Origin of the sequence: Flavobacterium tistrianum, assembly GCF_003254545.1 — a bacterium.
Classification (GTDB): Bacteria; Bacteroidota; Bacteroidia; order Flavobacteriales; family Flavobacteriaceae; genus Flavobacterium; species Flavobacterium tistrianum.
Genome location: NZ_QJRH01000059.1, coordinates 1 through 57671, shown reverse-complemented (window position 1 = coordinate 57671; position 57671 = coordinate 1). Strand labels below are relative to the sequence as shown.

At 33.3% G+C, this 57671-nt stretch carries 47 protein-coding genes and 1 pseudogene (1 of these 48 running past the window's edge); 18 read left to right on the top strand and 30 right to left on the bottom strand.

Annotated features, from left to right (window positions below):
- Both glmM and DMB71_RS02940 read left to right on the top strand, forming a co-directional pair.
- Positions 1–906 carry the 3' portion of a phosphoglucosamine mutase gene (glmM, locus tag DMB71_RS02945; RefSeq protein ID WP_111363543.1) on the top strand. Its footprint begins 483 nt before the window's first position, so 906 of the gene's 1389 nt are visible here — the last part of the coding sequence; its start codon lies off the left edge, out of view; its stop codon occupies positions 904–906.
- A 114-nt stretch (positions 907–1020) separates the two neighbouring features.
- Positions 1021–2262 carry a hypothetical protein gene (locus tag DMB71_RS02940; RefSeq protein WP_111363541.1) on the top strand — a complete coding sequence of 414 codons (1242 nt, stop codon included), beginning with the start codon at positions 1021–1023 and terminating at the stop codon, positions 2260–2262.
- Positions 2263–2329: 67 nt separating this feature from the next.
- On the opposite strand, the gene DMB71_RS02935 is transcribed toward DMB71_RS02940, so the two are convergent.
- Positions 2330–3202, bottom strand: coding sequence for a lysophospholipid acyltransferase family protein (locus DMB71_RS02935; RefSeq protein WP_111363539.1), 873 nt, complete (start codon positions 3200–3202; stop codon positions 2330–2332).
- A 112-nt stretch (positions 3203–3314) separates the two neighbouring features.
- On the opposite strand from DMB71_RS02935, the gene DMB71_RS02930 reads away from it, so the two are divergent.
- Positions 3315–3953, top strand: a complete 639-nt coding sequence (locus DMB71_RS02930; protein WP_111363537.1) for a rhomboid family intramembrane serine protease — start codon at positions 3315–3317, stop codon at positions 3951–3953.
- 51 nt (positions 3954–4004) lie between these two features.
- Positions 4005–4697: an SIMPL domain-containing protein gene (locus tag DMB71_RS02925; protein WP_111363535.1), complete on the top strand. Its 693-nt coding sequence runs from the start codon at positions 4005–4007 to the stop codon at positions 4695–4697.
- A 98-nt stretch (positions 4698–4795) separates the two neighbouring features.
- Here the strand turns inward: DMB71_RS02925 and DMB71_RS02920 are convergent, their stop codons facing one another.
- Entirely contained in the window at positions 4796–6172 is a 1377-nt protein-coding gene (locus DMB71_RS02920; protein ID WP_162614771.1) for a sensor histidine kinase, read from the bottom strand.
- A 251-nt stretch (positions 6173–6423) separates the two neighbouring features.
- Here DMB71_RS02920 and DMB71_RS02915 point away from each other — a divergent pair, with 251 nt between their 5' ends.
- A complete protein-coding gene (locus DMB71_RS02915; RefSeq protein WP_111363531.1) occupies positions 6424–7401 on the top strand; it encodes a YheT family hydrolase in 978 nt (325 codons plus the stop codon).
- Positions 7402–7410: 9 nt separating this feature from the next.
- Here DMB71_RS02915 and DMB71_RS02910 read toward each other — a convergent pair whose 3' ends face one another.
- Positions 7411–8178 carry a DUF2490 domain-containing protein gene (locus DMB71_RS02910; RefSeq protein WP_111363529.1) on the bottom strand — a complete coding sequence of 256 codons (768 nt, stop codon included), beginning with the start codon at positions 8176–8178 and terminating at the stop codon, positions 7411–7413.
- 253 nt (positions 8179–8431) lie between these two features.
- On the opposite strand from DMB71_RS02910, the gene DMB71_RS02905 reads away from it, so the two are divergent.
- Genes DMB71_RS02905 through DMB71_RS02875 form a run of 7 tightly spaced genes read left to right on the top strand, consistent with a single transcriptional unit; the run spans position 8432 to position 15166 of the window.
- Complete coding sequence (locus tag DMB71_RS02905; RefSeq protein WP_111363527.1) at positions 8432–9058, top strand: TetR/AcrR family transcriptional regulator; 627 nt, start codon at positions 8432–8434, stop codon at positions 9056–9058.
- Between the two features lie 28 nt (positions 9059–9086).
- Positions 9087–10328: a TolC family protein gene (locus DMB71_RS02900; RefSeq protein WP_111363525.1), complete on the top strand. Its 1242-nt coding sequence runs from the start codon at positions 9087–9089 to the stop codon at positions 10326–10328.
- An 11-nt stretch (positions 10329–10339) separates the two neighbouring features.
- The gene (locus DMB71_RS02895; protein ID WP_111363523.1) at positions 10340–11242 is read left to right on the top strand and encodes an HlyD family secretion protein; all 903 of its coding nucleotides are present in this window, start codon (positions 10340–10342) and stop codon (positions 11240–11242) included.
- A gap of 11 nt (positions 11243–11253) precedes the next feature.
- Entirely contained in the window at positions 11254–12204 is a 951-nt protein-coding gene (locus DMB71_RS02890; RefSeq protein WP_111363617.1) for an ABC transporter ATP-binding protein, read from the top strand.
- Positions 12194–12937 carry an ABC transporter ATP-binding protein gene (locus tag DMB71_RS02885; RefSeq protein WP_111363521.1) on the top strand — a complete coding sequence of 248 codons (744 nt, stop codon included), beginning with the start codon at positions 12194–12196 and terminating at the stop codon, positions 12935–12937. The genes DMB71_RS02890 and DMB71_RS02885 overlap by 11 nt, the downstream gene beginning before the upstream one ends.
- A 1-nt stretch (position 12938) precedes the next feature.
- On the top strand, positions 12939–14045 hold the full coding sequence (locus DMB71_RS02880) for an ABC transporter permease (protein ID WP_111363615.1): 1107 nt from the start codon (positions 12939–12941) through the stop codon (positions 14043–14045).
- Positions 14042–15166: an ABC transporter permease gene (locus tag DMB71_RS02875; RefSeq protein ID WP_111363519.1), complete on the top strand. Its 1125-nt coding sequence runs from the start codon at positions 14042–14044 to the stop codon at positions 15164–15166. Before DMB71_RS02880 ends, DMB71_RS02875 begins: the two co-directional genes overlap by 4 nt.
- A 70-nt stretch (positions 15167–15236) precedes the next feature.
- Here DMB71_RS02875 and DMB71_RS02870 read toward each other — a convergent pair whose 3' ends face one another.
- The gene (locus DMB71_RS02870; RefSeq protein WP_111363517.1) at positions 15237–15572 is read right to left on the bottom strand and encodes a hypothetical protein; all 336 of its coding nucleotides are present in this window, start codon (positions 15570–15572) and stop codon (positions 15237–15239) included.
- A gap of 104 nt (positions 15573–15676) precedes the next feature.
- Entirely contained in the window at positions 15677–16393 is a 717-nt protein-coding gene (locus tag DMB71_RS02865; RefSeq protein WP_111363515.1) for a YqjF family protein, read from the bottom strand.
- Between the two features lie 140 nt (positions 16394–16533).
- Between DMB71_RS02865 and DMB71_RS02860 the strand changes: the two genes are divergently transcribed.
- Positions 16534–16791 (top strand): hypothetical protein, encoded by a 258-nt coding sequence (locus DMB71_RS02860; protein WP_162614770.1) that lies wholly within the window; start codon positions 16534–16536, stop codon positions 16789–16791.
- Between the two features lie 166 nt (positions 16792–16957).
- On the opposite strand, the gene DMB71_RS02855 is transcribed toward DMB71_RS02860, so the two are convergent.
- The 3 genes from DMB71_RS02855 to DMB71_RS02840 all read right to left on the bottom strand — a co-directional run bounded on the left by DMB71_RS02855 (position 16958) and on the right by DMB71_RS02840 (position 20709).
- Positions 16958–19135, bottom strand: a complete 2178-nt coding sequence (locus DMB71_RS02855) for a hypothetical protein (RefSeq protein ID WP_111363511.1) — start codon at positions 19133–19135, stop codon at positions 16958–16960.
- Positions 19136–19194: 59 nt separating this feature from the next.
- Entirely contained in the window at positions 19195–19851 is a 657-nt protein-coding gene (locus tag DMB71_RS02850) for a DUF6766 family protein (protein ID WP_111363509.1), read from the bottom strand.
- A 180-nt stretch (positions 19852–20031) separates the two neighbouring features.
- Complete coding sequence (locus DMB71_RS02840) at positions 20032–20709, bottom strand: SRPBCC family protein (protein ID WP_111363505.1); 678 nt, start codon at positions 20707–20709, stop codon at positions 20032–20034.
- 244 nt (positions 20710–20953) lie between these two features.
- Here DMB71_RS02840 and DMB71_RS02835 point away from each other — a divergent pair, with 244 nt between their 5' ends.
- The 3 genes from DMB71_RS02835 to DMB71_RS02825 all read left to right on the top strand — a co-directional run bounded on the left by DMB71_RS02835 (position 20954) and on the right by DMB71_RS02825 (position 23300).
- On the top strand, positions 20954–21247 hold the full coding sequence (locus DMB71_RS02835; protein WP_111363502.1) for a hypothetical protein: 294 nt from the start codon (positions 20954–20956) through the stop codon (positions 21245–21247).
- 98 nt (positions 21248–21345) lie between these two features.
- Complete coding sequence (locus DMB71_RS02830) at positions 21346–22740, top strand: DHA2 family efflux MFS transporter permease subunit (protein ID WP_111363500.1); 1395 nt, start codon at positions 21346–21348, stop codon at positions 22738–22740.
- Positions 22741–22862: 122 nt separating this feature from the next.
- A complete protein-coding gene (locus DMB71_RS02825) occupies positions 22863–23300 on the top strand; it encodes a hypothetical protein (RefSeq protein WP_111363613.1) in 438 nt (145 codons plus the stop codon).
- 77 nt (positions 23301–23377) lie between these two features.
- Here the strand turns inward: DMB71_RS02825 and DMB71_RS02820 are convergent, their stop codons facing one another.
- The 17 genes from DMB71_RS02820 to DMB71_RS02740 all read right to left on the bottom strand — a co-directional run bounded on the left by DMB71_RS02820 (position 23378) and on the right by DMB71_RS02740 (position 37420).
- Entirely contained in the window at positions 23378–23728 is a 351-nt protein-coding gene (locus DMB71_RS02820) for a hypothetical protein (RefSeq protein ID WP_111363498.1), read from the bottom strand.
- Between the two features lie 35 nt (positions 23729–23763).
- The gene (locus tag DMB71_RS02815; RefSeq protein ID WP_111363496.1) at positions 23764–24009 is read right to left on the bottom strand and encodes a hypothetical protein; all 246 of its coding nucleotides are present in this window, start codon (positions 24007–24009) and stop codon (positions 23764–23766) included.
- A gap of 178 nt (positions 24010–24187) precedes the next feature.
- The gene (locus tag DMB71_RS02810; RefSeq protein WP_162614769.1) at positions 24188–25003 is read right to left on the bottom strand and encodes a hypothetical protein; all 816 of its coding nucleotides are present in this window, start codon (positions 25001–25003) and stop codon (positions 24188–24190) included.
- A gap of 90 nt (positions 25004–25093) precedes the next feature.
- Entirely contained in the window at positions 25094–25894 is an 801-nt protein-coding gene (locus tag DMB71_RS02805) for a helix-turn-helix domain-containing protein (protein ID WP_111363491.1), read from the bottom strand.
- A gap of 112 nt (positions 25895–26006) precedes the next feature.
- A complete protein-coding gene (locus DMB71_RS02800; protein WP_111363489.1) occupies positions 26007–26516 on the bottom strand; it encodes a hypothetical protein in 510 nt (169 codons plus the stop codon).
- 2 nt (positions 26517–26518) lie between these two features.
- Positions 26519–27472, bottom strand: a complete 954-nt coding sequence (locus DMB71_RS02795; protein WP_111363487.1) for a hypothetical protein — start codon at positions 27470–27472, stop codon at positions 26519–26521.
- Entirely contained in the window at positions 27456–27854 is a 399-nt protein-coding gene (locus DMB71_RS02790) for a hypothetical protein (RefSeq protein WP_111363485.1), read from the bottom strand. Before DMB71_RS02790 ends, DMB71_RS02795 begins: the two co-directional genes overlap by 17 nt.
- A gap of 115 nt (positions 27855–27969) precedes the next feature.
- Positions 27970–29157 (bottom strand): PilN domain-containing protein, encoded by a 1188-nt coding sequence (locus DMB71_RS02785; RefSeq protein WP_111363483.1) that lies wholly within the window; start codon positions 29155–29157, stop codon positions 27970–27972.
- A 2-nt stretch (positions 29158–29159) separates the two neighbouring features.
- Positions 29160–31061, bottom strand: a complete 1902-nt coding sequence (locus DMB71_RS02780; protein ID WP_111363481.1) for a type II secretion system protein GspD — start codon at positions 31059–31061, stop codon at positions 29160–29162.
- Between the two features lie 2 nt (positions 31062–31063).
- Positions 31064–32470, bottom strand: a complete 1407-nt coding sequence (locus tag DMB71_RS02775; RefSeq protein WP_204251760.1) for a GspE/PulE family protein — start codon at positions 32468–32470, stop codon at positions 31064–31066.
- Entirely contained in the window at positions 32470–32952 is a 483-nt protein-coding gene (locus DMB71_RS02770; protein WP_111363480.1) for a prepilin peptidase, read from the bottom strand. Before DMB71_RS02770 ends, DMB71_RS02775 begins: the two co-directional genes overlap by 1 nt.
- Position 32953: 1 nt before the next feature.
- Positions 32954–33388, bottom strand: a complete 435-nt coding sequence (locus DMB71_RS02765) for a type IV pilin protein (protein ID WP_204251759.1) — start codon at positions 33386–33388, stop codon at positions 32954–32956.
- Between the two features lie 63 nt (positions 33389–33451).
- Positions 33452–34573 (bottom strand): type II secretion system F family protein, encoded by a 1122-nt coding sequence (locus DMB71_RS02760; protein WP_111363478.1) that lies wholly within the window; start codon positions 34571–34573, stop codon positions 33452–33454.
- A complete protein-coding gene (locus DMB71_RS02755) occupies positions 34573–35070 on the bottom strand; it encodes a PulJ/GspJ family protein (RefSeq protein ID WP_111363476.1) in 498 nt (165 codons plus the stop codon). Before DMB71_RS02755 ends, DMB71_RS02760 begins: the two co-directional genes overlap by 1 nt.
- On the bottom strand, positions 35054–35392 hold the full coding sequence (locus DMB71_RS02750) for a hypothetical protein (RefSeq protein ID WP_111363474.1): 339 nt from the start codon (positions 35390–35392) through the stop codon (positions 35054–35056). Before DMB71_RS02750 ends, DMB71_RS02755 begins: the two co-directional genes overlap by 17 nt.
- Entirely contained in the window at positions 35367–36578 is a 1212-nt protein-coding gene (locus DMB71_RS02745; protein ID WP_111363472.1) for a hypothetical protein, read from the bottom strand. Before DMB71_RS02745 ends, DMB71_RS02750 begins: the two co-directional genes overlap by 26 nt.
- The gene (locus DMB71_RS02740; RefSeq protein ID WP_162614768.1) at positions 36578–37420 is read right to left on the bottom strand and encodes a toxin-antitoxin system YwqK family antitoxin; all 843 of its coding nucleotides are present in this window, start codon (positions 37418–37420) and stop codon (positions 36578–36580) included. Before DMB71_RS02740 ends, DMB71_RS02745 begins: the two co-directional genes overlap by 1 nt.
- Before the next feature lie 562 nt (positions 37421–37982).
- Here DMB71_RS02740 and DMB71_RS02735 point away from each other — a divergent pair.
- Both DMB71_RS02735 and DMB71_RS02730 read left to right on the top strand, forming a co-directional pair.
- Positions 37983–38948 (top strand): annotated as a pseudogene (locus DMB71_RS02735) (RHS repeat domain-containing protein); the annotation flags it as partial.
- A 7-nt stretch (positions 38949–38955) separates the two neighbouring features.
- The gene (locus DMB71_RS02730; protein WP_111363466.1) at positions 38956–39624 is read left to right on the top strand and encodes a hypothetical protein; all 669 of its coding nucleotides are present in this window, start codon (positions 38956–38958) and stop codon (positions 39622–39624) included.
- A 469-nt stretch (positions 39625–40093) separates the two neighbouring features.
- Here DMB71_RS02730 and DMB71_RS02725 read toward each other — a convergent pair whose 3' ends face one another.
- The 5 genes from DMB71_RS02725 to DMB71_RS02695 form a co-directional block, all read right to left on the bottom strand.
- Entirely contained in the window at positions 40094–41140 is a 1047-nt protein-coding gene (locus DMB71_RS02725; protein ID WP_111363464.1) for a tyrosine-type recombinase/integrase, read from the bottom strand.
- Between the two features lie 676 nt (positions 41141–41816).
- Positions 41817–53105: a thrombospondin type 3 repeat-containing protein gene (locus DMB71_RS02710; protein WP_111363458.1), complete on the bottom strand. Its 11289-nt coding sequence runs from the start codon at positions 53103–53105 to the stop codon at positions 41817–41819.
- A gap of 13 nt (positions 53106–53118) precedes the next feature.
- On the bottom strand, positions 53119–53832 hold the full coding sequence (locus DMB71_RS02705; protein ID WP_162614767.1) for a hypothetical protein: 714 nt from the start codon (positions 53830–53832) through the stop codon (positions 53119–53121).
- Between the two features lie 5 nt (positions 53833–53837).
- On the bottom strand, positions 53838–56192 hold the full coding sequence (locus DMB71_RS02700) for a hypothetical protein (protein ID WP_111363454.1): 2355 nt from the start codon (positions 56190–56192) through the stop codon (positions 53838–53840).
- Between the two features lie 60 nt (positions 56193–56252).
- The coding region (locus DMB71_RS02695; protein ID WP_162614766.1) for a DUF5977 domain-containing protein at positions 56253–57671 on the bottom strand (1419 nt) is incomplete at its 5' end.

Below are 57671 nucleotides of genomic sequence, written 5' to 3'. Positions count from 1 at the left end.
ATTCATATCGATGAAGTTTTAAACTTACCATTGGTGGATATCGAAGCGGTTAAAGAAGCTAAATTTAAAGTGGTTGTTGACGGTGTAAATTCTTCTGGAGGAATTATTATTCCGAAACTTCTAAAATTAATGGGAGTGGAAGTGGTAGAATTATACTGCGAGCCAAACGGGCATTTCCCTCATAACCCAGAACCTTTAAAAGAGCATTTAACTGATATTTCTGAGCTTGTTGTTAAAGAAAAAGCTGATTTTGGAATTGTAGTAGATCCAGATGTTGATCGTTTGGCTTTTATTAGTGAAGACGGTGAAATGTTTGGAGAAGAATATACTTTGGTTGCTGTCGCTGATTATGTTTTGAGTAAAACTCCAGGAAATACAGTTTCTAATATGTCATCTTCTCGCGCTTTAAGAGATGTGACTAAAGCGCACGGCGGAAGCTACGAAGCGAGTGCAGTAGGAGAGGTAAACGTAGTAGAATTGATGAAGAAAAACAATGCTGTAATCGGTGGTGAAGGAAACGGTGGAATTATCTATCCTGAATTGCACTACGGAAGAGACAGTCTAGTAGGAGTTGCTTTGTTTTTAACGCATTTAGCAAACAAAAAAATGCCAGTTTCTGCTTTGAGAGCTTCTTATCCAGAATATTACATGAGTAAAAATAAAATTGAATTAACACCGCAAATTGATGTTGATGCAATTTTAACTCAAATGACAGAGAAATATAAAAACGAAGATATTTCTACAATTGACGGTGTAAAAATTGATTTTGCTACAGAATGGGTTCATTTAAGAAAATCAAACACAGAACCAATTATTCGTATTTATACTGAAGCGCCTTCTCAAGAAGCAGCAGATCAATTAGCACTTCGAATTATTGATGAAATTAAAGTAATTGCTGGAATTTAATATTTTCAGTTTCCAAATAAAAAAGCCTCTTTTGAAATTTCGAAAGAGGCTTTTATATTTGTAAGTTTTTATTTATAATTTTGTCGTTTTTATAAAAGGTTAAATTTAAATAAAATGGATATTCAAGAAGAATGGATTACTAAAGGGAAGAAATACGCTGAAGAGATAAATAAAATGGTTGATTTTGGCGAAACTAACGGATGGGAAAATTGGAAAGGAGAAGAGCCTGAAGATAAACGAGGTCATCTTGGCAAAGATGTTTTTGAGTTATTGAAGAAAGCAAATCTCGAAAACAGAGTTGATGAATTTAGGTTAAATTTTCCTCCTTCCAACATGCCAATTATCAAACTTATTGAAAAGCAATCTGAAAGTATACGACAACTTCATTTTATTGGTGATCAAAAAATAATTTTCTTTAGAGGGACATCTTATCAAAAAAGCCAAGCTTACTTATTAGATGGAGATAAAGTTTTGGAATTAGATTCAGAGATTAAAGCTGTTGGAAAGTCTAAACAAGGAAATGTTTTTGCTATCGCTTCTGAAAACAAAATATCTCTGTTTAAAGATTGGGATGGAGAACTAATTAGAGAGTTTATTTTAAATGATTTAGCAAATGTCGGAATTACAGAATTGATTCCTTTTAATGATGCGTCAAAAGTACTTTTTGTAAGTTCAGAGGGAATTTATTTAATCTCTGAAAGTTCAGAAAAATTAATTCATCCAATCAACGAAGATGAAGATGAAGAGGAGGATTCGGATGTCAGTATTGATATGGAAAATGCAACCTTGTCGAATGATAACAAATTTATAGTAGCGGGAGATCAATGTTATGATCACTCTGTAATGGATCATGAAGGAAATAGAATAAATGAGATAGGGCCACAATCATCTTATCCTCATTTTTGCCTTTTTTCAAAAGACGATAAACAATTAATTACAAATTCTTGTCATTTCTATAACGGAATTACTATTGGAGTTGCTACAGATAAATTAAAAGAAACTAAAATTGAAGCTTACACTGAGAGTGAAGATTATATCACTATTAATGAAGAAATGAGAGTTTATTGTGGAGTAGCTACTTCGAATTATTATATTTTAGGGGATGCTTATGGATATATTAAAGCTTTCGATAAAAATGGAAGAACTATTTGGCGTCACTATTTAGGATCAACAATTAATAGTATTGCAGTTTCGGACGACGAAAAAATACTTTGGGTTGGTTCTTATTCCGGTATGCTGCATAAATTACACATAGGAAAAGGACATCGTGATGAACATACAATTGGGAATGGTGATCATTATGAGGAATTTAGGCTTTTAATTTGGAAAGATGAGCCTCAAATCTGGAAATGGTAGTACCATAGATAGAAACATATAAAAGCCTCTTTAGAAATTTCTAAAGAGGCTTTTTCTATTTTGGATATTATTCTATACGGTGTTTCCATCTTTTGTGTGTCCACAAATAAAATTCTGGAGCTTCCAGAATTTGTTTTTCCACTTCTTTTAAATACATTTCAGTGATTTTAAAGTTTTCAAATTCTTTCGGATTATCTGCAAGCGAAATAAATGTAGCTTCATAATAGCCTCTTTTTATTTTTTTTACCTGAACAAATATCACAGCCAAATCATATTTTTTTGCCAATGTTTCTGCGCCTGTATGTACAGGAACTTCAATTCCCATAAATTTCATTGAATGAAAAATCCTTTCCATTTTTGGCGACTGGTCACTTGCTAAACCGTACATGCTTAAAACTCCTTCACGCTGGTTTTTTGCCATTGTTGGAATCGCTTTTCGAGTTTCAATCATTTCGGTATTATATTTCGAACGAATTTTTCGAACCAATTTATCAAAATAAGGATTGGCAAGTCTTTTATAAACCGCAACTCCTTGAAATCCAAGTTTAGGATTAATGGTTAAAAGCCATTCATAACTTGCATAATGAGAAGCTACAAGAATTACGCTTTTTCCTCTTTTAGCATAATCAAGTACAAGATCAATGTTTGTTACATGAAATCTTCTTTCCATTTCTTCTGGAGACATGCTCATGGTTTTGATCATCTCTAAAAACATATCGCACATATGTTTGTAGAATTTCTTTTCTATAACTTTTCTTTCCGCATCATTTAAATGAGGTAAAGTAAGCGCAAGATTCTCGCGAACTACTTTTTTACGATATCCGATCACTCTATATACCAAAAAACAGACAAAATCTGAGAATAAGTAAAAAATCGGAAAAGGAAGTATAGAGATAAGCCAAAGTAATGGGTAGGCTAAAATATAAACAAGAAACTGCATGTAATTTTTTTTGACAAAGATAAATTAAAAATGATTAGCGATTGATATTTTGCTTTCTTGCTAACTTATCTTTAAGAATGATTATATTTACAATTCACAATACTTATTATTTATGAATATTATTTTAATAGCGATTATCGTTGCGAACGTTGTTATTAGTTACAAAGGATTTAATGATCTTTATTTTTTTAGAAAATACGAATTTCATGTAGGAAGCATTCGTTCTGGAGAACAAATCAGAATGTTATCTTCTGGCTTTCTGCATGTAGACATGATGCATTTGATTTTTAATATGCTGACTTTGTATTTTTTTGCTCCTGTAGTTTTAGGCTGGCTTGGTAATTTTTCTTTTATCTTGGTTTATTTCGGAAGTTTAATTTTCGGAAGTCTTCTTACCATGTTATTTCATAAGAATGATTATAGTTATAGAGCCGTTGGAGCATCAGGCGCTGTCACTGGTGTTTTGTATTCGGCAATATTATTGCAGCCTGACATGATGCTCGGGATATTTTTTGTCATTCCGATGCCGGCTTATATTTTCGGAATTTTGTATTTATTGTACTCAATTTACGGAATGAGAGCCAAAAATGATAATATTGGGCATACAGCACACTTTGGAGGTGCTATAGGCGGATATTTGATTACTTTGATAAAAATGCCATCATTATTTACAGACCATACATTGATGGTAGTCCTGCTTGCAATTCCGATTTTGATACTTTTTGGAATGGCAAAATTTGGGAAATTGTAAGCTTGGCACAACTTTTGGAATGCTCTTATCAAACATTAAAATATAACAAAAATGAAAAAACTAGTATTATTTTTAACAATCATGTTTATGACTATGTCTTACGGCCAAGAAATCAAACAAATACCTCTAATTAATGTTAATGGAGAAGGAAAAGTAAAAGTAGCACCTGATCAGGTTTGTATTTCAGCTTCTGTTGAAACAAAAGGGAATAATGCTAAAGACGTTAAAAAGCAAAATGACGAAAAGATGGATGCTGTTTTAAAATTCATCAAAAAAATGAATATACCAACAGCAGATTTCAAAACAAAACAAGTAGCTCTTAATCCGCAGTACGATTATGAGAAAAAGAAAACTTCTTATAACGCTACACAAACGGTAGAAATCGTAGTAAAAGATTTAGCTAAGTATGATGAGTTAATGGAAGGTTTGGTTCAGCAAGGAATCAATAGAATCGACAGGGTTTCTTTTGAATCATCTAAATTAGCGCAATACGAGTCTGAAGCTAGAAAATTAGCAATGAAAGATGCTAAAGTAAAAGCTGAAGAATACGTTTCTGTTTTAGGACAAAAAGTGGGTAAAGCGTTTACAATTTCTGATAACTCTCAAATTTATCGCCCACAGCCAATGTATGCTGCTATGAGAATGAAAGAAGCAGACTCAATGGGAGGAGCTTCAAACGAAACTTTAGCAATTGGAGAAATCGAAATTACAGCAAATGTTAGTGTAAGTTTTGTGTTAGACTAAACGTTTCTAAAATTCCAAATATTTTAAATTCCAAATTCCAATTTATATTGGGGTTTGGTTTTTTTTATTTTGTTAGGTTGGGCTTGGAATTTGGAATTTTAGATATTGGAATTTACAATAGGAAGCGTAAACCTAAATGTGCTTCCTTTTCCTTGTTCGCTTTCTACCGAGATTTCTCCTTTATGGATGTTTATAAACTCTTTGCAGAGCAGTAATCCGAGTCCGCTTCCCAGTTCGTTTTCTGTGCCTTTTTGGAGCACTTTTCCGTTAATTTTAAATAACTTTTCTTTGATGTAATCAGGAACTCCGATTCCATTGTCTGTAATAGAGATTTCTGCTTTCCGATTGGTTTTAATCAGTTTTAGTTTAATTTCTCCATTTTTGTCTGTAAATTTAATGGCATTACTCAGCAAATTACGCAAAATAGTGCTTATCATATTTTTGTCTACTTCTGCCTCAACAAGAAAAGCCGATTCAAATTTGATGTCTATATTTTTACTTAAAGCAACATTTCTGCTTAGCTCGATATTCTCTTCAATTAAAGCATTTAGCAGTATATTTTTAGGGTGAAAAGTAATCATACCGGTTTGAACCTTAGACCATTCTAAAAGATTTTCAAGTAGCTTGTAAATACTTTTATTGGAGTCATGCAGCAGTTCTGATATTTCTTTTATTTCTTCACGGCTGTACTGGTCTATATTTTCCAGCAAAATTTCAGAAAGAGAAATCGATGATCCTAAAGGCCCTCTTAAATCATGAGAAATAATAGAAAAAAACTGGTTTTTGTCACTCAAAAGCTTTTTGATTTTATTGTCCTGTCTTTCTTTTACTAAAAGCAGAAAACCCACGATTCCAATTAAAGTCAAAAGAAACAAACAAATGCTATAAAAGCTGTCAAAAGTATCATTAGCAATAATAAGATTTTGAGGATTTAAATATCTGTGGACTATTCGTATTGCAATTAGAATTTCAAATCCCGTGTAGCACAAAACGTAAAAAGTCTTGAAAAAACTTTTTTCCTTTTCTGTAAAATAAATAATTGTGGGTAATAAATAGATAGCAAAAACACCAATGCCGCCAATGATAACGCGAGTATTCATTGAGGCATAAAAAAGTGTCGAAATATTAAAAAGCAATATCGCTGTTGCTGTAATAGCTATCTGAATTTGAAACTGCCTTTTTGCATGCGCTTTAATGAGTGAAAGCATTGCAAGTGTTTCGAAGCAGCAGGCGCCAAAAATCATCGAATTGGCAATATTAATAGAAGCAAAATCTGGGATGATATTTCGTAGAAGAGCCAATATCCACGCAAGAGTCAGTATTAATTTACCTAATCCAAACCATTTTAATATTTTTCTGTTATCACTATTGGCATACGAAAACGAAAAACTAAAAATAAGAATGCAGGTAAAAAAATTACCCCAGAAATAAAGCAGAAAAATGGTTTTCGGATCTACTGGTAATAGTTCAAACATTAAAAGGATTTTGCTTTTTTGGAAATCGATTTTACAAATATACAAATAAAGTAAACATTCAAAGCCATGATGATCGCACGTAGAATGCTGTTTGGCCATAATTAACAATTAGTTTTCTTTAGAATCCTTACTGTTTTTTTAAATTTACATACTGTTAAATTATTGAAAAGGGATGCAAATAAAAAGAAAGAATTAAATTACATGTTGATTGATTTCTTAGCTTTGTAAAAAGTACCACAAAACTCTTTGTTATGCCACTAATTGAACATTCAGAATATGATTCTCCTTCGATTATTCATCGCAACAGGCATATTTCTACCATTTATGCTGCCTTGATAAAAAAGTTCGAAGTGCCTGAATATACCAGAGAAAAGCATGAATTGAATGACGGAGATTTTATCAACATCGATTATATTTTAAATGACTCAAAAAAAGCGGTTATTTTATGTCATGGCTTAGAAGGAGATTCGCGCAGAACGTATAATAACAGCTGCGCAGCCTATTTTCTGGAGAAAGGTTTTTCTGTTTTCGCTTGGAATAACCGGACTTGTGGAGGAGAAATGAACCGTCTTCCGAGACTTTATCATCATGGAGCGGTTGACGATCTTGATGAAGTGGTACGATTTGCATTGAAAAAAGGAATTGAAGATATATATTTAATCGGATATTCTATGGGAGGCGTTCAATTGCTTAATTATTTGGGTTGGACAAAAATTGACGAACGCATAAAAGCTGCGGTTTCTATTTCCGTGCCAACGCATATTGCGACAAGTGCAGAGGTGCTTAAGCAAGGTTTTAATAGAGTTTATCTAAAGAATTTTACAATTGATATTAAAAAGAAGCTGAAATACAAAGCAGCGCAATTTCCTGATTTTATCAATAGTGATCAAATAGATAATATTTCGACTTTTGATGAAGTCGATCAGTATTTTACGGCACCACTTCATGGATTTGCGAGCCGTGATGATTATTACGAACGTGTTTCTCCAGAGTTTTCTCTTAAGAATATTACCACTCCAGTTTTAATTATTAATTCGCTAGACGATCCTTTTTTGGGCGAAAGATGTTATCCAAGAACGATTGCCAAAGACAGTGCCTATGTGTATTTGGAAACGCCTAAATATGGTGGACATTGTGCTTTTCCGCTTCGTGATTCTGAATATTCTTATGCCGAAAAAAGAGCTTTTACGTTTTTTGAATCTTTCAGATCAAACAATACTTTCTTTTAGGAAATAGATTTATTCATCGCCAGAATTTTCAATTTCAGAAGGCGCTTTTTTTCTAATGCTGGTACTCAGATAAAAAAACAAACGGATCGTATGATTCATGTCATATTGATATCCGGAATATTTTTGCTGATAGACATTCATGTACCCAAAATCGTAACTCCATTTAGGATTAATATTTTTTTTGATTCCGATGAAAAAACGGTTTTGATCAAAAGTATTATAGATAACTTCTTCTCCAAAATGTAGCAGAATCTCATCTGAAAGAACCATTTGAGGCCAAGATTTTTTATCAGAAATTCGGAAAGTAAAGCTCATCAAGTAACGAATTCTATTGGTAAAACGCCAATCGCCGCTTGGTTTATCGTTGACGATTTTCTCCTGCCAGCGCTGTTCATTCCGTAAACGCTGTAAAATGCTAACATTTCCAAATTTTGTATTTAACTGAGCCTGCTGATAAATTCTGTTTTCATCAGAAAAAGTACTCCAATCCGGATTTGAAGGAGCAAGCCACATATGCGCATATCCTAGATTTAAGGAAATATTTGAATTTGTAATGTAACTGATACCGCCTCTTATAAAATAAAAACTCGGATCAGAAACAAAATCATTCCGTCTGATATGAAAGTCGCCAATCACACCCCAATGGTCAGCAAATTTGGTAACCGTATTGATAGAAACCCAGGTTTGAAGCTGCTGGTTAATTTCTTTTTCCTGTCCTTGTCCCAATACATTTAAAGAAAGCAAGAAAATCAGGATTCTGATAAAATTGGTTTTCATAAAAAGCACGATAGAAATTAATAAAAAGTAAATTTCTTTAAATCTGTTAAGGGCTTTGAATTGTTTAAGTAAAGATATTCTTTTTTAACGAGAAATTATATCGTATATTTAAGTTTTAATTTATTTTATATCAGTTGATTATGTGTTTTTTAAAAAGAATTTTAACGGATTAAACAAATTTTTTAATCATTTGATTAAAAAATTTGTTTAAGATATTTGTAAAAAACTTAACTTTGCCTGTAAATAATTAAATATGAGTACTTCAGCATCTGATAAAAAAGATTCTACTACAGAAGAAAAAATAAAAGCAGCAGCTAAAACTGTTTTTTATAAAAAAGGCTTCTCAGCAACCCGAACAAGAGATATTGCTGAAGAAGCGGGTTTGAATCTTGCTTTGCTTAACTACTATTTCAGAAGCAAGGCTAAACTTTTTGAAATTATAATGGTAGAAACTTTTGCTGGTTTTATTGGCAGTATGAAAGTGATTTTGAATGATGAAAAAACTTCTTTAGAACAAAAAGTACAGATTATTGCCGAGCGATATATTGATTTTATCAGCGTAGAACCAGAAATTCCAACCTTTATTTTAACTGAAATCCGTAATAATCCAGAAGGACTTTTAAAAAGACTGCCTATTAAAGAAATCGTAAATGAGTCGGTTTTTATCAAACAGTTTCAAGAAGCAGTTCAAAATAAGGAAATAACAGAACCTAATCCGCTTCATTTTTTGATGAATCTGTTGGGATTGGTTGTTTTCCCATTTATCGCAAAACCCATTATTATGGGAAGCAGAAATCTAGAAAAAGAACAGTTTGACACATTAATGCAAGAACGCAAGAAAAAAATCCCGATCTGGATTAATATGATGTTTAAAGCCTAATACTAACCAGAAGTTAATTTATACTGTAATGAGAAGGAAATTATACTTTAAATATATTGGAATCTTGTCCTTTATAACAGTTCAAGCGCAGACCTTGACGATAGATCAAAGTTATCAGTTGGCTGTTGAGAATTATCCTTTAATAAAACAATATGAACTCATTGAAAAAAGCAAAGAATATACTTTGAGTAATGCCAATAAAGCTTATCTGCCTCAAATAAGTCTAACCGCAATTGAAGGATATGTTTTTGGAGATTTTCCGACTTTGGGAAGTTCAGGAAACGACAGCAAATTTAAATTTATTGGTCTCGGGCAAGTCAATCAGACGATTTGGGATGGAGGCGCTACCAAAACACAGAAAAAGATTATTGAGGCATCTTCAAACACAGATAAAGCTTCTGTAGAGGTTTCGCTTTACGATTTACGTTCTCGGGTAAATCAGCTTTATTTTGGTGTATTACTTATAGACGAACAATTGAAACAGCTTCAAATTCAAAATGCCATTATTGCCAATAATATCGATAAGGTTAAAAAACTTCATGAAAATGGTTTGGCTTACAAAACGGATGTTGATGAAATGAAAGCCGAACAGCTCAATCTTAGCAGACAGAAAAAAGACTTTGAATATACGAAGGCAGGTTATCAAACGATGCTTTCTTATTTGATTGGGAAAAATATCACTCAAGAAAAATTTGGGAAACCTTTCAATTCTTCTACTCTCGACACCATTATCAAACGTCCCGAACAATTGCTTTTTGCCAGTCAGCGAAATCTAGTAAATGCACAATCAGAAATGCAGAAAGTAAATCTTATGCCTAAAGTTGGATTACTGGGAGCAGGCGTAATTTTGGCACCTGGAATTAATTTAGGAACTAATAAAATTTCTACCGTTGGAGTTGCAGGAGTAAGTGTTGGATGGGATATAAAAGGTTTGTACAAAAATTCAAATGAAAAACAGCTGACGCAGCAGAACTTGAAAAAAATAGAAGTTCAGGAAGAGACATTTTTATTTAATACCAGATTTCAAATGAATCAAAAAACGGCTGATATCGAAAGACAGAAAGCCATTCTGAAAGACGATGATGAAATTGTAAAACTTCGTCAAACTATTCGAGAAGGATATCAGCTGAAATACGACACTGGTGCTGGCCCGCTAATCGATTTACTAAATGCAACCGAAAAAGAAGGAAATGCACGAGCAGAAAAAGCGTTGCATGAAATTCAATTGCTTATGGCAGAATACGAGTATCAAACAATCAAAGGAAATTAATACTATACATTATGAAAAAGATAAAGCTTTTCTATTTTCTTATTCCAGCAATATTGATGTTTTCCTGTAACGATAAAGAAAATGATTTTGATGCTTCAGGATCTTTCGAGGCTGTTGAAACCATTTTGTCAGCAGAAGCAAATGGTCAGATTTTACAATTGAATGTAGAAGAAGGCCAGCAATTAGAAGCAGGACAAAAAGTAGGTTTTATAGACAGTACACAGCTTGCTATAAATAAAATGCAATTGCGCCAGAACGAAAAAGCGATTCTAAGCGGAAAACCACAAATAGAAATTCAGACTGAAAGTTTAAAACGACAGCTTGACAACGCCATTTTAGATCGTAACAGAACTGAAAAATTGGTAAAAGGCGGAGTCGCTTCTCAAAAACAATTGGATGATATAAACTCTAAAGTTGCCGCTTTACAGGCTCAGATTAAAGCTCAAAAAAGTTCGTTGGAAACCACAACTGAAAATTTAACTCAGCAGGGAAATACAGTTGGAGTTCAGTTAAAGGGAATTGAAGATCAATTGAGTAAAAGTGTAATTGTAAATCCGATAAAAGGAACTGTTTTGGCAAAATATGCAGAGCAGTATGAAATGGCTGTAATTGGAAAACCATTATACAAAATTGCCAATCTGGAAACACTAGATTTGAGAGCTTACATAACAGGAACGCAGTTGTCTCAAATTAAAATCGGGCAGCAGGTTAAAGTGCGAATTGACCAAGGCGAGAAGAAATATAAAGAATATCAAGGAACAATTGCTTGGATTTCAGATAAGTCTGAGTTTTCTCCAAAAACAATTCCAACCAAAGACGAACGAGCCAATTTGGTTTACGCCATAAAAGTAAGGGTGAAAAATGATGGTTATCTGAAAATCGGAATGTACGGAGAAGTTCTTTGGTCAAAATAAAACAATACAATATGCCTTCAGTTACATTAAAAAATATTACTAAAAAGTATGGCGATTTTGTCGCTGTAGATGAGGTGTCTTTTGAAGTGCAGAAAGGAGAACTTTTTGGATTAATTGGTCCCGATGGCGCTGGAAAAACTTCCATTTTCAGAATCTTAACGACATTGCTTCTTGCCGATGGCGGAACAGCTTCTGTTGAAGGGCATGATGTTGTAAATGGATTTCAGGAAATTAGAAATAAAGTAGGCTATATGCCTGGAAAATTCTCATTGTATCAGGACTTGACAGTAAAAGAAAACCTCGAGTTTTTTGCCACTATTTTTGGAACTACAATCGAGGAAAATTATGATCTGATTAAAGATATTTACGATCAGATAAAACCTTTTAACGACAGACGTGCTGGAAAACTTTCGGGAGGAATGAAGCAAAAATTGGCTTTATGCTGCGCACTGATTCATAAACCTGAGATTTTATTTCTAGATGAACCCACAACAGGTGTTGATGTAGTTTCAAGAAGTGAATTTTGGGAAATGCTGTCAAAACTTAAAAAGCAAAACATCACAATCGTAGTTTCAACTCCATATATGGATGAGGCAAAGTTATGTGACCGAATTGCTCTGATCCAAAACGGAAAAATAATGAGTGTCGATGAACCGCAGGAAATTATAAACCGTTTTCCTAAAATGCTTTTTGCCGTAAAAGCAAAGAATATTTATAAGCTTTTACAAAATCTTAGAACCGAAAAAGAGGTGGAGAACTGTGATGCCTTTGGAGAATTTCTTCATTTGACATTACTCTCAGAACAACCAGATGTAGAGAAAGTAAAAGCGATTGCCCAAAAATACAACCCCGAAGATTTAGAAGTAAAAAAAATAGAACCTACAATCGAAGACAGTTTTATTCGTCTAATGCGGGAACAAAACCATTTCAATGAACCAAAAGAAATGCTGAATGGAAAATAAAGCTATAGTTTGTAAAGACCTAACCAAACAATTTGGTGATTTCAAAGCGGTTGACAAAATTAGCTTTGAAGTGAGCGAAGGCGAAATTTTTGGATTTCTAGGGGCAAATGGTGCTGGAAAAACAACCGCTATGCGCATTCTCTGTGGACTTTCGTATCCTACTTCTGGAGAAGCCAGCGTGGCTGGATTTGATGTGTACGGACAGCAGGAAAAAATTAAAAAGAATATAGGGTATATGAGTCAGAAGTTTTCGCTGTACGATAATCTGACTATTTTGGAAAATATTGAATTTTTTGCTGGAGTTTATGGCGTTTCAAGACCTGAAATAAAAGAAAGGAGCAAAGATTTGGTCTCGGCTTTAGGTTTGGAGAAAGAAGCCAAAAAATTGGTTGGCGGATTGCCTTTGGGATGGAAACAGAAATTGGCTTTTTCTGTTGCCGTTTTTCATCGTCCAAAAATTGTTTTTCTAGACGAACCTACAGGCGGTGTAGATCCGATAACGAGACGACAGTTTTGGGAAATGATTTATCAAGCAGCCGCAGACGGAATTACAGTTTTTGTCACGACGCATTATATGGACGAAGCCGAATATTGCGACCGAATCAGCATTATGGTTGACGGACGCGTAGCTGCTATAGATTCTCCGACAGCCTTAAAAAAGCGCTTTAATGCGGTTTCTATGGATGAGGTTTTTTATGAATTGGCAAGAAATGCCCAAAGAACATCAGATTAGTATGAAAAGATTACTGGCTTTTATCCGAAAAGAATTTTATCATGTTTTCAGAGATCGAAGAACTTTGCTCATTCTCTTTGGACTTCCTGTGGCGCAGATTGTTCTGTTTGGTTTTGCGCTGAGCAGCGAAGTCAAAAATATTGGAATTGCCATTCAGGATAATTCACACGATATTCATACCGAGAAAATGATTCGAAAAATACAGTCAAGTTCTTATTTTCATGTCGAAAATCCAATCTTGAATTATACCGATATTGAGAATAGATTTAAAGACGGAACCATAAAATGTGCAGTCATTTTTCCGACTAATTTTGGTTCTGATGTCCAGCGTCTGGGAGGAGCAAAAATTCAGGTCATTGCAGATGCATCAGATCCTAATACGGCGACTATTGTAACCAATTATTTAAACGCGATTGCTAGAGATTATCAGCAGGAATTGAATCCGACTGCGAAGTTAAACTATCAAATAATTCCAGAATTAAGACAGCTTTATAATGAAGAACAAAACGGTTCGCTTAATTTTATTCCAGGTGTAATCGCCTTGATTTTTATGATTGTGAGCACGGCACTGACTTCTGTTTCTGTTGTGCGCGAAAAAGAATTGGGAACTATGGAAATTTTGCTGGTATCGCCTTTTAAACCCATTATGGTTTTAATCGCAAAAGCAATTCCGTTTTTAGTGCTTTCCATAATCAACTTTATCATTATTATATTTCTTTCAGTATATCTGCTTGATGTTGAGATTAAAGGGAGTTTTCTGCTTCTTTTTGCAGAAAGTATTTTGTTTATTATTACCTGTCTTTCTCTCGGTTTGCTCATTTCAAATGTGACCGATTCGCAACAGACTGCGATGCTTATATCAATGATGGGAATGATGGTGCCTACTTTGATTCTGACTGGTTTTATGTTTCCGATCGAAAATATGCCTTGGATATTTCAAGCGATTTCCCATTTAATTCCGTCGCATTATTATTACATCATTGTAAAAGCTGTAATGCTCAAAGGTTTGGGCTTTTCATACATCTGGAAAGAAACTTTAATATTGGCAATAATGACCGTTTTATTGCTTACGGTCTCTTTGAAAAAATTTAAAATTAGATTGTCATGAAGGTGCTACGTTTTATATTACAGAAAGAATTTCGACAAATCTTTAGAGACAAAACGATTCTTGCCATGATGTTTTTTGTGCCAACAATACAGCTCATCATTTTACCGTTGGCGGCTAATTTTGAAGTAAAAAGTGTAAACATTGTTTATGTAGATCACGATCACAGTTCTTATTCTCAAAAGTTAATTAATAAAATAGGTTCTTCTGGATACTTTCATATTGTAGGAGCTCCAGCATCGTATTTGGAAGGCATGAAGTTCATTGAAACAGGAGATGCCGATTTAATTCTAGAAATTCCTTCTGGATTTGAACGAAACTTGGTAAGAGAAGGTAGTCAGAAAGTAAATATTGCCGCTGATGCCATCAACGGAACCAAATCGAATATTGGAAATGCTTATTTAAATGTTGTGCTTGCTGATTTTAGTAATGATTTGGATATACGATTTAAACTACCGCCACAATCGGCTTCTGTTTCGCCATCCTTAATTACTTTGACAAGTACAAATTGGTACAATCCAAGAGCGGAATACAAATATTATATGGTTCCAGGTATTTTGGTCTTGTTGCTCACATTGATTGGCGGATTTATTACGGCATTAAATATTGTAAAAGAAAAAGAAATAGGCACAATTGAACAGATTAATGTAACGCCAATTCAGAAATGGCAATTTATTTTAGGCAAACTCATTCCGTTTTGGATTGTCGGAATGATTGTATTTACAGTTGGCCTAATTGTAATGTACTTGATTTATGGAATATTTCCGCAAGGCAGTTTCTTGGTGTTATATCTCTTTGCGGGAGTTTATTTGACTGCCTTATTAGGATTAGGACTTTTGATTTCGACATTTGCCGATACGCAATTGCAAGCCATGTTTATTGCCTTTTTCTTTATGATGATTTTTATGCTTATGAGCGGTTTCTTCACCAGTACCGACAGCATGCCGAATTGGGCAAGAACCATTTCAGAGTTTACTCCTGTAACGCATTTTATAAAAGTAGTTCGACTTATTGTTCTAAAAGGAAGCGGTCTGCAAGAAGTTGGAAGAGAGCTTTTGTACTTATTTATTTTTGCCATTGTACTAAATGCACTGGCAATTTATAACTATAGAAAAACAAGTTAATAGATTTTAAAAGTTTTTTGTTAAACGAAATTTAAGGTAAAAAACCCCGCTGTTAAACGGGGTTTTGCTTTTAAATATTTCGATTCGGATCGGTTCCAGATTCATCTTCTTCAAAATCCTTTTGATTAAGTTCATCACCATCATCGATGTCTTCGTCGTTTTCATCATCTTCAAATTCTTCGTCAAATTCATCTCCACCTGGGTTATCATCTAGTTTTTGATTGTTGATTTGGTCTTCGTCAAATTCGTCTCCATAATCTGGTTCTGCATTATCGCTTATGGAATGATCTGCGGGTGGAGCGTCAATGTCGATATCATCATACTGATGATCATTTTCATATCGGGTTTCGTCATCTTGAAAATATTGGTCCTCTGGACTGTAATTTTCTTTTTTATCTAAATTCATAAATGCTATTTTTTAATTGTTTACAGTAAAAGTAGCATTGTCTTATGCTTGAATTTTATAAATCATGACCATGCAATTATATAATTTACAGTTCGTTGAAAAGATTAAGCCTCCTTTTTCCCCCACAACAAAACTTCAATCTTTTCTGTATAATGAATTCTGTCAGGATAGGTATTGATTATAAAATCTCCAGCCTCATACCAAATGTCTTTTATCCTAATTTCGAGATCCAGAATTTCCCATTCTTTATGATGAATATCAAAACGACAAATTTTATCATTACAGATATCATACAAAGAATGCCTTTCGGTGAGCCAAACATCCAAATCTGTTTTTTGAATAGAAGAAGTTTTTCCGATTTTAATATCAAGAAGATGATTTTGTTTTAGGTTTTGAGAAAAAAGACGATTTCCTGACCGCTTAATTTCTGCCTTTTCATAAGGAAGTCCGATAAAAAGTTTAGAAAATAAAACTTCAATTAATTTATTCGTCTCAATGGAGAATAGGTAAATACCAGGAATTCCGTCTTTTGTAACATAAGTTCTGATATTAATTTCTTCAAAATTAGAAATATAAGGCAACATTGGAAGATATCGCAATCGCATGTTTTTTATTTCAAACGAAACAAGAGAAACCCAAGCCATGCCAGCATAAGTATCTATTTGTATTTCTTTTGGAATGTATTTTTCTAAAAGGTACGAAGGAACTTCCCAATGAAAAAATACAGTGTGGTACCATTCCTGATAGTATTTCCATTTTCTTTGGGGCAAAGGATATTGTCTGTTTTCGGTAGCATTTAGTATTTGTTTTATTGAAGCCATCTGGTAAATTATTAATTATGGTAATCATATAATAGTGAGAACTTTATAGTGTAAGTGGCTATGGATTTTCTTTCTAAAATTTGCAATGAAACATGAGTTAAGTGTTTCATAAACAAATTGTTAATTTAAAATTGATTATTATGAAAAATTTATTTCTAATTGCTTGTATGCTATTATGTTTTAGCGTTGCATCGGCTCAGGATACAATTCCGGGAAAGAAAAAATCTACTCCTAAAACAGATACTGTTCATCATAAAAAGAACAAGCAGTATCCTTCGACACGAAAAACGGACACAGTCAACAAACAGCGTACCGATAAAAAGAAAGGAACTCCAAAGTCTACTAACAAGGCCACCGTTCCGTCTAATAGAGACACTATCAATGGCACAAGACCATAAGATGTTAGATTATGCTCATGAAATAAAGGTCTATTTTAGAATAGGCCTTTATTATTTGTCTCGACTCCAGATATTCTTGGTAATAAATATAAAACTACTAGTGCGGTACTTTTTATATAATTTGCTCTGCTGTGTTGTAAGATTTTCATTTAAATGCTTTAATAAGCTACCAACTTATTTTGATATGCGCTTCACCCGCAATTTGATATTTTAGAGCACCAGTATTTTTTATTGGTTTTAAAACTTCGTCATCTTGAAGAATCTGTAATGGCTTTTTATGATCATTAGCAATGATAAATAAATGGCAAAACATTTTTTTATTTCCATTTAATTTTATGAAAGCACTTTTTCCTCTTTTGGTAAAACTGATAACAGGATAATCGATAAAAACAGTCAAACCAGATTCAATTTTAAAATATTGTCTTGGCACAATGGCAAAAGCAGAGCCAACACCATAGATTTCCTGTCCCACTTGTCCGCTTTTTTCCCATCCAACATAAAGATCTTCGAGAGGAGCATACAAATCAGATTGTATTTCTCCTGTTTTCACGTCTTCAGAAATCATTTCTTTAGGAAGGAAAGAAGGATAATAATAGGCAATCCTGTTGATGGCATATTTGACAAACTCTGGAAGTAGAATTCGAAGTCCAGACAAAATATCGACATCTTTGGCCTGAAGCATATATTCTGTTAATACCGTATAAACTTCCATTTCTTCGTATGCTGCAGTGTAAGGCGCATCATTTAGAGGAAAAATAGAAAAAAAGTTATTGTAGTTTTTTCCAAAAGCATATTGGCAATCCCAAAGCTGAACGTTTTTGAATAATCCGGAAAGGCACATATAACTTGTTTCCAAGTAAATCTTCTTGCGCGTAATTTTATAAAGCTTTAGTAAGGCATTTGCAGAAAAGCCTGTATTATTGGCCTGATAAAAAATATCAAATCCACATTGTGTAAGTTGTTTTGCTGCTTTTTCTGCTTCACTCAAAAAGCGTTTTTCTTTTGTAAGATCATACATTAAAAGCATTAAGTGTGCATAAGCGCCTGGAACGTCTTTTTCGCCGCCTTTGCCTGGTTCGGTTTCTTCTTTAATAACTTCAAAGGTTTCAATGTTATAAAAAACAGGCCACTCATATTGAAAGTGGTGTGCTGCTTTTATTACAAAATCGATAGAATCTAAAACTAATTTTTCGGCATTTTTGTCTCCAAAAATAGCAAGTCTAGCTAGATTGATAAGCGGATGATGTAGATACCACGAATCCATTGTCGTGTCTTTTTTCTGTTCTTCAGATTGGTCTAGCTTGTCATGCAGTTCAGGAAGCCAACGTGTAATGCTTTTTATTTTCGGATCATAAAAATGAAACAAGCCAGTTCTTAAATCTTCAGATAAACGATACGTTTCAGAATTCCATCTTTCGTATTCTTTAAGCGGAGCCAAAACGGCAAGCTGAACCATACTTTCTGCAGGTGTCTCGTAATCGCAGAGATATGCATTTAGATACGGAATTCCGTTGGTTTGTGTCCAGCAGCCTTTATTATATTCAAGATGAGCTAATGTTTTTTGAGCAATTTCAATCCAGTCGTGATATTCGGTTTCGGGACGTGGAATAAGTTTGTAAATGCTGGCAAGACTTTCCAGATAATCCATGCATAATTTAGAAGGATCATCTTTTGTTTCATCGCCCAGTAAAATATAAGCATCAGAAATGATAAAAGCTTTTCCTGACGGAAGAGGTTCTTCGATACTTACAGGTAACTGAAAACCAATTTCAGGCCAATTTCCACTTACGGCATCATTTAGCGAAGTTTTTGTAGCTTCACAATAATCAGATAAGGCAGTAAGATTTTGGAAGTAAAATAAAGTGCTTTTTTTAGGTTTTTTGATACTTGCAAATAAAACGCCAGATCTTGTGCCTATTTGTTTGACATGAATTTTTCCTGAAGTGTTTTCGATATTTCCATTTTGTGTTAAAGGCAAAATATCGCGTGGCCAAAACGGAATCAGAATAGGAAAATTGGCTTTAAAATTAGTTTGGTAATGTAGTAAGTGAGAATCGTTTTCAGGAAAATTAATTACTATTTCGTAACTGCCTAATTCTGTTTTTAGTTTTACAGTAATCTCTTTTTCAGATTCTGAGACGGTATTAATTTCAAAAAAGCTGTTTAAAGCATAAGCTGCACGAAAAGCAATTCTTTCTTTTTTTGTACCGATAGCCACAATCCAAAAAGAATCTCTACAGCTATAAAGCTCAAATGTATAGCTCGATTTTTCTATGATAAATATGGGTAGGCTGCTGTCAATATCGGTTTGTGCATTTGCTGTCCAAGGCGAAATAGTATTCATATTGAATCTTTATTTAATTAATAGCGATGTTTTGGTTTTTTATTACAGAAAAAATAAAACTATCCACCAGTTTCCATGTGAGGAGCATCAACAGGTTTGGACTGTGATGAACCAATCTGACGGAGATAAATTGATAACATTATAATAGCAAAAACAGAAAGGAACTCGCTCTGCCAATTCTGAAAAGATTCAAACCAAAATCTAGAATTTGATAAGTACGAAGAAACAGTTTCTAACGGCTCTCCCTTTCTTAAAAGTTGTTCGTTTTCGTCTTTAAGGCTTCCATAAAAATGAATGATAAATGATATTGCAAATAGAAGCAGAAGTACAATTGTGAGGGAGTGTTTGTATATTTTTAAAACAAATCCTCCTTTTTTTACGGGCCAAGGTGCATCCTTTTTTGTGGGATCTGGCTCACGATCCACTTCCTCAGGTTCATCAATTTTTTTGGACTCCGATGAGCCTTTTTGTTTTAAGAAGATGGTTAAAACTACAAATAAAGCCATCTGTAAAAATTCACTCTCCCAGTTTTCGAAAGTTGACTGAAAAAAATGGCCAGATGTAAGATAAGATGCTAAAGTTATAGCAGTTGCTTCTTCATCAATTAATTCTTTGTTATGTTCTTCAAAACCTAATGCAACCTGACCAGCTAAAGATCCGATAAACAGTACTAGGAAGCAGATGCATAATCCATTGTTTCTAAAAAAAGCTTTCATTTTTCATCTTTTGTTTATATCAAAATTCAAAAAAATAGTAGACAAAATTTTATAACATTTTTAATCCCTTTTATAGTTTTTATATTGAAAACTAATGGTTTATTGGTTTTAAAAATAAAAAACGCCTCTAGAAGGAGACGTTTTTCAAAAAAAAAATAAATATAAGAAACAGTAGCGTTTTTATTTATGATGAGTTTCCAGATAGACTTTAAGATTAGAAATATCATCTTTAACCAACTTTTCAAAATATGGATTTAAAAATTTAGCTGCGCTCTCGCCGGCGATTCCAAGCGGAGCATGATAGGAAATAGTAACATCCAATTCTGTTGCTTTTCCTTTTGGTTTAAAAATAATTTTTCCAGCATTTTTGATAGAAGAACCTTCGATAGAATTCCAGCTTAAAAGCTTCTCTTTTTCATCTCTGATAATTTCGGCATTCCACGATATTTTTCCAATTCCGCCTGGACCTTTTGCCGTCCATTCAGAAATAGTAGAACTTGTAACTCTTACAGAATCCAGATGATTCATGAATTTTGGCAGATTTTCTAGATTTCTCCAAAAGGCATACACTTCGCTTACGGGTTTATCGATCACACTGTTTACTCTGATGTTCACATTTGAAGCTTTATCGTGCATTAAATGGCCAGCAGCGTCATATATTGGACAGTATCCTGAAATTCCGCGTAATAGCATTGCACCTCCAGCTCCGGCTTGTGTAACGCTTTTGTTTTTTTTAGATAGAGCATTGTACAAAAGATATGCGCCACTTGTGACCATTAAAACTCTCTCTAGTTTTGAGATATTATTTTTTAATAATGGTTTTGAAGACTGATTTTGTTTTGATAATACTGTATTCATAACTATTTGTTTTTAAAAGATGTAATTAGTTAGACATGTTGAGTTGAATAACATTTTAGCTTGAGTAACAAATTTCGGCAGTCCTTTAAAATATTTTTTACAAGATTAAAAACTTGATTTATACATTTTACATTAGCAATACATTCAAGTGTCCTGATTCTTATAAAGGGTTTCTGAAATTATGTAAATTCATTGATACGCAGTCATTTAATTTTGGAGTGATAAAATTTAAAAGACTTGAATTATGAACACATTTGAGAAAACAATTGGTATGTTGCTTTTAGTGACAGCTTTTACTTTTTCATGCAAAAAGAATGACAATAACAATGTCTATCCAAATGACAACCAAACCGATACCACGAGCATGTCAGTTGATACAGTTGGTCCTGCGATAGATTCATCGGCAACTTTAAATTCTGATCAAAATGGCCAGAATGGTACAACGGGCGCAACGGGAGAAGGATCTACAGGTTCTGGAACAGCGGGTTCAACTCAGAAAGGGAATCAGAATGTTAAAACCGATTCTATTAAAAAGTAATGGTATCATTGCAAAAGAAAAGCTCTTAACACTTTTAAGAGCTTTTTTTTATTAATTTACATAATGTTATAATCGAGCTTTTTATTTAAAATTGAGGAATGCTGAATAAAGAAGAAAAAAAAGAACAGAAAGCAGTATTTATGCTTCCTTGGGTTACGGCAATTGCTATGTTTATGCAATCACTAGACGGTACGATTTTGAATACTTCGCTGCCTTCAATAGCCAAAAATATGGGATATTCAGCCACCGAAATGGATTCGGTTATTGTTACCTACACGCTCACATTGGCAATGTTTATTCCGCTTTCTGGCTGGCTGGCAGATAAATTTGGTACCAGAACCATGTTTATGATTGCCGTGTTTTTGTTTATTGTAGGATCTTTGTTTTGCGCCATTTCGGTTGATTTAAACACGCTTAATTTGGCTCGTGTTTTACAAGCAATTGGTGCGTCGATGATGGTTCCTGTTGCCCGATTGGCCATTTTGTATCAATACCCCAAAAACGAACTCCTGAAAACCATGAATTTTATAACCTTATTCGGATTGTTAGGAATGGTGGCGGGGCCAAGTTTAGGAGGTTTTCTATCTGATAATTTCAGCTGGCATTGGATTTTTCTAATCAATATTCCCATTGGTCTCATCGGAATTTCGATGGCGTATCGCATTATGCCTAATTTTAAGCACGCTGTAGGAAGGTTTGATTTTAGAGGGTTGGTGTATTTCAGTTTGGCACTGATTTCTATTACTTTGGTTTTAGAACTTATAGGAAGCGGAAGAACTCACATGATTGTAATTTTATGTTTATTGTTTCTATCAGGACTTCTTTCTCTCTTTTATTACATTCACTACAAAAGAACAGAAAAGCCAATAATTGACTTGCATCTTTTAAACATTAGAACTTTAAAAATAGGACTAATGGGAAGTTTAATTACAAGACTAGGAATTGGTGGTTTGCCACTGCTGTTACCACTTATGCTGCAAACTAGCTTTGGTTATTCGGCTTCTGTATCGGGATTATTGCTGTTGCCTTCTGCTTTGTCTAATGTTGCGGTGAAGCCTTTCATGGTTAACATTATAAAGTCTTTTGGCTACAGAACTGTATTGATAAGTAATACCATTTTACTAGGAATTGTTTTGATTATTCTCGGATTTGTAACGAAAGAAACTCCAATTGGCTATTATATTTTACTGATGATATTCTACGGAATTTTTACTTCTGTACAAATGTCTGCCATGAATACCATCACACTTTCAGATTTGGATCAAGACACTGCTAGCGGCGGAAATACCATGCTAGTTATCATGCAGCAGCTTTCGGTAAGTTTCGGAGTTTCGGTTGCCAGTTTAGTACTTTCTTTATTTCAAGATGGCATTTTTAATTTAGATGCTTCAAAAGCATTTCAATATACTTTTATTGCATTGGCTGTCTTTACTATTTTTTCAAGTTTCACTTTTTCTAAATTGAGTAAAACAGATGGAGAAGGGTATATGTAATACTCTGTATATGGGTATTTTATAAGTTTAAAGAGTAATCGTAAAATTAGGTTAATGGTTTCTTGAGTATTTTGTAATTTGTTATGTATTAGATGTTTATTGTCGAATTAAAAAATATAATTATGAAATTGCCAAAAGAAATTATAAACGGATTTTTGATATTTGCTGGAATTGCCTTGTTCTTTCTTCTGATGGAACTTTTAAATCTTTCCAATCTATTTTACTTACGACTTCTGAATGTTTTATTTATTCTCTGGGGCGTAAACAGAACCTTGAAAATGAATCTGGCCGAAGGAAAAAACGAATTTGTTCCAAATGCCATTTCGGCAATGGTTACTTCGTTTACAGCTGTAGTAATAAGCATTGTTGCGCTTCTAATTTACAGTTATGCCAAAGGCGGAAACCAGTATGTAAAATCATTGTCTGAAGCTTTTATGTTTGGTGGCGAACCTTCTGTAACTTCGTATTGCCTTTCTTTATTTTTTGAAGGAACAGCTTCCTGCATTATTGTGACGCTTTTATTAATGCTGTATTGGAATAATAAATATGCAGCCGATTAATAAAAATAAATCCTGAAAAGAATTTTATAAAGTCTTTTCAGGATTTATTTTTTTGAACTTTCTGATGTTGTAAGCAATTAATAATCATCTTCTTTGTCTTCATCAGGTTTTGTTTCGTCTAAAGTTCTTCTGTTTGCATCATTATCAAAATCATCATCTTCATTGTTGTCACTTTTAAGATCCTCATCTAAATCTTGTGCGATAGGAGCATTTTTTTGAAAAAAAGGATCGGAAGTGTCGTTTTCATTTTCTTCTCTTTCCTGAAATTCAGGTGTGTGTTTGTGTCGCTGTGATTCGTTCTCATGCTGATTGATGGCAGGATCTTTTTTCTCCATAGTTTCAGAATTAATAGAATCGCTTGCCGAATGATCTGCCGCGTGATAACTAAGATCTTCCTGATCGTAGTCATCATAGTTTTCTCTTGACATACTTTTTAGTTTAATGTTAAACAATACGATTTATTTCAAATTTTAGTAAGTTTTGAAGGATCAGTTGCTTCTTCAACGGTTTTTCCTTCAGGATTACTTTTTTTCGTTTTATCAGAAGCTTTGTTTTCTTCTGTATTTTCTTCGTCATAATCATTTAAGCGTCCAGCTTCACCAGTGCTGCCACCAGGTTGCATACTTCCTGAGCCACTATAGGAACTGTTCGCATTTTGATTCACACATTCATTCTCGTTTAGTTCTAATTTATCCTTCTTATTTTCCATGATTTTCCTTATTTATAATTTCTTTCTAAAATTAACTAACCTGACTATGTGAGTCTTATATTATTACGTTAAGGTTTTATATAATAGTTATAGAAATGAAATCTCAATTTTGAATTTGTTCTCTAAATGTCTTTTTATGGAAAGAATGGAAGATTTTTAATTTTTTCTAAGATTTGTTTTATCTAATCCTTTTGAATTTCAGATTATCAGTTTTAGTAGCAATAGTTAAATGAGCTTTATGTAAGGTATATTTTCCTTTTAAATAATCTTTCTTATTATTGTCACCTGATTTTAAAACTAAAGAGTCTTTTGTAAACGAATATTCTCCATTTACAATACTTTTTGACTTGTCAGTTTTGTTAATTTGAAAACTATTCAGATCTTCAAAATGTAATCTTTCTTTTGTTTGAAGATTTTCCCAAGTTCCGTAAAAATCATCCTGTGACATGTATTTTTTCTTCAAAACACTGAACATAATAAAGAAACCAATAAATACAGCGGGAATATAAATGAATTTTATTATACTAATCTTGTTTATCCATTTAGGTCTGTCACTATTTTGGAACAATGGCGGTTCTTCTAAAAAATATTTAAGAAAAACTTTGTAATCGGAGAAAAATACAAACAATGCCATTAGAGTTAATGTTATGGCAATTTCTTTTGCATTAATATCATAAGCGTAATCTGTTAGAAGAATATTGATCATAAAACTTAGGAAAAGAATGATTCCAATTCTGGTAGTTTTTCTAAAAAAGAGTAGGAGTGAGCTTATAATCTGTGTAACGGCAATAACAATGGGGTACCAATAGCAGTAACCATAATAATACCAAGTAAGACGGAAACCATCTAGCGAGCCAATTGGCATATCGTATACGCTTGGCTGTGAGACAAATTGGGTTTTTAATATTTTGCCATAAGCATATAAAATTATAATTGTAGCTAGAAAATATCGACAGAATGTGTGTAAGTAAAGATGGATTTTTTGCCAGTTCATGTTTTTTGGGATTTTTTTGTTTTACATAAATTTCGAACTTGGTAAAAGTAGATTAACCCAAAATTGTAGAATTGTACAAATGGAAACTGTTTAGACAAACAGCCAAATATTTTCTTTTTCTGTATCTATGTTTTTGAAAAATATTTGGGGATTCCTATTGGTTAACTCTTTAAAATTGCGAATAAAATGAGATTGGTCGTAAAAATCATATTGAGATAATTCAGAAAAATTCTTGCTTTCTTTCTGTTTAAGAATTGAATTTCTAAAGCGGTGTATTTTTCGATATTCTGAAGGCGATTTGCCAATGCGTTTTGTGAATATTTTATTCAAATATTGTCTGCTTATTTGGTGTTTTTGTGCAATTTCTTCAATCTTTTCATCAGTTTCAATGGCTTCAAGTATTTTTTCAATTAAAGAAAATTTTTTGATTTGTAATTTAGAAAGTAGATAATCTTCAAGTTCTTGGCTTTGTTTGTCTTTTGCTAGACTGAAAATTTCAATCATTTTATCATTAAAGTCAGGCATAAAAGTAAAATCTAAAATAGTGCCTTCCGAAAAAATATTTTTTGAATCGGATAAAAACTGACTTATTCCTAATGGCTTAAAGTAAATAGTAACTTCATTTATAAGCTCTTTGTAATGAATTTTCATTGGCTTGGTATAACGAGAAACTACACATGTCATTATATTTTTTATTGGCGATGACTTTATAATAACTTCGTTGTTTTGTACTTCAACGTCTAAATCTTCATTTGTGGTTAAAATGCAGAAATTATTAGGGAAAGTGAGATATTGTACAGATCCTGAATTTTTATCTTTTGAAATAAAGTAATATCCCTCAATATATTTTTTTAAAGTTTCATTTTTAGGCTGATAAAAATTCAGGTTCATTTGATTCTCTTTTGAGATAATTATTAAAATTTGGTTTTTTGAAAGGTATTGATAAAACTAAAATAATATTTAAAAGCTTGCGTAACTAACTTGGATGGTATAGTAAGTGGATTTAATTTTTCTTTGCATGTATTATTTTGCTTTGCGAATTGAATACGACTTCTATAGAATCTTTAAATTTTTTCTTTATAGTTAAACCATTTACCTCATCATTCAGTTTCAGTTTGTGTAGTTTAGAATCTATTTTCAAAAGAACTAATTCTATATCATTTGATTTTAAATACCCAAAATATTGTAATTGAGGCCAAGGCATATCAAATTTTGGTTTTGGAATCGCTGGTGATGGTTTTATCGCTTTTCTGACAGGGGCATGATAAGAAACGGAAGCAACAAATGCTGGCTTTTCAACAAACTGCTTATTTAAAAACGGATCACGGCCAATTTTCTTTAATTCAAAAGTGTCCTTATTGACTTTCTTTAAAGAAATGTCACTATTGTGCGCTTCAGGACTTAAATTGACATCGCTGTTTCCAAAATATCGGTTAATAGTTCTAAAGCCTACGGTTCCCCATAGGCCCAGAACTACGATAATTAGAATTATATTAATTTTCTTTTTAGCCATTCTTAATTTACTGTAATCTTAAATCCTGTACTATTGGTTCCTTTGTTTCCAGCAAGATCAACTGCTCTAACTCGCCAATAATAAGTTCCAGCATTGGCAAATGTATATTGGAGCGTTGTTGTATTACTGTTTAAAGGTTGGATAATGGAATTAAAATCTACATCACTAGCAATTTCTACCACATAAGATATAGGCGATTTTATAGTTCCAGTATCTGCAGCAATTGACCATGTCAAGTTTAAAGCTGTATTAACTGTCTGAGTTGAGTTGTCGGCTGGAAGCGTATTCTTTGGCTGATTTGGAGCTGTTGTATCAATATTGAATTTTTTTGCACCATACTGTTTTGTCTCGCTTTCAGCATTTTTAGCTTTTATTCGCCATTCATAATTTCCATCAGGAAGTTGAGGTAAATCTAATGTTACAGAAGTATCAGTTAAATCAGCTTTAGAAAAAACTTCCTGCCCCGTTGCTGTATTTATTATTTTTGCACTATATGAAGTGGCTTTATCAAGCTGTTGCCAACTTAAAGTGATATTTGTAAAATTTAAATATTTGTCATTGTCTGGAGTCAGCAATATAACCTGCTGATTAGTTAGGTCGTCTGGAATATTTGTTGCAAAACTTGACGGGAAAGAATAGGTGGACTGATAAGCATAATTTTCAGCTCTTACACGCCAGATATAGCTTCCCGCTTCAAGAGGCAAAGTTAAATTTGTCTTTGTGGTAAGAGAGTCCAAGATAAGAACCTGATCTTTTTCGTAAATCTGTACGCGATACTTATCGGCACCTTTTAGGCTGTTCCATTTAAAGTTGACTACGTTGCTTTCAACAACAGCATCTTTTGTTGGTGAAATGATTTGTATAATATCGTTGCTAATATCTTCTTCTAGGATGTCTTCGCATGAAAATGCTAGAATTGATAAACCGATTAATATAATTTTATTTAGTGTTTTCATAGTTTTGAAAAATCATTTTTAAATGTAAAACTTCAGATTTATTATTTTTTTTAGTGGTGTAAAAATTTTGGCTGACCATTCTTGAATAATCGAATTTTTTTTCAAAATTATAAGCCAGTTCTAGCAATTGGTTTGCATTTCCGGTAACATCCAACTGATTGGTTATAATATGATAATCAGTTTCTGGATAATCATGAATAGGCTTCAAATCATTTATTGAAACTCCAGGTGCTGCTGATGCAAAACCGATTATTCCCTGCTGGACCATTTCTTTTGTAACGCCTTCTTTGCCAATTATTCTGTCCAAATATTCAACATCATTTTTAAGTGTTCCGTTGTTTTTTGCTTTTTTATTGATATCATCGGCTTTTTTTGAAAGCATCCGATACTCTGAAACGACCTCAAACAGCGTATGAAAGGATCGTTTGTATGCAGTTATCGATAGCATAAAGAAGACTATGATCAATGCATAAAATTTTTGTTTATAAGAATAGTTTTCAAACATTTTTAAGAATGATTTTTATTTCAAATACTGATTTGTTCTTTTTGTCTTTTTTTAAGCTGACAATTTCAAAACGCTGCAGCCAATCCATTTTTTTTAAATTTTCAAGCCAGGAATTAAATGATGATTCCTGATATGTTTCGCCTTTTATAATAATTGTACCGCTATCAAACAAAACCTTTTTATTCTCTTTATATTCTTCTTTTAAAGGGGCAATGTTTAATTCTGTCAATGAAATTGCACTTGGAATTGTCCGCATGATCTCGTAGCTGTAGAAAGAGAAAAATTTAGAAGACAAGACTCCAGATTCTTTTAAAAGATTGAGTTTCTTTTCTTTTTGGGCTTCCAAATCTAATATCAGCTGATAAGATTGATTCGAATAAACAGTCTGAAGGTTGAGTTCAGAATTTTTAGTGCCATAATACTGAATCAGAAAATAACTGATTAGCAAGCTCAAAAGAAAGCCTGCCAGCATTGCCACGCCAAGAAAATTAAAAGCTTTCTTATAGATTAATTCTTCATTGTTTAAACTGGAATTTATTGTTTTTGAAACTTCTTTTGGTTTAACAAAAAAATGAATAACCGAGCCGTATAATGGCAGAAAAACATTTGATATTGTTTCTTCGCCAATTTGATAATTAACGGCAACTGCAGTTTCATTCTGTTTTGAGAAACCAGAGATAATATCATTTTCAAATTCAAGCTTTAAATCGGCAGAATATAAGACATCTCTTTTCAAGGCATTATTTAATAATGCTCCGAGAAACGAACCAATATAAATATCAATAACCTGAAAGCCGCTTTTATGAAATTGAGACACACTTTCCTCTACAATATTTTTTCTGCAGAAACTTATAAAATTGGAGTTTGCTCCCTTTATATCGGTATAATAAATGGTATTAAAATCGATGTTTTTCTGCCAGCTTAAATCGGCTTCATTTTCAAAATTTATTTCTTTGTTCAAAACTCCTTTTCCTTCTATAACAAGTAGAATAGGCAGTTTTTTATCAGCAGTTTTGATTAAAGCGTCAAAAGTTTCGAAAGTCTGTTTTGAAACAATAGAAATTTTGTTTGCTTTCTTTTTTACAGTAAGCAGATTATAAACTTCGCAATCTTCTTTTTTGATTACTCCAACGACATTTAAGTCATTTATTTTTATGAATTTAGATAAAGTGGCGACCATTTTTAGTAAATAACGGTTGGTTTAATAAAAATGTGAAGTTTCGAATCGCTTTTTCCTTTCTTTCTGCTGCTAAAGAACCATTTAACAACCGGAATTCTTGAAAGCAGCGGCGTTCCCGTTCCAGAATTTTCTTTTTTCAATTCATCAAGACCACCAAGTAAAATCATCTCACTGTTTTTAACTCTTACTAAAGATTCAAATTTTTGTGTTGCTTTTCCTGGAGGTGCATCTTCTCCAACTCTGGCTAAGAAAGAGCTTTTCTCTACAGCAATTGTCAAAGTAACATTTTCATCTGTAGAAACATAAGGTTTTATAGAAACGCTAAGATTTGCATCTGTAGATTTCCAAGTTCCAGAATTTAAAATGTCGTTTCCAATATTGTTATTTATCAATCGGTTATTCTGTTCAAAATAATAGCTTGTTTCTCCAATAGATAATTTTGCTTCGTGTCCGCTGATAGTTGCAATTTTAGGTGTCGATTCAATCTTTAGAGCAGAATTGTTTTCAAGCAGTTTTAAATTCAAATAAAATGATTCGGTCACTTTTCCTAATTTAAAAAGCCCGAAACCATTAAAAGCATCTATTAGACTGTTTACGGATGAACCGTTTAATGTGACATCTGAATTTGGAAAAAGGACCCCGCTGGTCGAAACTTTATTTATTTTATCAAGGCCCGCTTTCATTCCAGTCTGAATATCATATGCCTTATTGTACTGGACAATAATGACTTCGATCTGAACCATCGGAACAACTTTGTCAATCTGTTTAATGTAAACTTTTAATTCTTCAAGTATAGATCTTGATCCAGAAACGATTAATCCGTTTAATTCTATGAATTCTTTTATTTCCAGTTTTTCTGAAAAAATCTTTGGAAGAGTGGGAAGCACAGATTCAATTGATCTGTTTTCCAGCTGGATCATTTCTGTGATTCTTAGGCCTTCTGTTGCTTCTTCTCCGATAAGATAGATGTCGCCTTGTTTTTTGAAAGTATATTTTTTTCCTTTGAAAATATGCGCCAATAAATCATCAAAAGTCAGATTATCTGCAGATAGCGTAGTTTTTTCGTTTTCTGGTTTATTATATAAAAAATAATTGATATGCAGTTTTTCTGCCGCTTCCGTCAATAAATCAGAGGCATCAGCTATGTAAGCACTGATCTGTAAAAAACCATTTTTGTTAATGTTTACTTCATAATATCCAGGAACGCCGAGACTCACTTTTGGCTGTTTCGCTTTTGTGGTTGTGGCTAAAGTAGAATTTTGAGCTGTGCTTTTTTGCAGGAAATAAATGCCGTTATCATCTTTTACAGCGCTTAAATCATTTGATTTTGCCATCATTTCGATAACCTGATCAAATGGACGGTTTAGCACATATGAAGAAACCCTCATGCTTTTTATATCTTGAGCTAGAATTAAATTCTTTCCAGATTTATCTATAATAGCTTTCGCAACAGCAGATAAGGTGTCGTTCTCCAGTTTTATTGATAGGAAATCGTTTTGCGGATTGTATGTGACGTCAATAACTTTTGGCTGTTTTTTCTCTACAACTGTAACTATTTTTCTTTTCTTAAAAACAATAATATTGCTCATAAAAGAAACATCGATGTCATATTTCTGGGCAAGATGAATAAAAACATCTTTTACCGTTACGTCAAAAAAGTTGTTTGCAACCGGCTGGTTCAGTTCTGTATCTACATCGACATTTAATTGATGTTCTTCTGCTATAGATGCAATAAAATCGTGAAGAGTAAGTCCCGAAACATCAATTTTAATGGTTTCATTTAGTCCCTTTTTTTGTACTGAAAATTCATCAAATTTTCTGCCCAGCTCGACAATATCCTGCTGAGCGAAAATTATGTTTGAAAAAAATAACGCAGCTAGTGCGAAAACTATCTGTTTAAGCATTTTTATATGTTTATTAATATTGAATAAATTTCTTCTAGAGATGTTTCTCCTGAGGCTAGAATCTCAAATGCTTTTTCAGGCAGTGATTTATAATTTTTATCATTGCTGTAAAGTTTTGTAATGGTATTGTTTTTAATAGCTTCAGCAATTGTATGATCTATATTTAGGATTTCATAAATTGCCGTTCTTCCTTTATATCCTGTATGAAAGCATTTGTTGCAGCCAACAGGTTTGTAATAAGACTCAATTTCATGCGGAAATTTGAAATTAAGGGGGAAATCTTTAGGATCGCTTACCGTTTCTTTTTTGCAGCTGTCACATAATTTTCGAACCAGTCTCTGCGCAACCGATAAATTTAAAGTTTCTGCAATTAAGTAAGACGGTACTCCCATATCGATCAATCTGGAAATAGTTCCTATGGCTGAGTTGGTATGTATGGTTGATAAAACCAAATGTCCTGTTAAAGATGCTCGAATTGCCATTAAAGCGGTTTCAGAATCACGAATTTCCCCAAGCATAATAACATCTGGATCTTGACGTAAAAACGATTTTAGGGCAGAGGCAAACGTTAAGCCAATATCTTCTTTAAGCTGTACCTGATTAATTCCTTTAAGCGTATATTCGATAGGATCTTCAACCGTTACGATATTTCTTCTGCTGTCATTTAATAATCTTAAAGTAGCATAAAGTGTTGTTGTTTTACCAGAACCAGTTGGACCGCTTATCAGGATGATTCCGTTTGGTTTTTTAACCGCTTCCAGATATTTTTCCAATTCTTCTTTCTGCAGGCCAAGTGTGTTCAAATCAATATTTGAAGCATCCTGACCTAGAAGACGCATTACTATTTTTTCTCCAAACAGTGTAGGCAAAATCGAAACCCTGATATCAAAAGAGTCATTGGTGATTCGCCCGTCCTGAGGAAGTCTTTTTTCGGTAATATTCAGTTTGGCTTTGATCTTGACCTTATTGACCAATTCCAAGTAATTTTCCTGCTCAATTTTGTAACGTTCAATTAATTGTCCATCAATCCTGAAACGAATTCGCGATGAGTTTTCATAAACTTCAAAATGAATATCACTGCATTTTAGAGATTTAGCTTCAGCTAATAAATTTTCTAGAAAATCGCCTTTATCAACACTCAAAGACTTGTTTGAAGTTAAAGCACGTTCTTTTCTATAATAAATTGATAAAGCTTTTTCTATTTCTACAGATTCTGCCGAATGGAAAACAATATTTTTTCCTAAAAACAGCTCGAGCTCCTCTTTTGCATCTTCTTTATTGCTAGAATGATCAACATAAACTTCTATGGTGTTTTCGTGAACTGATTTCGGAATAATACGATACTGATTAGCCAAATCATTAGATACAACATGCTGGATTTCTGGAAATATTTCGATATTTTGTATCATTAGAATAAGGTTAGTTTTTGAAAGGTTAAAAAATAATCTTTCATTAAAACAATGAATAAAAACAAAGCCGAAAATCCCGCCAGCGGAACTGTATTTTCCTTAATGATTCTTTTTAGTCCAAACTGCATTGCAATAGCAAAAACAAGAGATAAGATGAAAAACAAAATATAGTTTTTCAATAAAAACAACGGACTAATTGCAATATAAAACAGCAAATCTCCCAATCCGAAATAATGAAGGAAAGGGTTTAAGAACTTCTTAGATTTCAAACTCATGTATAGTGTAAGAAACCCTAAAGTAATTAGGAAAAAAGCAGTATTGTAAAATACTATTTCGGTAAGCTGGTAATTTTTTATCGGAATTAAAAAGAAAGAAATTGCGAAAATGGCAAGCGGTAAAACGACATGTATTTTACGAAATTTCCAATCCTGAATAAAAACCAATAGCAAACAGAGCAGTAGAATTATCGGAGCTAGTTTCAATTTATTCTTTTGTTACTTCAGTTAGTATTTTTTTGCTGTCGATTTCCCACGTATTAAAGCTGCCGTCGCCATCTAAGTCTGAAGTGGCAGTTGCTCTTGCTAAGAACGAATCGTTTGTTGCATCGATAATTTCGATTTTGTAAACAGCCTGTCCGCCTTCATCTACTGTTTTTTCTTGTTCAAAACCTATTTCTTCTAGGCTTCCAGAGTATTTGGAATGTCTGTAGAAGTAGCTTTTTTCTAGCCCATAAACCTGATTCAGCATGGCTTGAGCTTCAATAGCTTTTGCCTGCCCGATTACTGAAGTTTGGTTTGGCAAAACCATCAGTAATAATATACCAATGATGCATAATACAATTAGAATTTCCGTTAATGAATAGGCTTTAACGTATAATTTTTGATAAGATTTGTGGTATTTTTTAATGCGTTCTAACATTTTGTTTTTTATTAAGTTGTATTTATTGGGAGGGTTAAATTATATGCTGAATTTTTATGATGTTTATTTGTTTATAATTTTGCTTAAATCGAACATTGGAGCATACATTGAGACCATTATGACGCCTACAATGGCGCCGATTACTATAATAATCATAGGTTCAAGTATAAGACCAATCATTTTGGTCTGATGGCTTATTTCTTCATTATATTGTTCTGTAAGGCGTTCAAACATGGTTTCAAGCTGATTGACCTGTTCTGCAACTTCGACCATTGAAACCATTTTATTTTCAAACACATTATGCTTTTTTAAACTTTCGTTTAAAGAAGCTCCACGCGTAATATCTTCCTTAATTTGCTGGATTGCAATTTCGATAGGGTAGAAGCTAATCATTTTTCCCGTAAGGGTTAAAGAATTAATCAAAGTGGTTTTTGATGTAATCAATAAATTCATTGCTTGGCAAAAGCGCGAGATGTATATTTTACGGATTAAATTTCCAAAATAAGGAATCTTTAAAAGCATCGTAGTAGTCAACGCTCTGTAACTATCTTTGCTTTTCAATAAAAAATGCACTATTGCCAATCCGACAATAAAAGCAATTACAAATGAAAATATCGTTCCCGAATGATTTGATATTTTTAGGATGATTTGAGTGCTTTTTGGCAATTCGCTTCCAAATTGTTTAAATACAGAACTAAACATCGGGACTACTTTATTCAACATAAAATAAAGAACCAAAATAGTAACCAGCATTACAATTGTCGGGTAAGTCATAACCGAAACAATCTGTCTTTTCATTTGAATTTTTCGGTTAAAATACTTCTGCAATTCTCCTAAGACTTCTTCCAGTTTTCGGGTTTCTTCTCCAATTTGAATGCTATAATATTCGTAGGCAGAAAATTGCTCGGTTTCGCGCATCGATTCGTAGATGCTTTTTCCTTCAATTACTTTTTCTTTAATGCCAATTATGAGTTCTTTTTCAAATTTATTTTCCGATTGATTGCTTAAAATTTCTAAAGCTTTTTTAAAATCGACTCCAGATCGCAAAAGCATTCCCAGCTCTCTGTAGAAAATCTCTTTTTTCTTATCAGAAAGTTTTTTCGAAAGCTGAAAAGAACCGGTTTCAATTCTGAAATCTTTCTTTTCTGCTTTTGGCTCTTTATATGTAGATAAATCGAAACTCATTAGTTTTTAATCTTTTGTAATAATTCGTTTGGATATACTCTTTTGTAAAATCGTAGATCCAACTCTTTTTCGTTTGCTTCTATATTTAGTTTAATTTTTTGATAGACAAATTGCTGCGATTTGCTTTTTACCGTATCCAAAACCATTGTTTTCAATTTGATATGAAAAGTGTCTACAAACGTTTCGCTATTTCTTAAAATAACATCATCAAAGAATTGATAAGAAACTTTTTCGCCTGCATACCCGTTAAAATAAATTTCGTTTTCTGAAGCCGTCATTTTCTCTTTTTCAAAAATATCTTTGTTCAAACTATACGTTAATCGGTTCAAATCGTTTACCAATTGATTCTGATTTTTAAAATCCAGCATTCTTCCCGATACAATTGAAAAAATCACAAATAGAATGCCCATAATAATAGCCGTAACAGCCATGCCTACAATTGCCTCTATAATAGAAAAAGCAGGTGCGGAATAATATGTATTACGGGTTTTGAACATAAAAACTTTTTTCAAATTTAAATTGCGTGCTGTCTTTATACTGCACTGAGATTTTCTTCAGATTCTCGTTAACCGCTTCTTCTTCAATCAATAAATTTTCATTTTCGTCATTCGATATAGAATCATTTTTTATCTGCGATAAATAAAAAAGCTCATTAACTTTATTTTGTGTGCTATAAAATTTAGCCGAGGTCTTTGGCGTATAAACCGAAGCAAAAATCATAACAGCAAAATAGAGACATATCGAAATTATGGTTAATGCAATAACCGATTCCAGCAACGAATTTGCCCTTATTTTACAACACTTTTTTAATGACTCCATAATTGGTTGTTTTAGTGTTGAATAAAGGGACAGAAATATAATAATCTGGACGTTTTTCGGTATTAATTTCAATATTGCTAATCATATTTTCGTATGATGACGAGACTGTTTTTAGAAAAAAACGATTGGTGTAAACAGAACCAAAAACATTGCTTTTCAGCATTAGTTTGCCGCTGCAGTACAAATCGCCAAAAAGAAGCCCTTCTTCATCTATCTCTATCTTGTTTTTTTCAATCAAATCATCTGTGTTTCCAAATAGAACCACAGCTCCATTTATATGGCATCCTTTTTTTATTTTTATTTTTGACTCTTCACCGCTTTCATTATACACGCAAACAACGGACGGATAATTTAAAATTACTTTTTCTTCGAGTTTAATTCCTTTAGCGGCAAATGCCTGAACTGTTCCTTTAAATCCTTCCTCAAAAGTGATCTTTGGAGCTATTAAAATAACATCTTCCAAGACCGTATTTTTTTTCACTCTGATAGAATCTTCAGACCTCAATACAAAATTGCCTTTGAATATGATATTGCCTAAATTCGAGTTTACTAAAACCTCTTTAGTGTTATTGAAAAACGAATTATAATAAAGAGAATCTTTTGTTTTTTCTATTGCATTTAGTTTTACTCTTTCAGCTTTAATTCCTTGAAAAATCTTTTTAAAATCAGGATTTATTTCAGGCAATTGCGGTTCAGAAACTGTGTTTTTTCCTTCTGCTGTCAGCTTGTTTAAATCATTGTTAATGTATGAAGTCTCAATAAAAGTGCTTGGCAGCTGATTGTCTCCAATTAATTTAACCTTCCCAGAATAAAACAAAGATTTAGATAAATTGGTTAGATAGATCGCATTTTTATCCTTATTTCTCGCGCCCACAAAATGAGCTGATACAACGGTGTCATTAGAGATGTATGATTTTGCTAAAACAATGGACAAAAGGCCATACTGTTTTGTTTCGTAAGCTCCTTCTATTCCAGATTTTTCATCTTTTTCAATTTCTACCTGCTGCGTTCTATTTCCCAAGGCAAAGTTCAAAACAGACTGGTTCTGAATATACAATTCCTCCTGTAAATTGTAGTATAGGTTGAGCTGGCTGTACAGGTTTGAAAAGTACAGCAGTGCTCCGCAAATTATAGAAACAATTAAGCAGATGTAAATGGCATATAGCAGACTGTGAGCTTTAACCATTACTTAGGCGCTTTATCTTTCTTTTTGAAAATGTTTTTAAAGAAGCTTTCTATTTTTGAATCTTTCTTAGGTTCATTTTTAGCTTTTTCTTTTGCAGCTTTTCTGGCTTCTTTATCTGCTTCTCTTTTTGCTTTTTTATCAGCAGCAGCTATTTCGCTCTCTTTTTTAGCTTTTTCTTTTGCCTGTGCTTTTTCTTCTTTTGTTTTTGCTTTGTAAGACTTTAATTTTAAGGCGTCTGAAGTAGCCTCTTGTTCTTTTTGAGAATCTATCGCATTTTCGACTTTAATAGTTTCCTGTTTAATTCTGTATTGTTCAGATTTGCTGATAATCTCTTTCTTCTTAACAATAACGCCATTTTTGTAAGTAATAATTTCTTCACTTTCAGCATTTTTCCATTTTCCAGTTTTCAGATTTGAAGAGAATTTTCCATTTTCGACCAATTTTCCGCTTTCATCATATCTGAAATATTTGCCAGAACGCAAACCGCTGCTATAGTGTAGGGTAGTGGCTAAAACTCCGTTTTGGTGCCATGTTTTCCATTCGCCAACACGAAGTCCGTTTTTAAACTGACCTTGTTCTGCCAGCTGATTGCTGTGATACATTTTGATAAACTTATCATTTAGAAGTTCACCCGCAATGCCGCCTTGCGCTTCATGAATAAGTCCGCCTTTGAACCAGAAATACGTTTTTGAAGTTTTCGGATTGACTTTTTTATCTGTAGTGTAAAACTCGTATCTGAAATTTTTATCGGAGATTCTTTTAATCGTGTACGGATCTCCAAAAGAAACCAATACAAAAGAAAGAAGTATAAGAATATAACGTGGTATTGATTGTGTTTTCAAGGGGCTGGTTTTATTTTTTTATTTGGTCAATAGCTTTGTTTGTTATCTTGGAAATTTCATTATTGGCAGGATTAATTATCATTAAAACAGAAAAGTTCTTAATTACAATATTCTGTATCAGTTTTTTCATCCCAAACCTATCTTAAAAAACAAATGTATTTTTTCTTTTCTGTACTTTTTTACGGCTTTCCACATTTGCGAAAGTTTTTTCTTTTTTTTTATAGAATACAATTTAATTTTGTTTGTAATGTGTTTGTTTATAGGTTTTTATGTGTTTTGTAAAAGAGCTTTTATTTTGTGTTTTTATTTTTTTTCTAATTTTAAAGAATTAATTTGTAGGTTTGAGATGATAAAAATTGTGAAGAGCGAGGTAAGATAAACTTCCTTTTTTTGGCATTAGAAATGTTCTTTACATTATGACGAATTAAAGTTTTTAGAGAAGTGGTTTTAATTGCTTAAAAACAAGTGAAAATTGCCTCAAATTGCATTTTTGTAATTGTTTTTGGACTGCTGAAAGAATTGTTTTTGCTGACTTGAATGAGTTTTAGATTACTATCCTTTTGGAATGCTAGTGCCGTCTAGACACGGTAACTCGGATTCGTATCGTTATGGGTTTAATGGCATGGAGAAAGATGATGAGCTAATTGGTGGTGAAGGGAATATTTACAATTTCGGAGGAAGAATGTATGATCCTAGAATAGGAAGATTTTTCAAAACTGATCCAAAGTGGCAACAATTTCCGGAATGGTCTCCATATGTTTATGCTTTTGACAATCCAATTAGGCTAATAGATATTGATGGAGAGGGGCCTGGCGATCCTTTACATCATCAATTTTTAATTACAACTGCTCTTCAAATTTATGATGCTGCAAAATCTAAAGGAGCGACTGGGAAAGGAGCTTTATTAATAATGGCTCAGGCTAGTATTGAATCTGGGTATGGAGTTGACGCAATGAGAAGGGGCGATTACAACCTTTTTGGAACTATGACATGTGCTACGTGTGCGGATTATAAAGTTGAAAATGGTCATGGACGTATAAAAGATTTTTCAAATAGTGGAAAGTATGAAGCATCAATAAATAATTATTTTGATAAAAAATTAAAAAAATGGAGCGGAATTGCAGAACTTATTAAACAAGATGATTTTAGTGCTGATGATATAAATAAAGCTTTTTATACAGGTAAATATTTTGAAAATAAGAAAACCAGAAATAAGACTGGGCATGGTTCTTATAATATGGATGATATATCTAACGATGAAACTGTAAATAATAACAAATATGGTGAAGTTTTAGTGGCACAAATGAACTCTTTTAAAAAGAGATTAGTTAATAGTATTGATTATCAGATTAAGAAAAATCAACAAGAAATTACTGAAATAAATAAGAAAAAAGAATCAAGCGGTAATTCCAATACAATAGTAGATCCATTTGTAAAACCAAATAAAGATTTTAATGATTTAAGGATCGAAGCATTACAAAATGATATTGAAAGATTAAATAATGTGAAAAAAGATTTAGTTAATTAAGTATATTATGAGAAAATATAAAGCCATTTATTTTATTATCTTATTGTCGTTATATGGATGTGCCGATAGAAAAAAAGAGGTCAATTCTAAGAAATCTAATTTAATAATTGAAAAAAAAGTAGATGATTCGGCATCATACTTTGAATCGGATACTATTTTTAAGAAAGAGCAGGACTCATATTTAAAAATAGGGAAAGTTGATGATGATTTCCTCAAATTGGATTATAAATTAAAAAAAGAAGAAAAAAGTCACAGTCTAAAAATAAGATATTTTACTGATTCAGATATTATTTTTCCTAAAAATGGTATTGGTATTTTGAATAATAAAAAAACTAGTTTAGAAAGATATTCCTTTTTAAATGATAGTATATTGGTACTACCAATTTTAGGGGTGAATAATACGCTGTCAACTTACATAATTGACCTTAAGAATGAGGTTGTATTAGACGATGATGTTAGAACTTCATTAAGCTTGGTATGGATAAGAAAGAAGGAAAAATCAGAATTAATTTTTTCAGATACTCCTCAAGTTACAGATTCAACTTATAAATATATTTTACGTAAATATGTATTTGAAAAAAATAAACTTAATGAGATAAAAGTGGATTCTGTTTTATTAAAATATAATTTGACAAAAAATTTAAAAAAAGAGTTTAAGTTAATTCGAAAATTTTAAAGTATTCTAAATTATCCAATATTTTTTTATGCTTACGGTTAGCTTGTGAGAGTTCCTAGCTGGAGTGAAAGTCAAGCTCGAGAGCGTGAAGAAAATTGACAAAAACGAAATTAATAAAAAATGAAAACCTCGTAGAAATGCGAGGTTTTTTCTATTATAAATTTAATAAATTACATTACTGTTTTTCATTTATGAATGTTATGAAAACTTTACAGACGATCGCATCTTTTATTATATTTATTGCAAATCAAAAAAAGAAAAATAACCCGATTGCTGGGATATCTCAGCACAACGATAGCGCAGATTTGTAATCTGTGCCCGCAAAGTAAAGCTTCGTGCAGGCGTAAGCGTAAGGCGCGTGAACATAAAGAGAATCGACAAAAAATAAAGTCAAAAAAAAATGAAAAACTCGCAATTCTGCGAGTTTTTTTATTATAAAATATAGAACAAATTAGAGTTCCACTTTTAATTAATAATTCTCCAATTTACTATGCACTTTTTCAATTTCCTTATCCATATAAGCCTGCGCATAATGAACATATCGATTAAAAGAAGTACTAGCATGACTATGACCACTTATTTTACGAACTAAATGTTCTGGCATTCCTAGAATTAATAAAGTCGTAATTGCAGTTCTACGCATCATGTGAGAACTCATTTTATCACAAAAACGATTTTTTGAAGCATCTGTTTTCTTAGTTATTTTTTGAGTTTTACCTTGTTTTTCTCTTGAGACTTCAATAGGACTTGTAAAACCTGCTAGTTCACCAATATGCTTTAAACTTTTATTGAAATTAAACAAACTAATACTTCCAAAAAGAGGGGACTTGTTATTTGAAGATGTATAACGTTGAAAAATAGTTATCGCGTAAGCAGAAAGTTTAATAAAACTAAATGTTTTAGTTTTCTTTGATTTTAGTTTCAAATACCATTCTCCATCTATTTTTTCAAAGTTTTTATTGGTCAACAAAAAGATATCAGAATAACGCAAACCAGTAGAACACCCAAACACAAAAATATCTTTTATACGTCTATAACTTAGTATAAGATTTTGCTCAAATTCTTTATCATGAATTAAAAATTTAAGCTGTTCCGGAGAAAGAACAAAGATTTCTATCTCTTCTTTTCGAACATAAAACAAACGCTGAAAATCACCAGTATTTAGATCTTTATCGTTCTTTAAGTAATTAAAAAAAACGCGAATTACTTTTATATTGGCACCAACATAATTGTCATGACAGCCTTTTTTATACAAAAAGGCTGTAAACTTTTGATAAAACTTTTTCCAATAGCTTTTCTCAGATGCAAACTCTCGTTTGTCTAGTTTTGAAGCATCACATATACGCAATTCAAATTTGGTTTCAGTTGAAAACTGAATCAAGTTATTTAATACATATTTATAGTTTTGTATTGAATCTACTTTTATTCTTTCTCCATTTTTTTTAAGCCGTTTACCTGTTTCTGTTTCTTTTATGAATTGTTTGAATAACGGAATAAATGGAGTTGTTTTTTTCATGGATTATTTTTCTTTTTTTGATTTTCAATAAATATAATAAAAGACGTGATCGTCTGTAAAGTTTTCATAGTATTAGGAAATGAAAAACATTGCTCTGATTTGTTAAATTTTAGAATATAAAAACCTCGCAGAGATGCGAGGTTTTGATTTTTATTAAATTTGTTTTTGTTGATTTTCTTCATTTTTAGTAGCAAGATCTCCCAGTCAACGTGTTGTTAAGTGCATAAAGGCAGAAACCTTTGAGAGGGAATTTTTAATTCAATAGCTTTTTGCTAGAAAATGAGTAACAACACTTTTGATAAAATCCTATTTCCGTTTATATTGGGTAATAAATAATAAAAGAACAACAATTGTAAATACTAAAACAATTGAATACAAATTAATTATGTATTTAAATACTTCAGAGAAAAGAATCCAAATAAAACTGACTAAACAAAATAAAACTAATTTTAGGTTCTTTTTTTTGTTAAAGATTTTAAAAGGAACAAACGAATAGCATAATAATATAAGTTCAGAAATTAACAACAGAACTGAGGCAAAGAAATTTGTATTAAAATTATATAGTTTTAATGCATAAAAAATATCTAATACTTGAGATTCCCAGAAATATAAATTCCTAGTGTCTAACCCCAATTCGATAAAAGAAATAGATAAAATCAATAATAAATTAATTAATCTAATTACTGGAACCTGGACTTTCATTATCATTTAATTTAATTGGTAAACTTTTAAGTTTTTTAACTGCTTCTACAGGATCTGAATTACCATTTATAAATCTGTTTATTATTTTAGCTGTAGGCTTAGTAAGTGTATTATCAATATTTGTGTGACCAACACCTTCCAATTTTGCATTAATCAATTTAGTTTGTGTAGGGTCAACTGCCGTTGCTTGTCCACCTGATAAATTGAACATCTTTCCCTGAGGAGCTGAAAAATTTATCGCATATCTCACATTTGAAGGAACAGAAAAATCTCTCGCATAAGTTTTTGGATGACTATTTGCGTCAGCTGCATCAACAGTTATTAATAAATCCACTTTAATCTCATACAAATCTAATTCTTTGACAACATCTGCTAAATTAGATGCTCCTAAACTATGACCTAAAAGAACGACTTTTCCATTAGGCTTATTTTTTTTGAAGTGATATATAGTTGTAATAATATCTTGAGTTGTTAGCATACTATTATTTGTTCCAGAAAAAGTTAAAACTTCTGTTTTTTTATTATTGCTTACAATTGTACCAAATCCTTTATCTCTTGCTGGCAAATTACCAACGGTATGGTTATCTACTTGAGTATGGTTTGGGGAAGCAACATCTGTATCTTTGTTATCAGCACCTTGTGCAATAATAACAAGATTTTCTGTTTCAGGTTTTGTTAAAGCTGCTTCTAATCCTTCCAATTCAATAGCATCCATAACTCTATTCTCACTAAATGCATAAGGAGAATTATAAGCATATTTCTTAAACAACGGATCCACCGCAAAGAACCTACCAATCCTAGGATCATGCATACGATAAGTATAATTAAGCGAATTCCCCTCGCCCTTAATCTCATCATCTTTCTCCTGTCCTTGGAACCCGTATCTATACGAATCCGAGTTACCGTGTCTAGACGGCACTAGCATTCCAAAAGGATAGTAATCTGAGAAGCTTGTTACATCTGCTGTAAAATGATCTCCATCGAAAATACTTCTATCTGTAATTACCGTAAGAACGTTACCTAAATGGTTCGATAATTCGTACTGTTTGTCACCTACAAAACGGTAAGCGGTGATTGGTTCGCGGGCAATGGCATTTTTACCTTCTCCTTGTGCTTCACCTTCGCAGACGTCACCAATACCATTTTTGTTGTTGTCTGTTTGGTCGGTATTTGGTTTCGCTATGCAATTATCGCAAACGTCACCAACACCATCACCATCTGTATCTTTTTGATCAAAGTTAGCTTTATTTTTGCAATTATCGCATACATCGCCTACACCATCGCCATCAGCGTCTGCTTGGTCGGTATTTGCAGTAGTACGGCAATTATCGCATACGTTTCCAACGCCATCATTATCATCATCTTCCTGACCAGGATTGAATGTGTAAGGACAGTTGTCCTGCGTATCTTTTACACCATCGCCGTCTATATCTCCTTCTTTAGATCCGCAGAAAGTTTGTGCAAAATTTACAGTTGTAAATGCAGGCTCACTATTGAATGGTTTATTATTCGTTAAAGTCATAAGCTGTCCATTTATAGAACCTGCATAATCTCCTGATGTTTCATCAAAACTGTATTCGTTCACTTTTAATTCTTCAGGATCTTGACCGTTATTAATAGAATAGCTGAAATCGCATAATTCAGCTTTTAAAGCTTCATACCTAACAAGATCTCCACCAGGACGATAACTTATTGTTGTTGCGCCAAGTGAATTCATAGGAAGTTTAATGCTAAGGTCTGCAGAACCGCTACTCATAGCCTTATTTTCTTCACCGTTCATTTCTGTAACCGTTGTTTGGGCTACTGCATTATAAACGTTTCCGTTAATAGTCAATTGTACCGTATAATTAGATCCTTTAGTAGCGCCTTCTTTGATGACAGCTTTAATGTCCCATTCGTCTTCTGGTATTGCTAAATCCCCTATTTTATAGTCTGTTCTATATCTATAGCTTCTATAACTGTAGCGTCTGTTACCAGAGTTATTTTTGTACCAGTTGTGGTTTCTTCTGTATTTAACAATAGAAATGTATGGTTTATAACCAGTTGCAGTTTTCTCAACAGATAGAAATAAAGAGCTTAAATAAGAAAAAGTGCCGTCCTGTGGCCATTTTTGCCCTTCTTTTAAAGTTCCATGAAGCGCAGCAAGCAGTTTTACTTTATTATTATCTGATTCATTGATCTTTAAGTGCCCATTAAGTGTCACAGATTTTGTTTTTGTAAATGAGTTATCAAATAAGTTGATAGAATTTCCTTCAACTTCCATCCACGAAGCATTATCGGTTGGCTGATCAAAGTTTAGTCCTGACTGAGCGCCTTCTGTTGCAAGAGCACTTGTCTGCATTAAACTTACAGATTCTGTACTTGCCATTTTACTGCTCATTGCAGCCATTCTTAACTGCTGTGGAACTGTTTCCTGACTGATTTGTGTTCTGTGTTTTTCAGCTCCAAGTCGGCTGCTTCCATAGATGTCTTGTTCTACAAGGAAATAAGTAATTTGGTTTCCTTGTTTAATCATCTCATAAGTGCTCAGCACATTGCCTTGTGCGTCGCGCAGGTAATAGGTTGTCGTTGTTTTAGAAGCTGTTGCCACAGTTTTAGCAATTCTATTACCTAAACCATCATACTCAAAACTGATAACGGTTCCGTTATTTTTGGTAACCGATTTAACTTTGCCATCTACACGCCAGTCAATTTGGATTCCTTCCTGTTTGTCTTGAGTTAATTGGCCAATGTTGTCATAAACATAATTTTCGTCTTCAATTTGGTTGTCTATATCCAAAGAAGTATCATTAGGTGCTCCATTTGTAAAGACATCATTTGCAATAGCATCTTTTACATTTTTTAATCGGTTTGTACCCGAGTAATAATTGTATGTTAACTGATCCATTGGTGTAATTGCACCATTTTTAGGAGCAGAATTGAACATCGTTTTTAAATTACCGTTTTTATCATAACTGTACTGAGAAGCATAACTATTAGAAACCGTAGTTCCAAGAATAGACTTAGAAGTCATTTCTTTAATTCGGTTCAGCTGGTCGTAGCTGTAGAAATTAAACTGTGTCGGAACGATGTTTTGGTTGTGGTCTGTCAATGACGTAACCATTTCTTTAATATTTCCGTTATACAGATCATTGTCTGCTTTTGCCAGATTCTGTTCTTTGCTATAGCTGAAAATAGCATTGTCTCTGCTTCCAGAACGCGATTTATAATCACCATTATAGTAATTTAAGGCAAAACCAAAAGCATCCTGAGCTACATTTAATCCATCTTTTCCTGCATCGAAATCTTTTCCGATTCTTTCTGAATTGACACCTTTTAACCAGCCTTGAAGCGTATAGATGTAATCTAGACCTTGTACTTGTTTATCTCCAAGATCTATACGAGCCAATGGTCCGTGATCGTAGTATAAATAGTTAGCTTCTTTTTCCCAGATAATATTGTCTTTACTGGTATAAACCTCTTTGATTCTATTATCGGCATCGTATTGGTAACGGTGAATAAACTGTTCATTAGCATCATTTGGCTGATAGGTTACTTTATTTACGTTTCCACTAATTAAATCATAATCGTAAACTATTTTTTTTCTTGCAACACCCATTCTTTTCAGTGAAGCATTATTATTGTTATGAACTAGCTCTTTAACGTTTCCGTGAACATCATAGTCATAGAAAACTCCGTTTGAATAAGTATCTAAAGCCGACTGTCTGGTAAGTGTATCAAAGTACAATACTGCAGTTACTCTTTTATGATTATTATCTGAACCATAAGATGTAAACCAGCTTTCTGTATCTTTTACAGGGCGATCATAAATAGTTCTGGTTACTTGTTCCGTATTATCTGCAACATTATATGGGTAATTGATTGTTGTTTTTACTGCATCAGTAGGAATCGGATTGTTGCTGGCATCAACCAATCTTCCGTTTTCATTGATAGATAAAGCGATGCCTGCTTTAGTTTTTAACTGACCTGCTTCGGTAATTCTTCCAAGGAAGTCATAGCGAGTATAACTAAATTGCGAGTTTCCAACCTGATTGCTGTTCTGGCTAGCTATAATTCTGCCTAATTCATCGTAAGCAAAACGCGTTTCTCCACCGTCTGGAGTTTTTTGCCACACAAGCTGATTCAATGAATTATAACGATATTGAGTCTGAAGTGTATTTGAAGGTGTGACCTTTTGTCCATTCACATCTGCAGTATCTTCCTTTAGCGCGTTATTTTTACGGATATCATTAATAGTTTCATTTGAAGCTGCTGTAATGCGCTGCACGCCCTCAGGTGGTACAGTTTGAACTAAATTTCCAGCTTGGTCATAATAATATAAAGTATATTGGTATTCTTTATCAATAGCCGTTTTGGTTAAAGTTTCTTTTAAATCTTCAAAAGCCGCTTTAAGATATTTTTGTTTAAAAGCTTCTTTTTTCTCTTCATAGAAAGCATCAGAAACTTGTTGGATATTGATATCGTTTATTGCTTTTTTATAGATTTCACAAGGCGTTTTTGTTCCTGGATCTGCTGGAAGTTCTAAACTAAATGATGGAGTTAGAGTCGCTGGTGCACAAATTTTATTTGTTGTAACATATGCATTTGCAAAATCGTTCCAGTTTTTAGTTTCTCCTACTGGATTTGTAGTTTGTGTCTGTATGTAAGCATAATATGCATTTATAGCAGCAGATGTTTCCGTATTTCCGTATTTCAGATTAGTGCTTCCAAATTCTGCAATAGTTAAAAACATTGCATCTTGCGGAGTCTTAACATTGAATTTAACCAAATAGTCTACATACTCTTTACTAATATAACCATAATTAGCTTCACAGAAGAAAACACCATTGTCTTTTAATTTTTTTGGAAGATCGTATGTAGGCATCTGAGCAGTCATACGAGTTTTGAATTCCTGCCATTTGTCTCCGCAGACTACTGGAGTTACTGTTGGGGGAATGCAGATGTCACTGCAGGTTGGTGTGCCTACAATTAATGGTGTTGCAGATTGAGTTGTTAACCGAGCAGCACTAGAAATTGAGTTTTCAGTTATTTTAATAGCGCCATTTTCATCAATGGTCATTGTAGCTATATCAGTATTTGATATAGAAGTAATTCTTGCCATTTTAGATTGAATAATTGGTTTACCTAATTCAAAGAAATTACACAGATTAGTTGCAAAACCAGAGCCACTACCATCAGGATATCTTTGTACTGATATTGAAAAAGAAAAGCTACCTGTGCTAAAAATAACATTTCCGTTAGTATCTGTATAGCTAATGTCAATAATATTATCATATCTTCCTGGATTTGGTTTAATATCCAAAGAGTTGATTTGCTTTATGTTTGATAGAGGAAGAATAATACTAATTGATCCTGTATAGTAACTATCTACTGATCCGAAGTAAGGAAAATTACTAAAAGACATAAAAATATTATTATCTCCTTGAGAGATACTGTATTCATCAAATATTATGGGAGCTTGATTATTTGATGATGATCTAGCTAAGATATTAGTGTAGCGCTCTCTAATTTTTGATTCCTCCAGAAAAGTACTAACATGTGAATTACTAGAAACGTATTCGTAATTTGAATTGGGATTTCGTCCTTTAGTAAATTTACCATAAGGCCCTACTATATGATTTCCAGGAATTAAAAAATTAATTAACACATTTTTGAAATTATCTTCAAAAGTATTTTCATCACTAATAAAATTTGAACATGCATCGATTTTTTCAGGCTCAGCAGGAACAGCAGGGTGAGCATTGTTCATAAACTGGCAGAAGGTTGCGCTATAGCCATGATAGAATGTTGGATAAGCGGTATTACTTATTTTTACATTTTCGACAACTGACGTGACGTTATTAGAATTTATGTAATTAACACGAGCATATCGTCCATCGATGATATCAATAGAATTTATCTGTTTGATTCCTTCAGTAATATTTGGAAAAGATAAAACAATCTGTCCTTGCTCATCATCATTGCTATTTTGAAAGAAAAAGGCTAATGAAGGAGTGCTACTTTGGTTATTATAAGAAAAATAAAATTTAGCTAATGTTACAGTAGGGACTGTAGGTACATCTGGATAAAAGTAATGTTTATAATTATAATCCAAATAAGATTGAAAATGGCTTACCAGATTTGATGAAATAATAAACTGTTTCATCGTAGGATTATTAGATGAATTTTGAATAACCCCACTTGTAAAATTAGCTAACCCTTCATTAAATGCATTTTTTAAGTTTTCTTCATAGATTGCTTCAGCATTTTCTGTTAATTGACAGGCGTTAACAGTGTTAGAAGGAATGGTAGGATTACCACAAAGATCACCATATCCATCGCCATCATAATCCCATTCTCCACAAGGTGCACAGCACGCAAAGTATAATGGTTTTTTGGTTCCTGTCAAAATTCCCCAGTTTGTTGTTTCTGGAACAATTCCAGATTTCATATGTTTTATAGTAACGGAATTATTATAAGGAGATACCGAAATATCAACAATTCGCCCCAAGACAGGTCTTATATTTCTTGGTGAATAAAATACTCTTCTATTATTTACAAATATAGAAAATGCAAAACCGTCTGTATTTGGTAAATCAGCCATTGTTTCTCTCCAAATGACAGTATCTTCGTCTTTGATTCCAAAATAGGTGCGTAAATAGCTAGATTTAAAAACTACATTATTTGTAATGTCGACATCTTCAAATTTAAATAATTGATTGTTAGATTGTAAGTTTAAGATCAAATCTTTATAAGCACTTACAAAAAGTTCTTTTTTATTACATTGAGAGTCCTCAAATGCAATAGTTTCACCAACTCCTACACCTCCTGTAAAATGACATTCTCCCACAGCTGCTTTAGTATATCCTTCAATAATAATTTCTTCTGGAGTGATACAAGTTGGAGTAGTTCCTTTACGGACAATAGTTGCTAAAATTTTAAATTTAAAAGTTTTGGTAGTTGCCTCGTATGATTCGTAATGAATATTTTTGAAGCCTGCAATGTCTTCCCATTTTGGAGGATCTACACTTTCTCCGCATGGATTTTTATAGCTCTCAATACCGGTTAATTTTAAGACAATAGGAGTTGCAATGCTATTTGCACCAACCATAAAATCTATTTCTAATTCAGAATTTTGAGATCCCGTTTTGCGACCTAAAATTCTTGGGGAAAGTGAAGCAGAACTTAAATCAAATCCTGGATTAACCTGTGCATTAAAAATACCTGCTGTTAAATATGGCATACTGTAAGTAGGAACATCTAATAATAAACCATTTGGCTGAATATTAGGATCTACTAAACCTTTTAAAAATGTTTCCATATCCAGAGCCAAAGGACATTTTCCTGTTTCTAAGTATAAATTAGCATTGGCTTTGGCGTCTGCAACAGCCATAGCTGCTTGGTCTTCTAGACCTGAATCATAACTATAATCTGCTGGTACAAATCGTTTTTCTTTTTCGTAAAAGAACGGCGCGATTTCTTCGTAACAAATTGGCAGCAAATCAATCATGCCTTCTGGTTTTTCAGGGGTTACAGACTGACTTGTGGTGATTAAATTTGTTACGTTGTCAAAGTTTTTATCACTGTTGGTGTTGTATTTTTTCAGAAGTGTTTTATAGGTTTCTTTACTTTGTTTATTTCCAATGCAGTCATTGTTCATCCACTTTTTATTCGCATAAATATGAGTAAAGACAGTTCTTGTTTTTTCTTTTAAGGCAATGTAATATGCTTTAAAATTAGACCATATTCTTTGTTTTAAATAAGGATCAAGAAGACTTCTGATATCACTAAGTAAATCTGAATTGTTTTTTGCTAAAATATTTTGATAAGCAGTAACAGGTGTCAAACCATTAGAAAATGCAGCAAAATAATAAGCCGTCTGTAACATATTCATTTTAACTTTAGTCCCTTGCGAGTTTGTAAAAGTTATTCCATCAAAACTATTCTCAAGTCCTTCTTTCATGATATTTTTACGGACATCAAATTCTGCTTGAGTTTCAATTGAATTGTCTAGTTTGGTATAAAAAGGGTCAATACTAGAATAAGATCTTATAAGATTATCTATAGTTCCTGCACTTGCGAAAATTGTTTCGTTTCGTTGCGGGTTTTCAGTATTGTAATATTCTAAATCTCTTAATTTCGCATCAAAACCATCAGAGTTTTCACTGTTAATGCTGTTGTTGCATACGGCAGCATTATATTCATAATATCTGTATTCTGGGTGATATGGCAATAATGCTTTTGCCCAGCTTGACTGCCAAATTTTTAGAAAATCGGAAACGTTGCTTAAGTACTGAGGTGCAACTAGAAAATAGTTTTCGTCATCACTATTTGGATCGTTTCTTACAGGAATAGTTCCGTTGTCTTCAATAGCTCTTAAGTTAGGAGTGTAAGTTCCATCTTCATTTTTAAAAACCGAAATTTCAGATGGTTCACCATTTTCATTTTTATATCCTCCAAGTTTTGGATATCGCCAATGCGCTTTTGTTCTGTATTCTGTTTCATTCAGTCCAGTATCAGGATTTTTATCGGTTACAATGTTGTAACCATTGTATAAAAGCTGATTGTTTTCGTTGAAGACGCTTACAGGATCTAAATCATTGGCAACTTCCGTTGCGTCAATTGTTTCTAAACCAATAATAGAACCATATTGCCCTCCCGGACTTACATCTGCAAGGAGAATCTCTTCATTGATGCTGCATAAACTGGCAGGCTGGTTGCATAATTCTCGGCAGCTTGTGATTAGAGTTCTAAATTCTCTTTGATAGTGTGCTGTGTAAGATGTCGTTTCCTCCGGAGTAAGCGCAATGGTTGGCATATTAGCAGCAACATAATTTGTTTGTGCTGTTAAAATGTAAGGCTCTCTTTTAGCAGTATCTCCTAGACTGCTTTCATCTGTTGAAAAATGACTTGAATATGCAGCTTTATCAGATGCGTCTAGATATGAACTAACCAAAGCTTCTTCACAGCTTCTGCAGGTAACGTTACAGTCTGTTTCTAGAATTACTTCATTAAATTCTGTTAGTACTGGTTTACATGCCGTACCATTTTTTAGTTCGTTAACATAATCGTCAGCATATTGATTTAATGCTTGTGCATTTATCTGTAAATTTTTGCTAAGACTATATTTTCCTTCTTCCAATGGAAGAAAGCTGCCGTCCTTTTTTTTGATTTTCCCTTCAAATAATTTATTGGTAAAGTCTATTGCTGAAGGCGAAAATGAATTGGTGCTGATTGTTCCAATTTGAGCTGATAAAGGGGAATTGTTTGTAGTATATAATAATTCGTTTGCACAATCATCTGTCATTGTCATTGACCAATCGTAAACAAATGGATAGTATTTGCCAGGCAAACATTCGTCATTAAAACTTCCTGCTGTTTTAGTTAGTCCGTAGTTAAAAGTAATGGCGTCTTTTTTAACAACATTTACTGAAGTATTTAATTGGATTCCATCTTCTGTAAGACCGCTGTTTCCTGAAGCATACTTGTCGTTATTAACCAATAAATTTTCGGTTGTATTAATGTGCAAAGTCCCGTCTGTTTCATCCAATAAAGGAGTAAGATTTCCCTTTTTATCGCCAGCAAGAGCAGTTGCAATGGTTCTGCCTTGAGGATCGAGATAGCTTACGCTTACTTGTCCGTTTGGGTCAATCACGGTATTTTTTTTGTAATGAGATGCGTCACCCACTTTATAGCCAAATAATCTGTTAAGTTCAGCTTGAGATGGGGTTCCGTAAAAATATTTCATTTCATGACCCGAACCAATTTGATGATCTTTGCCAACACCACCTTTGCTACTAATACGACCTGTATTATCAGGTGTATAAACAGTTTGAGAGAATGGTAACAAAGCGGCATCTGGAACTAAATCCTGATGATTATTGCTTGTAGCATTATTTTCAGAATAGTACTTGCTTGAACCAGAAGTATTGGCCATTTTGCTGATAACTGCAGGAGCACAGCTTTTGTCATCTGAATTATCCCAATCAAAATCTTTGTGGGTGTAAATTGAATTTGACTGGCTGCTTTTATTTAAATCCGGATAGAAGTGGATTCCAGAAGACTCTACAGGCGCTGGCAAAACTTCAATGGCAGGACGGCCCTGGTTATCGTAGATGACCTCGCCGACAACTGCTTTGTTGTTGGAGTTTACTTTGGTAACAGTCTGACGATTGCGAAGAGATCCGTCAAAATAGCTAACCACTTCTTTTTTCTTTCCGTCTTCGGCAAATGAAGACTGGTACTGCCAGTTTTTCTTGCCCGTTTCATGGTTCGCATCAATGGTAAGGAAATGTGGCCAGTCGCTGATTAACTTGTGAGACTCCAAAAATCCTGAAGTCCAGTTTCCATAGTAATTTTTAGAAATATCACTCAAAAATCGCCCGACTGGTCGTACTCTGTAAATAATATAACCTTTTGAATATACTAGTGGAATTTTATAAAAAATATCTTTCGTTTGGATTCTTGTACTGTTAAGCCTAAAATCCTGATCAGTTAAAGCAATTTGGTTTGGTAGAAGAGTTTCTCCATTTTCAGCAAAATTATCAATCCATGTCCATTCCAATTCATATTCTACAGCAGGAGCAACATTGTCTTTACTCCATGAAATTAGAATTTCATCAGCTCCATCGCTTACGCTATTTACCTCGACTTGTTGAGTTCCATTGGTTCGAATAAAAGTATGTTTTAACGGAAGGACAGAACTTGATTGAGTGCTGCTGAGCTGAAGGTTATAATAACGGTCTGTGGTAAACTTTAATTGCAAATAGGCTGGTGAATTATCAACAGTTATTGTACCTGATTGATTGTAATACCTAATAGACATTACTTGTACATCTGCCCTGTGAATTCCAGGCAGATTATAAGTAGCATAGTCATCAAATTGACTGCTTTTTGTTGCATTATCATGTTTAATTGTTAATGTAACAAGATTAGGATAATTTACATCAGTATTATTTACGTCCTTATAACTAGTCTTTTTTACGTCTAAACTGTCATATGGAGTTATTTTTAGCTGTACTTCACTATAATAAATTTTAGAGTTTCCAGCAGTATTAGTCTTTTCTTCATCAAAACCAAAATGAATAGAAACGGTCGGATTTATGGATGTAAAAACTCTCTGTTTTTTTATGTCAGAATATTTTGGATCAGCAACCTTTAAAATTGGCTGGCCTTCTAACTGATTTCCAACTTTTTTATCACTTAAAAATGTTTCCTGCTGTGCAGAGAGCAACAGAGAAAAAAGTGTAAATATAAATGCCGTTAAATATTTATTTATAAACATATATCTGATTTTATTAATTGGAAATGGTTCTTTGGTCAGTTATTTCGTAATTCTTTATCTTTTCGGCTGGCTGAAACTTGTTTTTCCCAGATGATGCCAAATAAGATTTGGTCGAAAAAAGTGAAGAATTTACAGATCTTCGATTAAAGTTTGTATTTGTAACTTCTAATCTGGGATGATAATTCTTAGGGCTTTTGTAATCCTTTGAAAAATTAACTGCCGTACTGTAGAAAAATGTAGATTTCTGTAGAAAATACTTTTTTGTTATCTGTAAGACAATTTTGGAATAGGGAAGGCTGGAATAGTTTTTAGCTGTTAAGACAATTTCCCAGTATGTTTTAAAATCCTTAAAAGATTCCACTTTACAAAGTTCGAATAGAGGTTTGATATCTAGGCTTCCGAAGTAATTTTTTAGCGGATCTGCAATTTGTACTGCTTTTTCGGAATGGCTTATTTTTAGATTTATTGTTTTTGAATTCAGTATTTCGGTCTGATCAATTTTCATGTAAACTTCATTAAGGTCATTTTTAACAAAAATGCCTTTATAGGCCTGCTCAACTTTTTTTGAATCGGCGCTTTTATATAAAACATAACTGGAGTTGTATTGTAGAGGAGCAGCTATGGTGTACTGTTTTCCAATTTGCTGCATTACTTCGCTTGCTGTTTGGCAATATGTAGATGTGCCTAGTGCCAAAAAGTTTATAAATAGTATTATTTTATTAAGCATGAGTATTAATTATTAATGTAATTACCAGAACGGGTTTCCTGTATTGTTTTTATTCCTTTTGCAGTTTCTTTCTTGACTCTCACTAATCCTCCTTCATTATCATATTCGTAGAAAGTAGAGTAGTTGTTTTCATCAAGTTCAGACATGAGTTTGAAGGTTTCTGAATCATATACAAAAGTTTTTACGCTTCCATCAACTGGATGGATTCTTAAATCATCAAAGTAAACCGGTACTCCGCCGCTTTTATTTTCAAGTTCAATTCCTATTGTCCTAGTTCCTTTAGGAATTACAAATTTGTATGTGATTCTCTGCCAGCCATCAATAATATCTCCTTTTGCAAACAGTGTATCAACTTTCATGATGTATCTGTCGTCTGTAGTATTTACATTGTTGTAGTAAATTAAATTGATTGCGGCATTTTCATAAGTTTTAACCTGAATTGCAGATTCTTCTTTTACCCAAGCGCTAAGCATGTATTCTTTTTCTGGCGAAGGCTGAAAAGTCAAACAGTCAGAGCAATAATTTTTATCTGTAGGATCGCCACATGTGAATTTGCTAAGCTTTAAATTATCAGACAGATAAGCTTCATTTTCTGATTTTGCAAGCGAATCAAAACTTTGGAACCCGTAATAGTCATAACTGAAATCATCAATTTTAGCTTGAGGGTATTCTGTTTCTGGAAGACTTAATAAATATTTTAATGATGTTCTTAGAAGAGGAACACTTCTAGACTCTGAAGCACTAGCAGTTAATGCTTGAACATAGTTAGGATCTTCACTTCTTGCAAGAACATTGTTCGTGATTCCGCCATCAACATAAAATCCATTTTCAATACCTAAAACATATAAATGCGGTTTGTCTATACTATTATCTAAAGTGCTTTTTGAATTGCTGAATCTTGACATTGTCTGATCTCTAAGAGCTTCAACATTTGTTGTTTCACATCCATCTGTAAACATTAATACAACATTTGGTTTCATAGAAAGATTTAGAGCATAATCTAAACCACTTTTCCAAAAATCAGAAGAAGCACTTACACCATTCACTTTTCCATTACGGTTTCCGTAAGCGTCAATCCATCTATTAAATTCAGTTAGGGTAGAAGAGGTTTCATTGCTCACTCTTGTCGGTTGTACGTGATCTGTTCTTTTATTACTATCGCTATCAGACATTCCGATTAATGAAACATAGATGTTTGATTGTAATTTATCGTTATCGTTAGCTTGTTGCTGAATATATTTTCTAAGTTGCGTTTTGATTTTCTCCATTTGTGGAAGACTAATTGAGCTTGATTCATCTACAACTATTGCAACATGTGAGATACAGTATAATTCTGAACAGAAATTGATATGATTTACATAACTGATAACATTACTTGATGGAGTAGTGGTTAATTTAGTTACGATTTCATCATTTTCATAATCATCTAGATTAAAGTCAGCAACAGTATTTCCGTTTAATGAAATTTTTACATCATATTCAGAATGGTCAGAAAATGAAAATGCCACAAATCCTTGCTGTGTATCATGCACAAAATTGTATATAGCAGGTTTTTTATCTTTTACATAAAATTCAAAAGCTTTAAGCTCGTCGCAAGTATATCCGTCAACAATAGTTTCAGCAGGAAGTGTAAGCAACTTATTAACTAAAGTCTTGAAGATAGATTTGATTTTAGGCGTATTTAAATTGTTTTTAGTACATGAAATAAAATCTTGACATTTCTCAACAATAATGGTTTTTGTGAATTCAAATGTACATTCGTCATTTTTGTAAGCATTTAAATGAATAGTATAGGCCCCAGAACTATTACCAGTAAAAGTATATTCCCCAGTGATATTGGTAACTGGATTTAGCTGTAGCGTACTTCCTGCTTTAGTAGTATACCATTTGTAGGTGAGACCTGTCGATACTGTCTCAAATCCAAGTTTTACAGGCTCATTAACGCATACAACTTCTGTTTGGCATGCCAAAGCAGTAATTTCTTTGGTAAATGTTTTACTGCAGTTTTCAGAATCTGTTACAACCAGCTTTACAAAATAGGCTCCTGGAGTTTTAAATGTATACAAATATTTTCCTGTTGTATTTGAAACGGGAAGCGCCAAAACCTGCCCTAAGGAATTAGTGGTTGACCATTCGTAACGAAAGTTATTGCCAGCAGTTTCAAAAGTAAAACTCACCTCTTCATTTATACAATGAGTTTCTGGTTTGTCAAACATTGTTTTGACTGGGGCATTTAGTACTTCAACAGAAGTTGAATCTATTTTGAATTCCTTAAAATCCTTAGCGAAAGAAGAAAAAGGAAACAAAATCAGAAACAGGATTATGGTTCCGTACTTTTTTATTTTTAAATGATTTGCCATATTACTTTTTTATTACCACTGTAATTATTTTTTGTCTTTTGCCTAATATGCTGAATTGGTTTAAGGTGTACATGTTGTAACACCATTTGTACTTACAATACTTGCGGCTCTCAGTGATTGACACCCATTTTCTAAAGCGCCTACGTAAAATGTACGTTGTACACCGTTTTCATCTAAATATTTAACCCAACAGTTAATTTCTGGTTCATGTAAATCATCGTCTGCCCTCCATCTTCCTTTATAATAAAATGTTTGCAATGGAGTTGTGCAAGTGCCATATGTATTTGCATAAGTTTGCCCGTTAGCGCTAACAACACTTTGGGCTATTGCATTAGCTTGAGCCTGTGTTCCTGCACTATAAATTCCAGCATTTACAGTATATACTACCGAAGAACCTATTTTTCCTGCTGAACAATTGTTTCTAGTAAAAGTTCCGCTAACTGCATTATTATAAAAAATACAAGTACCTTGAGCATTAGCGTAAGCCTGTCCATTAGCATTGACAACGCTTTGGGCAATTGCATCTGCCTGCGCCTGAGTTCCAGCGCTGTAAGATCCTGCATTGACAGTGTAAGTCACGGCAGATCCGTATCCTCCAGCTCCACAGTCGTTTTTAGTGAAAGTTCCGCTGATAGTATTGTTATAAAAAATGCATGATCCATTAGCGTTAGCATAAGCCTGCCCGTTGGCATTTACAACACTTTGGGCGATTGCATCTGCCTGTGCCTGTGTTCCAGCGCTGTAAGATCCGGCATTGACAGTGTAAGTCACGGCAGATCCGTATCCTCCAGCTCCGCAGTCGTTTTTAGTGAAAGTTCCGCTGACAGCATTGTTATAAAAAGTGCATGATCCATTAGCATTAGCATAAGCCTGTCCGTTTGCATTGACAACGCTTTGGGCGATTGCATCTGCCTGCGCCTGCGTTCCAGCGCTGTAAGATCCTGCATTGACAGTATAAGTCACGGCAGATCCGTATCCTCCAGCTCCGCAGTCGTTTTTAGTGAAAGTCCCGCTGACAGCATTATTATAGAAAGTGCATGATCCATTGGCATTAGCATAAGCCTGTCCGTTGGCATTAACCACACTTTGTGCGATTGCGTCTGCCTGCGCCTGCGTTCCAGCGCTGTATGTTCCAGCATTGACAGTATAAGTCACGGCAGATCCGTATCCTCCAGCTCCGCAGTCGTTTTTAGTGAAAGTCCCGCTGACAGCATTATTATAGAAAGTGCATGATCCATTGGCATTAGCATAAGCCTGTCCGTTGGCATTGACAACGCTTTGGGCAATAGCATCTGCCTGAGTTTGTGTTCCCGCACTATATAGCCCTGCTCCAACAATATAGGTTACTGCGTTTCCAATTCCACCAGGACCGCAGTCGTTTTTAGTAAAAGTACCACTTACAGCATTATTGTAAAAACTACAAGAACCTTGAGCATTAGCGTAAGCCTGCCCGTTTGCATTTACATCATTCTGCGCAAG

Excerpts from the sequence above, each read along its gene's own strand:
- DMB71_RS02920 (WP_162614771.1), bottom strand. The coding sequence starts at position 6,172 with ATGTTTGAACTATTACCAGTAGATCCGAAAACCATTTTTCTGCTTTAT.
- DMB71_RS02760 (WP_111363478.1), bottom strand. The coding sequence starts at position 34,573 with ATGAGTTTCGATTTATCTACATATAAAGAGCCAAAAGCAGAAAAGAAA.
- DMB71_RS02915 (WP_111363531.1), top strand. The coding sequence starts at position 6,424 with ATGCCACTAATTGAACATTCAGAATATGATTCTCCTTCGATTATTCAT.
- DMB71_RS02710 (WP_111363458.1), bottom strand. The coding sequence starts at position 53,105 with ATGTTTATAAATAAATATTTAACGGCATTTATATTTACACTTTTTTCT.
- DMB71_RS02810 (WP_162614769.1), bottom strand. The coding sequence starts at position 25,003 with ATGAACTGGCAAAAAATCCATCTTTACTTACACACATTCTGTCGATAT.
- DMB71_RS02865 (WP_111363515.1), bottom strand. The coding sequence starts at position 16,393 with ATGGCTTCAATAAAACAAATACTAAATGCTACCGAAAACAGACAATAT.
- DMB71_RS02935 (WP_111363539.1), bottom strand. The coding sequence starts at position 3,202 with ATGCAGTTTCTTGTTTATATTTTAGCCTACCCATTACTTTGGCTTATC.
- DMB71_RS02870 (WP_111363517.1), bottom strand. The coding sequence starts at position 15,572 with ATGAATTTAGATAAAAAAGAAAATTACAGTCCAGAGGACCAATATTTT.
- DMB71_RS02815 (WP_111363496.1), bottom strand. The coding sequence starts at position 24,009 with ATGGAAAATAAGAAGGATAAATTAGAACTAAACGAGAATGAATGTGTG.
- DMB71_RS02745 (WP_111363472.1), bottom strand. The coding sequence starts at position 36,578 with ATGGTTAAAGCTCACAGTCTGCTATATGCCATTTACATCTGCTTAATT.
- DMB71_RS02840 (WP_111363505.1), bottom strand. The coding sequence starts at position 20,709 with ATGAATACAGTATTATCAAAACAAAATCAGTCTTCAAAACCATTATTA.
- DMB71_RS02860 (WP_162614770.1), top strand. The coding sequence starts at position 16,534 with ATGAAAAATTTATTTCTAATTGCTTGTATGCTATTATGTTTTAGCGTT.
- DMB71_RS02835 (WP_111363502.1), top strand. The coding sequence starts at position 20,954 with ATGAACACATTTGAGAAAACAATTGGTATGTTGCTTTTAGTGACAGCT.
- DMB71_RS02800 (WP_111363489.1), bottom strand. The coding sequence starts at position 26,516 with ATGGCTAAAAAGAAAATTAATATAATTCTAATTATCGTAGTTCTGGGC.
- DMB71_RS02755 (WP_111363476.1), bottom strand. The coding sequence starts at position 35,070 with ATGTTCAAAACCCGTAATACATATTATTCCGCACCTGCTTTTTCTATT.
- DMB71_RS02730 (WP_111363466.1), top strand. The coding sequence starts at position 38,956 with ATGAGAAAATATAAAGCCATTTATTTTATTATCTTATTGTCGTTATAT.
- DMB71_RS02940 (WP_111363541.1), top strand. The coding sequence starts at position 1,021 with ATGGATATTCAAGAAGAATGGATTACTAAAGGGAAGAAATACGCTGAA.
- DMB71_RS02700 (WP_111363454.1), bottom strand. The coding sequence starts at position 56,192 with ATGGCAAATCATTTAAAAATAAAAAAGTACGGAACCATAATCCTGTTT.
- DMB71_RS02785 (WP_111363483.1), bottom strand. The coding sequence starts at position 29,157 with ATGGTCGCCACTTTATCTAAATTCATAAAAATAAATGACTTAAATGTC.
- DMB71_RS02900 (WP_111363525.1), top strand. The coding sequence starts at position 9,087 with ATGAGAAGGAAATTATACTTTAAATATATTGGAATCTTGTCCTTTATA.
- DMB71_RS02790 (WP_111363485.1), bottom strand. The coding sequence starts at position 27,854 with ATGCTTTCAAAAAAAGCCGATGATATCAATAAAAAAGCAAAAAACAAC.
- DMB71_RS02795 (WP_111363487.1), bottom strand. The coding sequence starts at position 27,472 with ATGAAAACACTAAATAAAATTATATTAATCGGTTTATCAATTCTAGCA.
- DMB71_RS02805 (WP_111363491.1), bottom strand. The coding sequence starts at position 25,894 with ATGAACCTGAATTTTTATCAGCCTAAAAATGAAACTTTAAAAAAATAT.
- DMB71_RS02725 (WP_111363464.1), bottom strand. The coding sequence starts at position 41,140 with ATGAAAAAAACAACTCCATTTATTCCGTTATTCAAACAATTCATAAAA.
- DMB71_RS02875 (WP_111363519.1), top strand. The coding sequence starts at position 14,042 with ATGAAGGTGCTACGTTTTATATTACAGAAAGAATTTCGACAAATCTTT.
- DMB71_RS02850 (WP_111363509.1), bottom strand. The coding sequence starts at position 19,851 with ATGAAAGCTTTTTTTAGAAACAATGGATTATGCATCTGCTTCCTAGTA.
- DMB71_RS02765 (WP_204251759.1), bottom strand. The coding sequence starts at position 33,388 with ATGTTAGAACGCATTAAAAAATACCACAAATCTTATCAAAAATTATAC.
- DMB71_RS02895 (WP_111363523.1), top strand. The coding sequence starts at position 10,340 with ATGAAAAAGATAAAGCTTTTCTATTTTCTTATTCCAGCAATATTGATG.
- DMB71_RS02905 (WP_111363527.1), top strand. The coding sequence starts at position 8,432 with ATGAGTACTTCAGCATCTGATAAAAAAGATTCTACTACAGAAGAAAAA.
- DMB71_RS02705 (WP_162614767.1), bottom strand. The coding sequence starts at position 53,832 with ATGCTTAATAAAATAATACTATTTATAAACTTTTTGGCACTAGGCACA.
- DMB71_RS02855 (WP_111363511.1), bottom strand. The coding sequence starts at position 19,135 with ATGAATACTATTTCGCCTTGGACAGCAAATGCACAAACCGATATTGAC.
- DMB71_RS02750 (WP_111363474.1), bottom strand. The coding sequence starts at position 35,392 with ATGGAGTCATTAAAAAAGTGTTGTAAAATAAGGGCAAATTCGTTGCTG.
- DMB71_RS02775 (WP_204251760.1), bottom strand. The coding sequence starts at position 32,470 with ATGATACAAAATATCGAAATATTTCCAGAAATCCAGCATGTTGTATCT.
- DMB71_RS02885 (WP_111363521.1), top strand. The coding sequence starts at position 12,194 with ATGGAAAATAAAGCTATAGTTTGTAAAGACCTAACCAAACAATTTGGT.
- DMB71_RS02880 (WP_111363615.1), top strand. The coding sequence starts at position 12,939 with ATGAAAAGATTACTGGCTTTTATCCGAAAAGAATTTTATCATGTTTTC.
- DMB71_RS02830 (WP_111363500.1), top strand. The coding sequence starts at position 21,346 with ATGCTGAATAAAGAAGAAAAAAAAGAACAGAAAGCAGTATTTATGCTT.
- DMB71_RS02930 (WP_111363537.1), top strand. The coding sequence starts at position 3,315 with ATGAATATTATTTTAATAGCGATTATCGTTGCGAACGTTGTTATTAGT.
- DMB71_RS02910 (WP_111363529.1), bottom strand. The coding sequence starts at position 8,178 with ATGAAAACCAATTTTATCAGAATCCTGATTTTCTTGCTTTCTTTAAAT.
- DMB71_RS02820 (WP_111363498.1), bottom strand. The coding sequence starts at position 23,728 with ATGTCAAGAGAAAACTATGATGACTACGATCAGGAAGATCTTAGTTAT.
- DMB71_RS02925 (WP_111363535.1), top strand. The coding sequence starts at position 4,005 with ATGAAAAAACTAGTATTATTTTTAACAATCATGTTTATGACTATGTCT.
- DMB71_RS02780 (WP_111363481.1), bottom strand. The coding sequence starts at position 31,061 with ATGCTTAAACAGATAGTTTTCGCACTAGCTGCGTTATTTTTTTCAAAC.
- DMB71_RS02825 (WP_111363613.1), top strand. The coding sequence starts at position 22,863 with ATGAAATTGCCAAAAGAAATTATAAACGGATTTTTGATATTTGCTGGA.
- DMB71_RS02890 (WP_111363617.1), top strand. The coding sequence starts at position 11,254 with ATGCCTTCAGTTACATTAAAAAATATTACTAAAAAGTATGGCGATTTT.